Annotated in this window: 37 protein-coding genes; 16 read left to right on the top strand and 21 right to left on the bottom strand. The window is 69.9% G+C overall.

What is annotated here, in order from left to right:
• Positions 1–307 precede the first annotated feature (307 nt).
• Positions 308–1153 carry a fumarylacetoacetate hydrolase family protein gene (locus PKF00_RS42495; protein WP_271223464.1) on the top strand — a complete coding sequence of 282 codons (846 nt, stop codon included), beginning with the start codon at positions 308–310 and terminating at the stop codon, positions 1151–1153.
• 121 nt (positions 1154–1274) lie between these two features.
• On the opposite strand, the gene PKF00_RS42490 is transcribed toward PKF00_RS42495, so the two are convergent.
• Positions 1275–2045 (bottom strand): TetR/AcrR family transcriptional regulator, encoded by a 771-nt coding sequence (locus tag PKF00_RS42490; protein ID WP_271223463.1) that lies wholly within the window; start codon positions 2043–2045, stop codon positions 1275–1277.
• A 159-nt stretch (positions 2046–2204) separates the two neighbouring features.
• On the opposite strand from PKF00_RS42490, the gene PKF00_RS42485 reads away from it, so the two are divergent.
• Together PKF00_RS42485 and PKF00_RS42480 are read left to right on the top strand one after the other, a co-directional pair.
• A complete protein-coding gene (locus PKF00_RS42485; protein ID WP_271223462.1) occupies positions 2205–3311 on the top strand; it encodes an ATP-binding cassette domain-containing protein in 1107 nt (368 codons plus the stop codon).
• A complete protein-coding gene (locus PKF00_RS42480) occupies positions 3308–4138 on the top strand; it encodes an ABC transporter permease (RefSeq protein WP_271223461.1) in 831 nt (276 codons plus the stop codon). The genes PKF00_RS42485 and PKF00_RS42480 overlap by 4 nt, the downstream gene beginning before the upstream one ends.
• 167 nt (positions 4139–4305) lie before the next feature.
• Here PKF00_RS42480 and PKF00_RS42475 read toward each other — a convergent pair whose 3' ends face one another.
• Both PKF00_RS42475 and PKF00_RS42470 read right to left on the bottom strand, forming a co-directional pair.
• Positions 4306–4920, bottom strand: coding sequence for a DUF6461 domain-containing protein (locus PKF00_RS42475; protein WP_271223460.1), 615 nt, complete (start codon positions 4918–4920; stop codon positions 4306–4308).
• Positions 4921–5514: 594 nt separating this feature from the next.
• Positions 5515–7218, bottom strand: coding sequence for an amidohydrolase (locus tag PKF00_RS42470; RefSeq protein WP_271223459.1), 1704 nt, complete (start codon positions 7216–7218; stop codon positions 5515–5517).
• A gap of 159 nt (positions 7219–7377) precedes the next feature.
• Between PKF00_RS42470 and PKF00_RS42465 the strand changes: the two genes are divergently transcribed.
• Positions 7378–8313: a TIGR03619 family F420-dependent LLM class oxidoreductase gene (locus PKF00_RS42465; protein ID WP_271223458.1), complete on the top strand. Its 936-nt coding sequence runs from the start codon at positions 7378–7380 to the stop codon at positions 8311–8313.
• 9 nt (positions 8314–8322) lie between these two features.
• Entirely contained in the window at positions 8323–9747 is a 1425-nt protein-coding gene (locus PKF00_RS42460) for a gamma-aminobutyraldehyde dehydrogenase (protein WP_271223457.1), read from the top strand.
• Between the two features lie 433 nt (positions 9748–10180).
• Here PKF00_RS42460 and PKF00_RS42455 read toward each other — a convergent pair whose 3' ends face one another.
• From PKF00_RS42455 to PKF00_RS42425, 7 genes are all read right to left on the bottom strand, one after another.
• Complete coding sequence (locus tag PKF00_RS42455; RefSeq protein ID WP_271223456.1) at positions 10181–11149, bottom strand: aldo/keto reductase; 969 nt, start codon at positions 11147–11149, stop codon at positions 10181–10183.
• A 30-nt stretch (positions 11150–11179) separates the two neighbouring features.
• Positions 11180–12289, bottom strand: coding sequence for a zinc-binding dehydrogenase (locus PKF00_RS42450; protein WP_271223455.1), 1110 nt, complete (start codon positions 12287–12289; stop codon positions 11180–11182).
• 18 nt (positions 12290–12307) lie between these two features.
• Complete coding sequence (locus PKF00_RS42445) at positions 12308–13180, bottom strand: branched-chain amino acid ABC transporter permease (protein ID WP_271223454.1); 873 nt, start codon at positions 13178–13180, stop codon at positions 12308–12310.
• A gap of 31 nt (positions 13181–13211) precedes the next feature.
• Positions 13212–14366, bottom strand: a complete 1155-nt coding sequence (locus PKF00_RS42440) for an ABC transporter substrate-binding protein (RefSeq protein WP_271223453.1) — start codon at positions 14364–14366, stop codon at positions 13212–13214.
• A gap of 70 nt (positions 14367–14436) precedes the next feature.
• Positions 14437–16176: a branched-chain amino acid ABC transporter ATP-binding protein/permease gene (locus PKF00_RS42435; RefSeq protein WP_271223452.1), complete on the bottom strand. Its 1740-nt coding sequence runs from the start codon at positions 16174–16176 to the stop codon at positions 14437–14439.
• Positions 16177–16178: 2 nt separating this feature from the next.
• On the bottom strand, positions 16179–16919 hold the full coding sequence (locus PKF00_RS42430) for an ABC transporter ATP-binding protein (RefSeq protein ID WP_271223451.1): 741 nt from the start codon (positions 16917–16919) through the stop codon (positions 16179–16181).
• Positions 16916–17863 carry an alpha/beta hydrolase gene (locus PKF00_RS42425; protein ID WP_271223450.1) on the bottom strand — a complete coding sequence of 316 codons (948 nt, stop codon included), beginning with the start codon at positions 17861–17863 and terminating at the stop codon, positions 16916–16918. The genes PKF00_RS42430 and PKF00_RS42425 overlap by 4 nt, the downstream gene beginning before the upstream one ends.
• Before the next feature lie 113 nt (positions 17864–17976).
• Here PKF00_RS42425 and PKF00_RS42420 point away from each other — a divergent pair, with 113 nt between their 5' ends.
• Entirely contained in the window at positions 17977–19371 is a 1395-nt protein-coding gene (locus PKF00_RS42420) for an amidohydrolase (RefSeq protein ID WP_271223449.1), read from the top strand.
• Between the two features lie 92 nt (positions 19372–19463).
• Here the strand turns inward: PKF00_RS42420 and PKF00_RS42415 are convergent, their stop codons facing one another.
• Positions 19464–20456, bottom strand: coding sequence for an aldo/keto reductase (locus PKF00_RS42415; RefSeq protein ID WP_271223448.1), 993 nt, complete (start codon positions 20454–20456; stop codon positions 19464–19466).
• A 94-nt stretch (positions 20457–20550) separates the two neighbouring features.
• Between PKF00_RS42415 and PKF00_RS42410 the strand changes: the two genes are divergently transcribed.
• The gene (locus tag PKF00_RS42410) at positions 20551–21552 is read left to right on the top strand and encodes a methyltransferase (protein WP_271223447.1); all 1002 of its coding nucleotides are present in this window, start codon (positions 20551–20553) and stop codon (positions 21550–21552) included.
• On the top strand, positions 21549–22289 hold the full coding sequence (locus PKF00_RS42405; protein ID WP_271223446.1) for an SDR family NAD(P)-dependent oxidoreductase: 741 nt from the start codon (positions 21549–21551) through the stop codon (positions 22287–22289). Before PKF00_RS42410 ends, PKF00_RS42405 begins: the two co-directional genes overlap by 4 nt.
• 273 nt (positions 22290–22562) lie before the next feature.
• Here the strand turns inward: PKF00_RS42405 and PKF00_RS42400 are convergent, their stop codons facing one another.
• From PKF00_RS42400 to PKF00_RS42385, 4 genes are all read right to left on the bottom strand, one after another.
• Positions 22563–23231, bottom strand: a complete 669-nt coding sequence (locus tag PKF00_RS42400) for a GntR family transcriptional regulator (RefSeq protein WP_271223445.1) — start codon at positions 23229–23231, stop codon at positions 22563–22565.
• Between the two features lie 46 nt (positions 23232–23277).
• Entirely contained in the window at positions 23278–24021 is a 744-nt protein-coding gene (locus tag PKF00_RS42395; protein ID WP_271223444.1) for an alpha/beta fold hydrolase, read from the bottom strand.
• A gap of 90 nt (positions 24022–24111) precedes the next feature.
• Positions 24112–24969 (bottom strand): 3,4-dihydroxyphenylacetate 2,3-dioxygenase, encoded by an 858-nt coding sequence (hpaD, locus tag PKF00_RS42390; protein ID WP_271223443.1) that lies wholly within the window; start codon positions 24967–24969, stop codon positions 24112–24114.
• On the bottom strand, positions 24969–26414 hold the full coding sequence (locus tag PKF00_RS42385) for an aldehyde dehydrogenase family protein (RefSeq protein WP_271223442.1): 1446 nt from the start codon (positions 26412–26414) through the stop codon (positions 24969–24971). Before PKF00_RS42385 ends, hpaD begins: the two co-directional genes overlap by 1 nt.
• Before the next feature lie 172 nt (positions 26415–26586).
• Here PKF00_RS42385 and PKF00_RS42380 point away from each other — a divergent pair, with 172 nt between their 5' ends.
• The 3 genes from PKF00_RS42380 to hpaE are packed head-to-tail and all read left to right on the top strand — an operon-like array spanning position 26587 to position 30452.
• Complete coding sequence (locus PKF00_RS42380) at positions 26587–28026, top strand: fumarylacetoacetate hydrolase family protein (protein ID WP_271223441.1); 1440 nt, start codon at positions 26587–26589, stop codon at positions 28024–28026.
• A gap of 48 nt (positions 28027–28074) precedes the next feature.
• On the top strand, positions 28075–28986 hold the full coding sequence (gene dapA / locus PKF00_RS42375) for a 4-hydroxy-tetrahydrodipicolinate synthase (RefSeq protein ID WP_271223440.1): 912 nt from the start codon (positions 28075–28077) through the stop codon (positions 28984–28986).
• A complete protein-coding gene (hpaE, locus tag PKF00_RS42370; protein ID WP_271223439.1) occupies positions 28986–30452 on the top strand; it encodes a 5-carboxymethyl-2-hydroxymuconate semialdehyde dehydrogenase in 1467 nt (488 codons plus the stop codon). Before dapA ends, hpaE begins: the two co-directional genes overlap by 1 nt.
• Before the next feature lie 144 nt (positions 30453–30596).
• Here hpaE and PKF00_RS42365 read toward each other — a convergent pair whose 3' ends face one another.
• Complete coding sequence (locus PKF00_RS42365; RefSeq protein ID WP_271223438.1) at positions 30597–31385, bottom strand: SDR family NAD(P)-dependent oxidoreductase; 789 nt, start codon at positions 31383–31385, stop codon at positions 30597–30599.
• A 68-nt stretch (positions 31386–31453) separates the two neighbouring features.
• Here PKF00_RS42365 and PKF00_RS42360 point away from each other — a divergent pair, with 68 nt between their 5' ends.
• A complete protein-coding gene (locus tag PKF00_RS42360; RefSeq protein ID WP_271223437.1) occupies positions 31454–32233 on the top strand; it encodes a molybdenum cofactor biosynthesis F family protein in 780 nt (259 codons plus the stop codon).
• A gap of 48 nt (positions 32234–32281) precedes the next feature.
• Positions 32282–32674 carry a nuclear transport factor 2 family protein gene (locus PKF00_RS42355; RefSeq protein ID WP_271223436.1) on the top strand — a complete coding sequence of 131 codons (393 nt, stop codon included), beginning with the start codon at positions 32282–32284 and terminating at the stop codon, positions 32672–32674.
• 214 nt (positions 32675–32888) lie between these two features.
• On the opposite strand, the gene PKF00_RS42350 is transcribed toward PKF00_RS42355, so the two are convergent.
• The 4 genes from PKF00_RS42350 to PKF00_RS42335 form a co-directional block, all read right to left on the bottom strand.
• Positions 32889–33758, bottom strand: coding sequence for a bile acid:sodium symporter family protein (locus PKF00_RS42350; protein WP_271223435.1), 870 nt, complete (start codon positions 33756–33758; stop codon positions 32889–32891).
• A 35-nt stretch (positions 33759–33793) separates the two neighbouring features.
• Entirely contained in the window at positions 33794–35128 is a 1335-nt protein-coding gene (locus tag PKF00_RS42345; protein WP_271223434.1) for a Dyp-type peroxidase, read from the bottom strand.
• Between the two features lie 21 nt (positions 35129–35149).
• Positions 35150–36169 (bottom strand): hypothetical protein, encoded by a 1020-nt coding sequence (locus PKF00_RS42340; RefSeq protein ID WP_271223433.1) that lies wholly within the window; start codon positions 36167–36169, stop codon positions 35150–35152.
• A gap of 75 nt (positions 36170–36244) precedes the next feature.
• The gene (locus PKF00_RS42335; RefSeq protein ID WP_271223432.1) at positions 36245–36778 is read right to left on the bottom strand and encodes a hypothetical protein; all 534 of its coding nucleotides are present in this window, start codon (positions 36776–36778) and stop codon (positions 36245–36247) included.
• Positions 36779–36981: 203 nt separating this feature from the next.
• On the opposite strand from PKF00_RS42335, the gene PKF00_RS42330 reads away from it, so the two are divergent.
• Entirely contained in the window at positions 36982–37830 is an 849-nt protein-coding gene (locus PKF00_RS42330; RefSeq protein ID WP_271223431.1) for a hypothetical protein, read from the top strand.
• A 181-nt stretch (positions 37831–38011) separates the two neighbouring features.
• On the opposite strand, the gene PKF00_RS42325 is transcribed toward PKF00_RS42330, so the two are convergent.
• The gene (locus PKF00_RS42325) at positions 38012–40411 is read right to left on the bottom strand and encodes a helix-turn-helix domain-containing protein (protein WP_271223430.1); all 2400 of its coding nucleotides are present in this window, start codon (positions 40409–40411) and stop codon (positions 38012–38014) included.
• Positions 40412–40912: 501 nt separating this feature from the next.
• On the opposite strand from PKF00_RS42325, the gene PKF00_RS42320 reads away from it, so the two are divergent.
• Both PKF00_RS42320 and PKF00_RS42315 read left to right on the top strand, forming a co-directional pair.
• Positions 40913–41596: a peptidase inhibitor family I36 protein gene (locus PKF00_RS42320; protein WP_271223429.1), complete on the top strand. Its 684-nt coding sequence runs from the start codon at positions 40913–40915 to the stop codon at positions 41594–41596.
• Positions 41597–41966: 370 nt separating this feature from the next.
• Positions 41967–42372, top strand: a 406-nt coding sequence (locus tag PKF00_RS42315) for a serine hydrolase (RefSeq protein WP_271223428.1), incomplete at its 3' end; no start/stop codon positions are given.

The raw sequence follows: 42372 nt of genomic DNA, 5'->3' as shown, positions 1-42372 counted from the left end.
TCAGTACGGCGAGTACGAGAACTCGGTGGGCACCGGGCAGGTGCATCTGTGGTTCGACCGGCCGGCCGGCGGGTTCCCGGCGCCGCGCCGCACCGACTCCTCGGACGATCCCTATCCCTACCCCTACTCGTCCTGACCTGCGGTTTCGATATCGTCAGGTGACGACCTCGCCCGCGTTCGCCCGACCCCGGGTTCCGACGTCCTCGCCGGAGCCCGGGGTCGGACGACGCCCGGCCGCCGTCCGGCCGCTCTCCACCCGTACCCGTTCGTTGTTCTCCTCTGTCATCTCATCTGGAAGGGGCCGTTGATGCCCGAGTACCGCAGGATCCTGCTCGACGGCGCCGCCACCCAGGTGCGCCGCGAGGGCGACGAGCTCGTCAGCGCCGACGGCCGCGTGGTCGGCGTCGAGGACGCCGTGCACCTGCCCCCGTCGGTCCCCTCGAAGATCGTCGCGGTGCACCTCAACCACCGCAGCCGGGTCGAGGAGTTCATGACCACCCTCCCCGACGCCCCCACCTACTTCCACAAGCCCACCTCCGCCCTCAACGGCCACAAGGGCGCCATCGTCCGCCCCGAGCGCTGCAAGTACCTCAACTACGAGGGCGAGGTCGCCATCGTCATCGGCCGCACCGCCCGCAACATCTCCCCCGCGGAAGCGGGCGACTACATCGCCGGCTACACCATCGGCAACGACTACGGCCTGCACGACTTCCGCGACACCGACGCGGGCTCCATGCTGCGCGTCAAGGGCTCGGACACCCTGTGCCCGCTGGGCCCCGGCCTGGTCACCGACTGGGACTTCCGCGGCAAGCGGCTGCGCACCCTGGTCAACGGCCAGGTCGCCCAGGACGGCTCCACCGACGAGATGGAGTGGGACATGCACTACCTCGTCGCCGACATCGCCCGCACCATCACCCTCTACCCCGGTGACGTGCTGCTGTCGGGCACCCCGGCCAACTCCCGCCCGGTCCAGCCCGGCGACGTGGTCGAGGTCGAGGTCGAGGGCCTGGGCACGCTGACCAACCACATCGTCACCGGCCCCGCGCCGATCCGCGACGACTGCGGCGCCCAGCCCACCGAGTCCGAGGAGGTCATCTCGACCACCTTCGGCGGCGACTGGGAGTTCCGCGGCATCCGCGCGCCCCAGCGCTAGACACCCTGACCGGGTTCGCGGCGTTTCACGGACGCCCGTCCCCTTCTCCGCTCCCGCGATCCCAGGATCGACGGGAGCGGTTCTCTTTTCCGCCCTTCGACGTCCTCCCCACGTCCGGCGATCAGGCCTCCGACCTCCTGGAGATCAGGGCCGCGACGCCGTCGACGATGCGTCCGAGTCCGAAGGCGAGGGCCCGTTCCGGATCGGAGTACGACTCGTACTCCCGGCCCGCCGCCTGACCGACGCGGGTGGAGACGGGGAACCTGGACGCGTCCATGACCTTGTCGAGCACGGTCGCGCTGGCCAGCCACCACTCGGCGTCGGTCATCCCGGTGTCGCTCTGGGCCTGGACCATGTTCAGCCGGATCCTGGCGGTGCCCTCGACGTGGGTCAGGACCAGTGTGAGGACGGCGTCCATCTCCAGGTCGGACAGCCCGACGCCCTCCAGGGTGCGCAGTTCGGCCTCGTACTTGAGCGAGGCGTTCGGGCCGAGGACCGGACGGGCGCCGACGACGTGCAGCAGCCAGGGGTGCCGTAGGTAGAGCTCCCAGTTGCGCGCGGCGACGAACTCCAGCGCCTCCCGCCAGCCACCCGGCTGTGAGGACGGCGCGTCCACGTCGTCGTAGAGCTGCCCGTAGGCCGTGTCGACCATGAGGTCGACCAACTCGGTCTTGCCCGGCACGTGGGTGTAGAGCGACATGGTGCCGGCCCTCAGCCGCTCGGCGACCTGGCGCATGGAGACGGCCTCCATGCCCTCCGCGTCGGCGATCTCGATGGCCGCGGCGACGATCGACCGGATGGTCAGCCCGGATCTGCCAGGCCTGCCGTGCGGCCCCCACAACAGGGCCAGGCTGCGCGCCGGATCGACGTCGGCACCCTTTCTTCCGCTCACGGGAACAGTCTCCAAACCTTCGACGTTGACCCCACTATAGTCGTTCAGTACGGTGTACGGTACGCCGTACGGAAAGCTGACCCGAGCGGAGGGACAACCGTGAGACCGGACGGCACAGGGCGTCCAGAGACAGGGAAGGTGTGCGCGAAAGACGTGAACATGACAGAGACCGAGATCGCGATCAGCGCGGAGGGCGTGCGCAAGAGCTACGCGAAGGCCCCGGAGGGGACGGGCCTGAACGGGTTCGACCTGCGGGTGCGGGCGGGCTCGGTCCGCGGGCTGCTCGGCCCGAACGGGGCGGGCAAGACCACGGCGGTGCGGATCCTGTCCACGCTGCTCGAACCCGACGCGGGGCGGGCGAGCGTGGCCGGGTTCGACGTCAGGACGCAGGCGCGGCAGGTCCGCCGCAACATCGGCCTCGTGGGGCAGTACGCCGCGGTCGACGAGGTGCTGACAGGCCGCCAGAACCTCGTGATGTTCGGGCGGCTGAACCACCTGTCCGCCTCGGCGGCCAGGAACAGGGCCGAGGAGTTGCTCGAACGGTTCTCCCTCTCCGGCAGCGCCGCGAGGCCCGTCGGGACGTACTCGGGCGGCATGCGCCGCAGGCTCGACCTCGCCGCGAGCCTCATCGTGGCCCCTCCCGTGCTGCTGGTCGACGAGCCGACGACGGGACTGGACCCCGGAGCCCGTCAGGAGGTGTGGACGGCGATCCGCGACCTGGCCGAGTCCGGCACGACCGTGCTGCTGACCACCCAGTACCTGGAGGAGGCCGACCGGCTGGCCGACCGGATCTCGATGCTCAGGGCGGGCAGGATCGTCGCCGAGGGCACTCCCGACGAGCTCAAGGCGTCGATCGGCGACGACTGGATCGACATCGTGCTCTCCGGGGCGGCGGACGCGGAGACCACGAGGGTCCTGGCCGCCGGGGTCGCCTCGGGCGAGCCCCGCACGGACGGTCCCGCCCACAGGGTCAGCGTCCCCGTCACGGAGCGCACCCGCGCCCTGGTCGAGCTCGTGGCCGCGCTGAACGACGCCGGGGTCGAGCCGGAGGACATCACGCTGCGCCGCCCGACGCTCGACGAGGTCTTCCTCAGACTCACCGGAGACGACCACGTCACGGGAGACGGCGGGGCCGTTCGGGACGGGCGCGCCGCCGTACCGGACACCGGCCCGGACACCGCCGTTCGAGACACCGGCCCGGACACCGCCGTTCGAGACACCGCCGTCCGCACGAAGGCCGTGCGCACGAAGAGGGGAACCCCGTGACGACCTCCGCCCACCCGCTTCCCTCCGGTTCCCCGCTGTCCTCGCTCGGCTGGGCGCTGGCGGACACCTGGACGATCACCAGGCGCGACCTGAGCCACTGGGCGCTGCGCCCCGGTGAGGTCGCCCTCGGCTGGTTCTTCCCCGTCATGATCGCGCTGATGTTCGGCGGCCTGTTCGGCGGCGCGATCAACGTGCCCGGCGGGGGCGGCTACTTCGAGTTCCTGATGCCCGGGATGTTCGCCATGACCGTGCTCTTCGGCCTGGAGACCACCATGATGGCGGTGACCACGGACGCCTCCAGGGGGGTGACCGACAGGTTCCGCTCGATGCCGATGAGCTCCCTGGCCGTCGTGTCGGGACGCTGCGTCGCCGACATGCTCAACTCCGTCGTCGGCCTGTCCGTCATGGTCGTCACCGGGCTGCTGCTGGGCTGGCGCTGGCACGGCGGACTCGCCTCCGCCCTCGCCGCCTTCGGCCTGCTGCTCCTGCTGCGCTTCGCGCTGCTGTGGGTCGGGATCTTCGCGGGCCTCGCCGTCAGGGGACCGGAGTCGGTGACGGCCGTGCAGATCCTGGTCTGGCCCGTCGGGTTCCTGTCCAGCGTCTTCGTCGACCCCGCCTCCATGCCCGGGTGGCTCGGCGCGATCGCCGAGTGGAACCCCCTGTCGGTCACGGCCACGGCGACCCGCGAGCTCTTCGCCGCCCCCGGCTTCGGCGGCGAGTCGTGGATCGCCCAGAACGCGATCCCCATGGCGATCGCGTGGCCGGCGCTGCTCATCGCCGTCTTCCTGCCGCTGTCGGTACGGAGATACGGAAACCTGGGGAAATGATCACGTGTTTCCAGAGCGCCGCCCGTGTGCGAGCCAAGCCGTATCGCATCCTGCTGGACGAGCCCGGTTCGCGACGGAACACCGTTTCCTCAGCGAGGGCGGAAGTGCCGCACCGGTGGATTCGAGCCGACGGCGGTGTGGCCCGCACGGACCGCGACGCCCCACGCCTACGACTGGAAGGCCCACTCGTCCCGGGGAATCTCATAGAACGTGTGGCCGGCCTCCAACCAGTCACGGTCGATGGGATGTCCGGTGATTCGGCCGATCAGAGTCAAGGCGGCGTCGATGCTGTCCTCAGGATCGGCACCGTCTTCGTATGCGAGGACAAGCCCCTCCATGTACGGGTCGAGCGCCTGACGATCAGGCCCCCTGCGGTCCTGTGGAAACGTGAAGTCCATTGAGACCAGGACGCGCCCGTCTTCTGCGTAGATCAGCCGCTCGTCGCCATTGGCACTCCATCCGATTCCAACCGCTCGCCCGCCCCCTGCGGACAGTGCCTCAAGCGCCGAATATCGAGTGCAGTCCAGACCGTTGAGCTGCAGGATCATTGTCCAGGTCCCGGCTGGGCCGATGAGGACCGCGTCTTCGTCGAAGTCGGAGTCCCCCTCTTCGCCCGTCAACTCGTCGATGGTGGTCGTGTAGGCGGTGTCAGGGTCAGCTCGAAGGCGACGCGCGACTTCCTCGGTGGTCAGGCCTTCGCACCAAGCCGCACGAAAGCCGAAATCCTCGTTGTCGAGGTCGTACTCGTCGAGGAGGTCGTAGAGGATCAAATCATCTGTCATGTGTTTTGCGCTGCCGTTGATCTGTCGCGTTCGCGGTTGGAGAGGCGGGTGATGATCCTGGCGAGGTTCCTCACACCCATACCCGCCTCGGCCAGTACGGCGAGCACGTTGTTCCAGGTCAGGCAGCACCGGGAGGCGACCCCACGCTCGGATCGAAGGAGCGGGCGCGAAGTTCTAGATCATCCCTGTCGCACAGTACAGCATCGACCCGCGCACGATTCCCGCGATCCAGTGCCGAATCGGCAACAAGGGTTGTCACCGCCGGGATGAATGTCGCGACCTTCCGGGAAACGCGACCTTCCGGGAAAAGAGGGGTCCTGGGCCGCACACCCACGCGGTTCCCGCAGACCGGGGAAGGGGAACCGCTCACATGCCGGTCCCCCGCCACCGGCGCCCGGTGCCCGGCCGGATCTCGCCTCGGCCGGGCACCACCTCCCCGCACACGTGTCCACCGTCAGGAACCCGTGCTCGAAACCCTGCTCACCACGCTGTGCCTGCACCGCACGGGCACCCCCTGACGGGCCTGGGCGCGCCCAGGCCCGCGACGCCGTCAGGCGTCGACAAACACGACCCGCGCCGCCGAAGGCGTCGCGATTACCTCGCGCGCTCGTAGACGACCTCGCCGTCGAGGATGGTGAGGTCGACCGGAATGGCCGCGAAGTCGTGCGGGTCGGCGGCGCGCAGGTCGCCGGCGAGGACGCACAGGTCGGCGACCTTGCCCGCCTCGACGGTGCCCTTCCACGCCTCGGCGAAGTCCTGGCGGGCCGGGTTGACCGTGTAGGCGCGCAGGGCGGTCGCCAGGTCCACGCACTGCTCGGGTCCGCTGACCTTGCCCGTCGCCTTGGACTCGCGCAGCATCATCGAGGCGACGGCCTGACGCCAGTTGGGCTCGGTGATCGGGGCGTCGGAGCTGGAGCAGACCGCCACGCCCGCCTCGGCGGCGGAGCGGACCGGCCACTGGTACTCCGAACGCGCCTTGCCGAGGATGTCGTCCATCATGTCGGCGGTCATCCACTTGATGCCGGGGTTCATGTTCACCGAGTAGCCGTGTGCGGCGAGCTTGGCGAGTCCCTCTGCCGAGACGAAGTCGCCGTGGATCAGGTAGTGGCGGGCGTCGGGGCGCGGGTGCACCTCGTTGGCGGCGACGAAGGCCTCGATGACGGCGTCGATGCCGCGGTCTCCGGTGACGTGCACGCCGAGCTGGTATCCGGCGGCGTGCGCGTGGCGGATCATCTCGCGCAGCTCGGCCTCCTGGAGGGCGGCGGTCGCGCCGTGCACGCACAGCGAGCCGTATCCTCCGGCGCTGCCGTACGGCTCGTGCATCCAGGCGGTCTCGTTCGGCGGGACGCCGTCGGCGAAGATCTTCACGCCGATCACCGCGAGCCGGTCCTGGTCCACGTCCTCGGGCACGCCCAGGTTCTCGAGACCGGCGACCAGGTCGGCCGCGGAGCCGCCGATCGCGGCGGGAAGCAGCAGGACCCTGACCCTGGCGGCCAGTTCTCCGGCCTGGGCCAGCTCGACGTAGGCCTCCAGCGACTCGGTGCTGAGGCCTCCGCCGAGGATCTGGGTGCCGCCGGGGCCGAGGCCCGGCTCGGTGTAGCTGGTGATGCCCTCGGCGTGCAGGGCCGCGACGGCCGAGCGGATGGCCTCCTTGCGCTGCTCCACGGTGGCCGGCGGGATCAGGCTCTGCACCAGGGACTGGGCGGCCTCCTTCAGGATGCCGGTCGGCTCGCCGTCCGCGCCGACGTCGATCACTCCGCCGGCGGGCGCCACGGTGTCGCGGGTGATCCCGGCGAGCTCGAGGGCCTTGGAGTTGACCCACAGCATGTGGGCGGAGAAGTCGGTCAGCGCGACGGGGTGGTCGGGGGAGACGGCGTCCAGGTCGCCGCGGTGTGGGCGGCGGGCGGGGTCGGCGAGGACCTCCCGCAGGTAGCCCACGTCCCAGCCGAGGCCGGTGATCCACTCCCCGGCGGGGGTGGTCTCCGTGGCCTGCCGTACGACCTCGACGATGTCGGCGATGGACTCCACGGCGGGGGAGCCGACGCTGAGCGCGAACGGCGGCCGGGTGAGGCCCCAGGCCGCGCCGTGCAGGTGCGAGTCGTTGATGCCGGGAAGGAGCGTACGGCCCGCGAGGTCGATCACCCGGGTGTCCGGCCCGGCCAGCGCCTCGATCTCGGCGGTCTCCCCGACGGCGAGGATGCGTCCGTCCCGCACGGCGACCGCCCGCGCGACGGAGAAATCGGCGTCGACGGTCAGGACGTCGCCGTTGACCAGGATCAGGTCCGCTGGGTGGGACATCGTCGGCCTCCAAGGTTCGTTTGAATGAATGTATGGACCCAAATGACCCTCCGTCAATGGCCGGTTTTGCAGCTCACGGCGTACAAGCCTTGCCAACGCCGACCCCCGCGACATATCGTTTGGGTCCAAATCTTCAGAACGACAGGCGGAGGCGCGGCTGTGGCGACCCCGAAGATGCTGCTGATCCTCAGCGAGAACTGGACGATGACGCCGGGCGACGACCTGGCCTCTGTCGTTCGCTGGGCCCGCGAGGCCGAGGACGCCGGGTTCGACTCGGTCATGCTCAGCGAGCACATCGTGCTCGGCCCGGACTCCGGCGCGCTGGGCGTGATGCCCAACCCCCGGGAGTACGCGCTGCCCGGCAACCAGGACCCTGCGACCTCGTGGCCCAACTCGATCGTACTGCTCAGCGCGATCTCCGCGGTGACGACCCGGATCCGGCTGGTCGCCGGGGCGATCCTGGCCCCGCTGCGCCACCCGCTGCTGCTGGCCAAGGAGATGGCCACGCTGGACCGGCTCAGCGAGGGCCGCCTGGTGGTGCTCCCCACGGTGAGCTGGAGCCGCGACGAGTACGCCGCCCTCGGCGTGCCGTTCGACAAGCGCGGCAAGCTGCTCGACGAGCACCTGGCCGCCTGGGAGCTGCTCTGGCAGGAGTCCCCCGCGACCTTCGACGGCGAGTACTACCCGTTCAAGGACGTCTACCTGGAGCCCAAGCCCTTCCGTCCCGGCGGCCCGACCCTCTGGTTCGGCGGCCAGACCCTGCACGGTCCCCTGCTGCGGCGCATCGTCCGCTACGGGCACGGCTTCAACCCGCTCGGCCGGCCGAAGCCCGAGGAGCTCGACCTGCTCGCCTCCGCGATGCGCGAGGCAGGCCGGGACATCTCGGAGCTGGAGATGATCGGCGGCACCCGCGCGATCTTCCCCGACAACGACTCGGTCGCCGACCTCGACCGGGCGCTGGAGACCATCCCCGACCAGATGGCCCAGGGCTTCGACACCTTCTGCATCAAGCCCTCCCAGTTCACCGACGACCCGCACGACGTCGCGGCCTTCTGCCGTCGGGTGATGGCCCGCGTCGAGTCCCTCACCAGCTAAGGAGACGCCATGGACACCCTGCGCAACGTGATCGGCGGGGAGAGCCGGGACCCCGCCTCCGGCGAGTGGATGGACCTCGTCGACCCGGCCACGGAGAAGGTCTACGGCCGCGCCCCGCGCTCGTCCGCCGAGGACGTCGCCGCGGCGGTCGCGGCGGCGACCGAGGCCGCCGGGTCCTGGCGGCGGAGCACCCCCGCCAGGCGGCAGGAGCTGCTGCTCGAGCTCGCCCGCCTGATGGAGGAGAACGCCGAGGCGCTGACCGACGCCGAGGTCCGCGCCACCGGCAAGCCGAGGGGCACGACCCGCCGCGTCGACGTCGGCGGGTCCGTCGACGCCGTCCGTTACTTCGCCGGAGCGGCCCGGGTCCTGGAGGGCCTCGGCGCGACCGAGTACGCCGAGGGGCACACCTCGTTCGTACGGCGGGAGCCGATCGGCGTGGTCGCCCAGGTGACCCCGTGGAACTACCCCCTGATGATGGCCGCGTGGAAGATCGGCCCGGCCCTGGCCGCGGGCAACACGCTGGTCATCAAGCCCGCCGACAGCACCCCCGGCTCGACCGTGCTGCTGGGCGAGCTGTGCGCGAGGGTGTTCCCGCCGGGAGTCGTCAACGTCGTCTGCGGCGACCGCGACAGCGGGCGGGCGCTCGTCGAGCACCCCGGCGTCGAGATGGTGGCCATCACCGGCTCGACCCGCGCGGGCATGGAGGTCATGAGGTCGGCCGCGGACGACCTCAAGGACGTCCACCTCGAACTGGGCGGCAAGGCCCCCGCGGTGGTCTTCGGAGACGTCGACGTCGCCGCGACCGCGCGTTCGGTCGCCGAGGCCGCCTTCTTCAACACCGGGCAGGACTGCACGGCCGTCACCCGCGTGCTGGTCGAGGAGAGCGTCCACGAGGAGTTCACCGCGGCGCTCGCCGAGGCCGCGGCGGCGCTGACCGTCGGCGCCCCCGACGAGGAGGGCGTCTACCTCGGCCCCTCGAACAACGCCGCCCAGGCCGAGCGGGTCGCCGCCTTCGTCGAGGGACTGCCCGAGCACGCCCGCGTGGTCACCGGAGGACGACGCCTCGACCGGCCCGGCTACTTCTTCGCCCCGACCGTGATCGCCGGGGTGCGGCAGGACGACGACGTCGTCCAGCAGGAGATCTTCGGCCCCGTGGTGACCGTCCAGTCCTTCGCGGACGAGCAGGAGGCCGTCGAACTGGCCAACGGCGTCGACTACGCCCTCGCCGCCAGCGTCTGGACCCGTGACACGGGCCGCGCCATGCGGCTGACCGCGGCCCTGGACTTCGGCGCGGTCTGGGTCAACTGCCACCAGGTGATCATCCCCGAGCTGCCGCACGGCGGCTTCAAGCACTCGGGAACCGGCAAGGACCTGTCGCGGTACGGCTTCGACGCCTACACGCGGATCAAGCACGTGATGATCAGCCACTCCTGACCCACGGGCCGGGAGACCGGTGGCGGGGCCCGGAAGCGAGACCAGGGCCCCGCCGCCGAAGCCTCCGGGACCGACGCCGCAGACCCCTGAAACACGAAAGCCCGTCTCGTCCCGCCCCACCGCGCCGCACCGCGAGAGGAGGCGAGCCGAGACGGGCGGCTCAAAAGGCCGCGACCGGCCCCGTAAGGACCGGTCGCGGCTTTCGTGCTTCGAGACCGGGTTTCGTGCCCAAGGAGTTCCGAAACCCGCTCAGAGGGGCCTGAGGTCCGCTCAAGGGACTTCGAACCCGCTGGAGACCCTGACCCACTCAGGGCGCCGAGCGTGCCCGCGAGCCCTTGCCCGGAGGGCCCACGACGACCCCCCACGAGTCGTCACAGGCCCTCCGGAGCCCGCCCCTGGCCGAATGGCTCACCCCATCGGCCGGGAGGGCGGCTCAGGGGCCTTCCGGGTTCACCACGTCGGCGTCGACCCAGAAGGGGGCGAGGAGTTCGCGCAGCCGCTCGGCGCCGACGGTGTCGAGCAGTTCGAGCGCGGCGACGTTGTCGACCAGCTGCTCCATCCGGCTCGCGCCGAACAGCACGGTGCTGACCGAGGGGTGCGTCAGGGTGAAGGCGACGCACAGCTGGGCCGGCGTCACACCCAGGTCGGCCGCGACCGCCCCGATGCCGTCGGCCGCCTCGATGATCCGCTCGCGGATGCCACCGGGGTCACGGCCGATCTCACGGGTCAGGTCCTTCTTGCCCGCGAGGATGCCGCCTTCGAGGACGTCCGAGGCCTGCATGGTGATGCCCTCGGCGAACACCTGCGCGAACGGAGCGCCGTCCGGGATCGACCTGCGGCACGGGCTGTACTTGAGCTGCGCGATCTGCGGCCCGGGCGAGCCCGCGGCGATGGCGTGGTCGCGGATCGTCCTGATCGCGGTGGCGGACCAGTTGTTCACGCCCCAGCACCCGATGATCCCGTCGACCTCCAGTTCCGCGAGGTCGACGGCGAGCCTGTTCAGGTCGAGGTCGTCACGGCGGATGTCACCCAGGATGACCATGTCCGCCCTGTCGGTCCCGACCCTGAACAGCGCCTTCTCGAGCTGCTCGCGCAGCGACATCTCCGGGTACGGCTCCAGCCACAGCTTCGCCGACAGCAGGTACTCGTCCCTGGCGATCCCCGCCGCCCGCACGATCGCCGAGAACAGCACGTCGGTGAAGACCGGCGGGTGTCCGGGGAAACCGTAGACGCCGACGTCGAACAGGTTGATGCCCAGGTCCACGGCGTGGCGGACCATGGCCACCGCGTCCTCGAAGGCCATCCGGTCGTAGGTGTGCCAGGACCCCAGCGACAGGACCGAGACGTCGGGACCGTGGGTCCCGACCCTGCGGAGGGGAACCACCTTCTTAGGCGTGGACATCGAACTCCTCGATGAATATGTGAATGGCGGTTAGGGAAGCCACGGGTGAACGACGGCCTTGACCTGCTCAAGGCGCGACATGGACTCCAGCGCGGCCGAGGCCCCGCTGAGCCCGACGGGCTCGCTGAACAGCTCGTCCCAGGGGAAACGCGTCTGGGTCGAGCGCAGGAACTCGATCGAGTCGTAGTAGTCGCCGATGTCGCCGTTGAGCGACCCCAGCACGTTCAGCTCCTTGCCCATGATGGTGCCCAGGGCGATCTGGTCGGGGCGGGGACCGGTGCTGCCGACGATGACGAACGTGCCGCCCCACGCGGCCAGGTCGACGGCCTCGGCGCCCACGCCGGGCGCGCCCGCCAGGTCCAGCACGAGGTCCGCGCCCTTGCCGCCGGTGGCCTCCATGACGGTGGCGCGGCGGCTGTCGGCGTCGCCGTCCAGGCCGATCGTGACGTCCGCGCCGAAGCGCTTGGCCAGCTCGAGCCTGGAGTCGGGCGCGCCCACGGTGATGACCGTGCCCGCACCCGAGGCGCTGGCGATCGCGGTGGCGACGATGCCGAGCGCTCCGGCTCCCTGCACGAGGACGTTCGCCCCGAGGCGGACGCCTCCCGCGCGGTCGAAGGCGTGCAGGACCGTCTTGACGGCGCAGCCCGCGCTGGCCGCCCAGGTGTCCTTGACGTCCTCGGGGAGGATGTACTTCTGGGCGGTCGGCGTGACGTAGTCGTACTCGGCCAGACCGGCGGTCGAGTGCGGCCACCGGTCCGACCTCTGCAGGAACCCGTAGCCCCTGTTGGAGCAGGCTACGGGGTTGCCGATCACCGTACAGCCGTAGCAGTAGCCGCAGGTGGACTCCGACCAGCCGATCCGGGCGCCGACCTCGACGGGGCGTCCCAGGGCGTCGACGGTGCCCGGCCCGACGGCCACGACCGTTCCGATCATCTCGTGGCCGAGGACCATCGGGAGCATGCCGGGGAACGACATGGCGCCGCTCCAGATGTGCACGTCCGTCGCGCACAGCGTGGCGCAGTCGACCTTGACGATCGCACCGCCGGGCTCGCACTGCTCGGGGAGCGGAAGCTCCTCCAGGACCAGCGGCTCCCCGTGGGCCCGAAGGACAGCGGCCCGCGTGGATGTTGGAACTGACATACGATGATCTCCGATTCGCTATCTGCTGTGAGCGGTGTCCCAGACCTCGTTACGGCTGCGCCACCACAGCAGCACCAGGATCACGAGGAAGGGGACGACCCCCCGGTACTTCTGGATCTCGTCCAGCGACGCGGCGAAGCCCTCCAGGAGGCCCATGAGCACGCCGCCCGCGAGCGTCAGGGGCAGGCTCCTGAAGGAGCCGACCATCGCCACGGCCAGGGCCGTGGTGACGAGCCCGCTCAGCGTGGAGAAGTCTCCGCCGAGGCGGGGCGCCACCAGGAGGATCACCAGCGTGCTGATCGCTCCGATGGCGACCCAGACGGCGATGGCCAGCCGAGGCGCCGGGATGCCGACGACCTGGGCGCTGGCCGGACGCTCCGACAGGGCCTGCAGACGCAGGCCCACGGACGTCCGGCTCAGCAGCAGCCCGACCCCCACGGTGATGAGCGCCGCGAAGGCGAGCGAGACCAGCACCGACTGGGGTACCACGACGTCGCCCAGGGTGAAGGCGGGTGCGTCGAACACGGTCGGGAACCGCCTGGCCCCCGTCGACGTGCTGCCGAACAGGCGCAGGCCGATCGCCCCGATGGCCACGAAGAGGGCCACGGTGACGGCGGCCTTGGTGCGCTCGTCGTGCTCGCCGAACCAGCGGACGAGCCCCGCGCCGATCAGGCCGGACAGCAGGGCGCTCGCCGCGGCGCCGATGACCAGCGCGAGCGGCCAGGGCAGCCCCGCGTCCGTCAACGACACCATGATGAAGGCGCCCATCGTGCCCACGCCCGCCATGGCGAAGTTGACCACGGCGACAAGCCTGTAGGTCAGCACGACACACAGGCCGAGCAGGGCGTAGACGCCACCGCTTGTCAGGCCCGCGACCACGGAATTCAACATCGGACACCCACCTCCTGGGGCTCCTTAAAGATCAGTTCTTGCCGGGGACGATGAAGCCCTCGGGAAGAACCTTCCACTTGCCGGCCTCGACCTTGACGAACCGGCTGCCCTGGATCGGGCTGTGCGCCTCGCCGGGACCGAAGATCCACGGGGTGCCGACCATCGGGTAGTCGATCGGCTTCATGTTCTTGAAGGCCTCGGTGACGGACTCGCGGGTGATGTCACCCTTGATGGTCTTGAGCACCTGGACGAACAGGTCGGCCGCCATGACGCCGCCCTGGCTGAACGCGGTCTTCTGGATCTTGTTCTCGTCGATGACCTTCGCCCAGCGGTCGTTGCCGGGGAGGGTCTCGTCGGTGTAGGGCTGCCACTCGGTGCCCGCGTAGACGTTCAGGCCGTCCGGGATGGCCTGGGCGTTGGCGTCGGTGTAGCTGTTGGCGGCCACGATGAAGTCGACGTCCTGCATGCCCTGCGTCTTGGCCTGGGTGAACCACGGGCCGACGGTGGCGTTGTACAGGATCGCCTGGCAGCCCGCGGCCTTGGCCTTGACCAGGTACGGGGTGGGGTCGCCCTGGCCGACCGAGGTGTCCTTGACGGTGAGCTGCTTGCCGGTGAGGTCGGTCCACTCCTTGATGGCGGCGTCGATGCCGCCGCCGCTGCCCGGCAGCACGGTGTAGTACATGCACACCTTGTCGCGCTTGAGGGTCTCGGAGGCGTAGTAGAGCATCGCCGTGATCAGCTTGAACGGACCCGGGTTCACCGGGGCGATGTTCGGGCTGGTGAAGCAGGCGGGGTCGACGCCGATGGCCGGCATGGAGATGATGCCGGCGTTGGTGTAGGTGGCGCGGTTCAGACCACAGTCGACGGCGCTGGAGGAGCCGACGAGCGCCACGACCTTCTCCGACTCGAGGAGATCCAGGGCGGCCTCGGTGGACCGCTGCGGGTTCATCGCGTCGTCCTTGCTGACGAGCTCGAGCTGGCGGCCGTTGATGCCGCCGTTCTTGTTGACCTCGTCGAAGACGGCCTTGACGGCCTGGGGAACCTCCGGCGTCTGGAACAGACCGGTGACGCCGTTGATCGAGCCGATCTTGATGGGGCCGTCGGCCGATCCCGCGTCGCTGGAGCAGGCCGCGCTGGCCACGGCCAGGGCGGCGACCGCCACGACGCTGGTGAGGGAACGCTTCATTACTGCACTTCCTAGGGCTGGGGGAAGAGGGGGGGTGGGGGTGGGGTAGGGGACGGTTGGACGGGGACGGTCAACCCAGGGGGACGTCAGCGGTGCCGAGGTAGGCAGCCATGACAGCCGGGTTGTCGAGGACTTCCTCGGTGCTTCCGGACGCGATGACGTGTCCGAAGTCGAGAACGGTCACCTGTGCGCACGCCGCACGGACCAGCTCCATGTCGTGTTCGACGAGGAGGATGGAGACACCGAAACGGGAGGGCACCTCGGCGAGCCTACGGCCAAGCTTGAGCGACTCGGCAGCCGACTGCCCCGCAGCGGGCTCGTCCAGCAGCGCGACCTTCGGCTTCGCGGCGATCGCGGCGGCCACGTCGAGCAGGCGACGGGTGCCGACGTCCACGATGGAGACCGGGACGTCGCCGGGCGGGCAGTCGAAGAAGTCGAGCAGCTCGTCGGCCTCCTCCTTGGACAGCTTCCGGTTCGCGCCGATCGCCAGGTACTCGTACTGGGTCAGCTCGGGGGCGATCACCGTGGTCTGGAAGGTGCGGCGCAGGCCGCTGCTGGCCCGGACGCTCGGGGTGAGCTTGTCGAGCGACCTGCCCTCCAGCTCGACCGTGCCCTCGTAGCCGTGGAGGAAGCCGCTGACCGCGGCGATGAAGGTGGACTTGCCCGCGCCGTTGGGGCCGATGAGTCCGACGACGCCGCCGGAGGGGACGACGAGGTCGATGTTGTCGAGCGCCACGACCTCTCCGTACTTGACGGTGAGGCCACGGACGCTGAGGCCGGGCTTGTCGCTCGCCGGGGCGGGCTTCGGCACCAGGGGGACGCCCGCCGGGGCGACGGCCTGCTCCTTCGGCTTGTCCGGGAGGCTCTCGAGCATCTTGCGCGCGGCCGCCTCCCTCTTGCGGGCCCTGGTGAAGTCGGTCTGGCTGACGCCGCTGCGCAGGGCGAAGATCGCGGTGAGGCCGAACAGGATGCCGCCGAGGTCCTGGGGCAGCCTGAGCTTCTCCAGGATCGTCGCCATCACCGCGCCGAAGATGCCGCCCATGAAGGCGCCCTCGGGGTTGTGCGGGCCGATGAGGATGGCCACCGCGAAGAGCGCGAGCGACTGTCCCATGGCGAAGTTGCTCGAGACCACGAGGCCGAGCTGGCCGGCCATCAGGCCGCCGCCGATGCCGGCGATGAAGGCGCTGAGGGCGAACGCGGCGAGCTTGCTGCGCGCGACCGAGATGCCGTGCGCGGCGGCGGCCCGCTCCGAGTAGCGGATCTCCAGCCAGGACATGCCGAGCCTGGTCCGGTTGAAGATGGCCAGACCGATGCCCAGCACCATGAAGACGATCACGACCAGGACGAAGTAGCCGCCGTTGGTGGCGAACAGGCTGGGCCGCTGGAGGGTCTTCAGCTCGGTGGTGCCGGGGAACTGGTTGGCGTTGAGCACGATGTCCGCGGCGACCGCGAAGCCGAAGGTGACGACGGCGAGGTTCACGCCGCGGATGCGCAGGGCGGGAAGCCCGATCGCCACACCGACGGGGACGGCCGCCAGACCGCCGATGACCAGCCAGACGATGAAGCCGCCGGGCGCGTCGGCCAGGTTCAGCCTGAGCACGACCCACGCGCCGATCGCCGCGAAGGACATCTGACACAGGGACATGACACCGGCCCTGCCGACGATCACGCCGTAACTCTGCATGATCACCGAGCTGACGACCGCGGTGATCGCGAGATAGACCCAGTACGCCGAGAGCACGTTGGGCACGATCACGCAGGCCGCCGCGGCGACGGCCACGGCGATCCCCCACGAACGCTTGTCGATCATGTTCATTTGTTCTCGCCCCCTGCCTCGACGGCGGCGTCCGTGGGCATGGCGCCGAAGTAGAACTCGTGCAGGCGCTCGGAGTCGCCCCTGATCTCGTCGCAGAGGCCGTCGAACACGACGCGGCCCTTGCGAAGCACGTAGGCGTTGGCGCCGATCTCCAGCGCCAGGTTCGCGAACTGCTCGATGAGCAGGACCGCGATGCCCAGGCCGACCAGATCCTTGACCGCGTGCATGAGGCGGCGGACCACCACGGGCGCCAGACCCAACGACATCTCGTCGATGAGTACGATCTTGGGATCGGAGATCAACGCGCGTCCGAGCACGAGCATCTGCTGCTCGCCGCCGGACAGGTGACCAGCCTGGAGGGTGCGACGCTTCTTCAGCTCGGGGAAGAGCTCGTAGACCGTCGCCATGTCGCCCTTGCCGGCGCGGGAGACGAGCAGGTTCTGCTCGACGGTCAACGTGCGGAAGACCGTACGAGCCTGCTCGACGTACCCCAGGCCCGCCTGGGAGCGCTTGTAGATGGGGAGCTTCTCGATCGGGGCTCCGGCGAGCTGGATCGTTCCCGAGGTCACGGGAGCCAGCCCGGCGATGCCGTCCATCAAAGTGGTCTTGCCGGCGCCGTTGGCCCCCAGGACCACCGTGACCGTACCCGGCGCGACGTTGAGGGAGACGCCGTGGACGATCGGGGTCTCACCTCGGTTGATACTGACGTCCTTCAGGGAGAGGACTTCGCCGCTCATTGAGCGCCTTTCACATAGGCGGACCGCAGTGCCTCGTTGACACAGTTCTTGACACCGCTGACCTCGGCCAGCTCGACGGCCAGGGGGCCGAAGAAGCCGTGGATCATGCCGTCGAAGATGACGAGCTCGACCTGGTTGCCGGCGTCTTCGAGCGCCTTGGCGTACTCGACGCCCTCGTCACGGAGCACGTCGTACTCGGCTTCGAGGATCAGCGCGGGGGCGAGGTTCGACAGGTCCTTCGAGCGCAGCGGCAGAAGGTAGGGGTCGTCGAGGTCGCTCGCGTTACGGGGGTACTGGCTGAAGAACCAGTCCATGCCGTCTTTGGAGAGGAAGTACCCCTCCGAGTAGTCACGGTACGATGCGCGCCCGTCGTCGGGGTGCCCCAGCACCGGCGAGATGAGCACCTGCAGGGAGATCTCGGGCCCACCGAGGTCACGGGCCTTGAGGGCGGTGACGGCGGCCAGGTTGCCGCCCGCGCTCTCGCCGCCGACGGCGATGCGCGACGGGTCGACCGAGAGCCCCTCGGCGTTGCCGTGGACCCAGAGCAGCGCGGCGTAGGCGTCCTCGGCGGCGGAGGGGAAGGGGTTCTCCGGCGCGAGCCGGTAGTCGACGGAGACGACGACGGCGTTGGCTCCGACGCAGGCCGCGCGGCAGGCGACCTCGTTCTCGTCGAGGGAGCCGATCGTCCATCCGCCACCGTGGAACCAGACGAAGGCGGGGAAGGAGCCTTCGCCCTCAGGGGTGTAGACGCGGACCGGGACGTCTCCGGCGGGGCCGGGGAAGGCAGTGTCGACAACATCGCCGACCGGCTGAAGATCGTCGGGTATCGTCCAGGCAAGGCGGAATCCCTCGCGCATCGCCGCCACGTCAAGCTCGGGGGCCTCGCCCTGGTCCTGAACGCCGTTGCGGTCGATTATTCTCTGCGCCTCGGGATGCAGGGGCATGGGGTTACCTCCGGGGGCCCGAGTGCCCTCCCTGAGGTTCAGGCACTCGCAAATCGTATCCGATTCCATGTACGTTATGCGGGTCCAAATGACGTGTCTAGTGTGATGGTGAAATGTTGCCTAACGATTCGAGGCATGACGCCGCTCCGGCGGACGTGGTCATGACCGGCGGCAAGGTGCACACCGTCGACGTCGCCGACACTTTGGCGGAGTCGATCGCGATCACCGGTGGCCGGATCACCCGAGTCGGAACAGAAGATGAAATTTCATCTCTGATCGGACCCGGCACCCGCGTCATCCCGCTGCGAGGAAGATCGGTCCTTCCGGGGATCAACGACTCCCACCTCCACGGCGTGTGGCTCGGCCAGATGTGGCCGTCCACCCTGATGGAGCAGATGGCCGGCGGCCACGACCACCACGGAGGCGAGCCCGCGGCCCGCCTCGAGACCCGTGAGGCGCGACGCGGCGCGATCCTGCGCACGGCGGAGCTGCTGTCCTCACTGGGGATCACGAGCTACACCGAGCCCGGCCTCGGCCCGGGCGAGGACGAGGGGGCGACCGGCTGCTTCGGCTCGGCGGCGCTGCGCGACTACGCCGACCTCGCGGCCGAGGGACTGCTCACCACGCGGGTGACCGCCCTCATGCTGTTCGGCGAGCTCGACGGCGCGAGCTCCCTGTCCGGGGTGCTGGAGGGGCTGCGCGACTTCGTGCCGCCCGCGGACGTGCCGGGCTGGTTCCGCGTCGCGGGAGTGAAGATCTTCGGTGACGGCATCCCGCCGATGCGCAACGCCTGGATGGACGAGCCGTACACCGACGGCACGCACGGGGGTCTGCTGGTCGAGGGAGACTCCGAGGCCGAGCGCGAGGCGGCCCTCATCGCGATGATCGACGCGGCGCACGCGGCCGGGCACCAGGTCGCGGTGCACGCGACCGGCAGCAGGACGACCAGGACGGTGGCGAACGCCTTCGGCGCGGCCGTCGCCCGGGACGGCCGGGACGCCAGGCACTACATCATCCACGGCGACGTGATCTCCTCCGCGACCCTGGCGACGATGGCGGCTGCCGGCGTCGGCCTGAACACCCAGGTCGGAATCCCTGTCGCGACTGAGCATATGTTGCTCGGCGCACTGGGTGCGGACATCCTCCCCCAGACGTGGCCGACCCGTGACGCACTGGTCGCCGGGGTGAAACTCTGCCTCAGTTCGGACTCGCCCGTGCTCACCCCCGACTGGCGGGTCGGCGTCGCCCAGGCGGTGACCCGGCGCGGCCTGGACGGCGGCGTCCGCGGGGCCGCCCAGCGTCTGGCCCTCGCCGAGGCCCTGCGCGCCTACACCATCACCCCCGCCTGGCAGGACGGGGCGGAGTCGTGGAAGGGGTCGTTGGAGGCCGGGAAGGTCGCCGACCTGTGCGTCCTCGACGCCGACCTGCTGGACGTCGAGCCTGACGCCCTCCCCCAGGTCCCGGTCGCCCTGACCATGGTCGACGGTCGCGTCGTCCACGAGATCTGAGGACGGACACGACGTCCGAGCGCATCGGGAAAGCACTGTGGACCGGCCCGCGGAACGCGGGCCGGTCCTTCTGCTGCCGGTCAGAGCAGGAATCAGGCCTTCGCCGGGGCGTCCGTTCCCCACGAGGCGTCGGGGGAGACCACGTCCCTGTCGATCCACAGGCCCTCCACCGCGGAGCGCAGCTCGTCGCCGTGACGCTCGAGCAGGTCGAGAGCGCCCAGGTTGTCGTCGAGCTGCTGGCGGCTGCTGGCGCCGAAGAGCACGTTCGCCGCGGCGGGGTGGGTCAGGGTGAAGGCGATGGCGAGCTGGGCCGGGGTGGCCCCGAAGCTCTCCGCGACCCGCTGGACCTCGGGGAAGGACTCACGGATCCGGTCGCGGATGCCGCCCGGGTCGGCGCCGATCTTACGCTGCGGGTTCAGCTTGCCCGCGAGGATGCCGCCCTCGAAGACGTCCGAGGCCTGCAGCCCGAGGCCGCCCTCGGTGAACAGCCGGCCGTACGGCTCGCCGTCCGGCACCGAACGCCGGGCGAGGCTGTACTTGAGCTGGGCGAAGGACGGCGGCTCCATGCCCTCGGCGACGGCGAAGTCCCGGGCGAGCCACAGGTCGTCCGCCGACCAGTTGTTCACACCCCACGTCTCGAAGCGCCCCGCCCTGACCAGCTCGGCCACGTCGGTGACGACGGCGCGGATGTCCAGCTCGCCGAAGAAGTCCCCGACGACGACGGAGTCGGCCCTGTCGGTGCCGATGCGCGACAGCGACGTCTCGATCTGCTCGGCGAAGGACGACTTGGGGTACTCCCAGAGCCAGAGCTTGCCGCACAGGAGGTAGTCCTCCCTGGCGACGCCCGCCTCGACCACGGCCTTGCCGAAGATGATGTCGGTGACGGCGTTCTCCGCGTGCGGGCCGAAGTTGTAGTGGGCCACGTCGAAGAGGTTGACGCCGCGGTCGACGGCGTAGCGGATCAGGGCTACGGCGTCGTCCGTCTCCATGCGGTCCCACGTGTTCCAGGACCCGAGACCGAAGACGGGGACCAGGGGGCCGCGCTCACCGAGCCGACGCCGGGGGACCTGACCTGAGAACTCCACCGAGAACCTCCGATGTCGATGTGCGACCCCTGGTCGCTGCCTGGTAAATCGTATAGTATTCCTAATATTGTTTGGAATCAAAGGAGCGCATCGCATGTCGCCTCACCCGGACAGCACCTCGTCCGCGAGCCCCTCGAAGATCGTGGATGTGGCCATCGGCTATATGGCAGCCAAGCAGCTCTTCGCCGCGAGCGAAGCAGGTCTGTTCGCCGCGCTGGCCGAAGGTCCCGCGACGGTCGCCGAAATCTCCGCCCGCACCGGGCTCCCCGAGCGCACCGCTCGGATCCTCGCCGACGCGATGTCGAGCCTCGACCTCCTGACCCGCGCCGACGGTGTCTACACCAACTCCCCCTCCGTGGCACGCTACCTGGCGGGCTCGAAGGACGACGTCGACCTGCGCCCCTTCCTGGGCTTCCTCGACGCCATCAGCTACGGCCACTGGCTCGGCTTCGGCCAGACCGCCCGCACCGCCCTGCCCGGCAACCTGGACATCTCCGGTGACCGCCTCGGCACCTTCATGAGCGGCGTGATGACCTACAACGCGCTGCACGCCAAGATGCTCGCCGAGAACTTCGACTTCTCCCCCTTCAAGAAGGTCCTGGACTTCGGCGGCCTGTCCGCCTCCTTCCTGAGCGAGGCCCTGGCCGCCAACCCCGAGCTGAACGGCACCTTCTTCTCCGGCGGCCCGCTCGTCGAGTCGGCCAAGGGCGTGCTGGCCGAGGCCGGCCTGGGCGACCGCATCGAGGTCGTCGAGGGCGACATCCTCGAGGGCGACATCCCCACCGGCTTCGACCTGGTGCTCCTCGAGCACGTCGCGCACCGCTACGACGACGAGCAGAACAAGCTCATCGCCAAGCGGGCCCGCGAGGCCGCCGCCCCCGGCGCCAAGCTCCTGCTGCTCGACTTCTTCCTCGACGGCGACGAGAACCAGCGCGCCATCGACGCGCTGCACGCCGGCGAGTACCTCGTGATCGACGGCACCATCGTCTACCCCGAGGACCAGGTCCGCGGCTGGCTCACCGACGCCGGCTGGGAGCCCGTCGAGACCCGCGCGCTGCCCGGCAGCCCGCGCATCATCATCGCGGAAGCCCGATGAGCACCACCGGACGCGTCGTCCTGGTCACCGGTTCCGCGAGCGGCATCGGCAGGGCCATCGCCGAGGCGTTCGCCGCCGCCGGTGACCGTGTCGTCGTCGCCGACGTCAACCGCGCCGCGGCCGACGAGGTCGCCGCCGAGCTGGGCGCGCTGGCCGTCACCCTCGACGTCACCGACCCCGAGACGGTCGCCGCCGCTCTCGACGAGGTGACCGAGAAGCTCGGCCCGGTCGAGGTCCTGGTCAACAACGCCGGACTCGTCGCGGGCGGCGGCACGCTCGTCGACCTCCCCTTCGAGGTCTTCGACACGGTGGTCTCGGTCAACCTGCGCGGCACCTTCACCGTCACCAAGACGGTCGCGGCACAGATGATCAAGAACGGCAACGGCGGCGCCATCGTCAACATCAGCTCGATCGGCGCCCGCCAGCCGACGCCGGGCCTGGGTCACTACGAGGCCACCAAGGCCGCCGTGGACGCCCTCACCCGGACCAGCGCCATCGAGCTGGCCTCGTACGGCATCCGCGTCAACGGCGTGGCCCCGGGTCCGGTGTACACCCCGATGACGGCCGGTCTGATGGAGAACCCGGAGGCGCGGGAGGCCTGGGAGTCCCGCATCCCGCTCCGCAAGATCGCCACGACCGCGGACATCACGCCGCTGGTGCTGTTCCTGGCCTCCTCGGCCGCCGGCCACATCACCGGCACCGTGGTCCAGGTGGACGGCGGCCAGCTGCTGGTGTGACCCGAAGACAACGAGGCCCGGCGCGCCGTGGGGGGGCGCCGGGCCTCGTTCTGTGTTTGGGGTACCGATGTCTGGGCTGGGTCTCTGTTCGGGCTGTCCGGGCTCAGCTACATGCGAAGTCCCCCGGACAGGCTGAACGTGTCCGGGGGGACTGCTTTTGGCTTGGGCGCGCCGGTGGCTGAGGGAGGAGTGAGGGAGCGCAGCGACTGAACGACGAGTGAAGACACCGGCATCGAGGGCGCCCAAGCCACGCGGCGCCGCCAGGCGCCGCAATCAGACATGTGCGTTGTGGAGGGCCTCCGCGGTGGCGATCTTGTGGGCGCAGGCGACCCGTTCGATCTCCGCGTGGTCCGCGCCCTTCGCGATCAGGTCCAGCATGTGCTCGTGCTCGACCACGGAACGGCGGGCCCGCCCGGGGACGTAGGTGAAGGTCGAGCGCCGCATGTGGTCAAGCCTCGCCCACTCCGACTCCAGCAGGTTGGCCAGGTGGTCGTCCGGGCAGTACTGGTAGATCGAGAAGTGGAACTTCCGGTTGAGCGCGGTGAAGGAGGTCGGGTCGAACTCCTCCAGCGCCTCGACCATGCGGGCGTTGATGTCCCTCGACACCTCGATCTGCTCGGGCGTCATGAGCGGGGCGGAGATCGCCGTGGCGTATCCCTCGAGACGGGCCAGGACGTTGAGCGTGTGCTCGACCTGGGTGGAGTCGAAGACGGCCACGCGCGCGCCGATGTTGCGCACGACCTCGACGAGCCCTTCGGACTGCAGCCTGCGCACCGCTTCGCGCAGCGGGATCGTGCTGACCCCGGTCTCCCTGGCCAGCTGGTCCATGACCAGCCGGTAACCAGGGCCGTACGTGCCGTCAAGGATTCTCGAACGCAGCAGCCCGTAACTGATCTCGGCCTTCGACTCCTTGGCCTTGGTGGGCTTCTTGACGACTCTCACCGGTGTCCCCTCACTCTTCCCGGGCCGGTGACCGTCTCCCCGACGGTCACTGACCCAGGGCCCTCACGACGGTGCCGCGGAACTCGGCACCGGCGAGCGCGCCGAAGTGGTCACCCGGAACGGTGATCAGCTCGGCTCCACCCACCAGATCGACGATACGCTCGATTCCCTGCGTCATCATGTCGTCCTGGCCGACCACGAAGACAGGCGGGGTCTGCACGGGCCACGCCTTCGGCTCGAACGGGGTGGAGGCCAGGCCCTCGACGACCAGCGCGAGGCCGGGCGCGTGCTCGGGGCCGCGGGAGCCGACCAGGCCCGCGATCATCCCGGTGAACGGGTCCTCGGGCTGGACGCCCTCGGCGACCGCCTTGCGCAGCGCGGCGATGTCCACCATGGAGAACGGCTCGACGGGGCTGAGGCCGCCGAGGACCACCTTGCGCACGCGGGCCGGGGCCTCCTCGGCGACCGCCCAGGCGAGCCGGGCGCCCAGCGAGTAGCCCGCGATGTCGAACGTCTCGACGCCCACGCCGTCCAGCGCGGCGAGGATGTCCTGCGCCTGCGCCGGCGCGCCGGTCTCGGCGGCCGAGGCGGGAGCCGGGCTGTCGCCGTGCCCGCGAAGGTCGACCACGACGACGGTGCGGCCCGCGTCGTTCAGCGCGGAGACGGTTCCGGGCTCGACCCAGTCGCCGTTGCCACTGGAGGCGATGCCGTGCAGCAGAAGCACGGGCGGCAGGTCGACGGGACGGTCAGAGGGGAAAACGCGGGTGGCCAAGCCCTGTCGATCCTGCATCGGTGGCGCACTCCTTGAAGAGTATTTTCACATACGATTTCTTATCGTAGTGTACGCCTCCGTCATCCGCCGAGAGGCGTTGGTACGGCCTCAGCCGACCTTGCTGGGCAGCGGGAAGTCGACGACCACCTGACCGGTGCCGCTGCTGCCGAAGTAGGGGCACAGCTGCTCGCCCTTGCCGGTGTAGTCCTGCCAGCCCAGCAGGCCGAAGAGCATGGCCGTGTCGGCCATCGCGCCCTCGCCCGTACAGCGCTTGTTGTAGTCGGGGAGCATCTCGAGGAACTCGGCCGCCCTGCCCTGCGCCCACATGTCCAGGACCGCGAAGTCCACCTGACGGTTGATCTCGCTGCTCACGTCGTCGAGCATCGACTCGGCGATCGCGTTGGGCGGGAAGGCGTGCGACAGCGAGCCGCTGGCCAGGAAGGCCACCTTCCTGTCGCTGCGCTCGATGGCGCGCATCAGGGCCTCGCCGATCTGCCGATTCTCGTCGATCGTGGAGTAGATGTTGCAGCCGATCGGCAGCACCCGGATGTCGGACTTCTGGTTCATGAAGTACATCGGCACCAGCGTGGCGTACTCCAGACCCAGGTCGTTGTAGGTGTGGACGCGCGCCTTCTGCCCGCCCGCGACGATCTCCTCACGGACCAGTTCGGCCAGCTCCGGGTCGCCCTGGTAGTCGTAGGCCAGGTCGTGGATGAAGTGCGGCAGCTCGTGGCTGACGTAGGTGGCCTGGTGCCGGTCCTTGCCGTTGAGGTGGAAGCCGATGCTGTTCATCCAGTGGGTGTCGGCGACCAGGAAGGTGTCGGCCCCGAGCGCGTGGGCCCGCCTGCCGACCTCCGCGAGCGCCAGCTCGGCGTTCTTCCGGATGCCGAAGTGCTTGCCGGGTTGAATCGACAGCCAGATCGACGGCACATGCGTGATCTTGGTCGCCATGACGAGCTCTCCCATTACGCCCCTCCCAGGTGTGTCCAGACGCCCTTGACCTCTGTATAGGCGTCGATGGCGTACGGACCCATCTCCCGGCCCCAACCGCTGGCCTTGAAGCCACCCCAGGTGGTCGCGGCGTCCGGGACATGGATCATGTTGATGAAGACGGCTCCGGCTCTGACCTTGGCCGCCAGACGGTGGGCGGTCGACAGGTCCCTGGTCCAGATGGAGGCCGCCAGGCCGTACTCGGAATTGTTGGCTCGATCCACGATCTCATCGGGGTCGTCATAGGAGAGTACCGGGATGACCGGCCCGAACACCTCCTCCCTCGCCACCGCCATGCTCTCGGTGACGCCGGCGAAGACCGTCGGCTCGTAGAAGAAGCCGCTGGAGAGCGGGCCGTCCGCGCGCCTGCCGCCGGTCACGAGCTCCGCGCCCTCGTCCTGGGCGCCGCGCACGTAGGAGTCGACCTTGGCCAGGTGTTCCTCGCTGACCAGCGGCCCGAGCTGCGAGGCCGGGTCCAGGCCGGGGCCGAGCCTCAGCGCGGAGGCCGCGGCGGCCATCTTCTCGGTGAACTCGTCGGCGCGCCTGCGGTCCACGTAGAAGCGGGAGTAGGCGGCGCAGACCTGGCCGCTGTTGAACAGCGCGCCCTGCACGTTGCCCGCGACGGCGGCGTCGATGTCGGCGTCGGCGGCGATGATGCTCGGCGTCTTGCCGCCCAGCTCCAGGGTGAGCCGCTTGAGGTTGCCCGCGCTGGCGTGCACCAGCTTGCGGCCGACGGCGGTCGATCCGGTGAAGGAGACCTTGTCGACGTCGGGGTGCTCGGCGAGGGCCGCGCCCGTGGCGGGGCCGCCGGTCAGCAGGTTCACCACGCCGGGCGGGAAGCCGGCCCGCTCCATCAGCTCGACCAGCATGACGGTGGACAGCGGGGTCTGCTCGGCGGGCTTGACGACCACGGTGTTGCCGCAGGCGAGCGCGGGGGCGAGCTTCCAGGCCGCGATCATCAGCGGGAAGTTCCACGGGGTGATCAGCGCGCAGACGCCGACCGGCTCGCGCCTGGTGTAGTGCAGGGTGTCGGGGAAGGCGACGGGGAGCACCGACCCCTCGATCTTGGTGCACCATCCGGCGAAGTAGCGGAAGTGCTCGGCGGCCCCGGGGACCGTGACGCTCCTGGCGATGCCCAGCGGCTGCCCGTTGTCGCGCGTCTCGAGCTCGGCGAGCTCGTCCCCGACCTCCTCGATGAGATCGGCGACCCGCCACAGCAGCCGCGCCCTCGCGTGCGCGGGCATGTCCGCCCATGTGGGATCGTTCAGAGCGGCGCGAGCCGCGGCGACCGCGCGGTCCACGTCGGTCACGCCCGCCTCGGCGCACTCCTCGAACACCGATCCGTCAGCCGGGTTCAGAGTCGTGAAGGTGGCGCCGCTGTCGGCGGGACACCACTTGCCTCCGATGAACAGGTCCGTCATCTCTTCGATCTCCTCGGGTCGGCCCGCGTCTCGCACCCTCCGGCGAGGGGTCCCGCGAGCCTGGGCACCTCCAAATCATGTATGAATTCAAATATCTTTGTCTATAGCCCCACTTGCCCAAATCGCGTATCATCCAGGATGTCGTATACGATTTGAAGCAAGGGAGGTGCCCGTGGAGCACCCGCTCGGCCTGGCACCGGGAAAGATCGTCGCGGTCCATCTCAACTACCGCAGCCGCGCGGCCGAGCGCGGACGCACACCGGCCGTCCCCTCCTACTTCGTCAAGCCCTCGTCCTCGCTGTCGTGGTCCGGTCGCCCCGTGGTGCGGCCCGCCGGCTGCGAGTTGCTGGCCTTCGAAGGCGAGATCGCCGTCATCATCGGCACCCGGGCGCACCGTGTCTCCCGTGAGCGCGCGCTCGACCACGTGGCGGGCTACGCCGCGGCCAACGACTTCGGAGTCTACGACTTCAAGCACGCCGACCTCGGCTCCAACCTCCGCGCCAAGGGCCAGGACGGCTACACGCCCATCGGTCCGGCCATCCTGAAGACGGACGACCCCACGAAACTGTGGCTGCGCACGTACGTCAACGGCAAGCTGGTCCAGGAGGCGTGCACCGACGAGCTGCTGTTCGGCTTCGACCTGCTGATCGCCGACCTGTCCCGGACGATGACCCTGGAGCCCGGCGACATCATCCTCGCCGGCACCCCGGCCGGGTCCACGGTCGTGCAGCCGGGCGACGTGGTCGAGGTCGAGCTCGAGGACACCGGACGGCTCCGCAACGAGGTCGTCGCCGACGACCACGAGCTCGCCCCGTACGGCGTCCAGCCCAAGGTGACCGACGAGGTCCGCGCCGCCGCGTACGGCTCCGCGGGCGCCGCCGCCGAGGCCGCCAAGCCTGGGGACGCCGTCTCCGGCGTCCTCGACGAGGAGACCGTCGCGGCCCTGAAGTCGGTCTCGACGGCGACGATCTCCTCGCAGCTGCGCAAGCGCGGGATCGACCACCACTTCATCGAGGGCGTCAAGCCCGCCAGGCCCGACCTGCGCATGGTCGGCATCGCCAGGACCCTGCGCTACCTCCCGCTCCGCGAGGACGTGTTCGCCGAGATCGGCAACGGGATGAACGCCCAGAAGCGCACCGTCGAGGAGATCCAGCCCGGCGAGGTCCTGGTGATCAGCGCGCGGGGCGAGCACGGCTCCGGCACACTGGGCGACATCCTCGCGCTGCGCGCCCTGCGCCGCGGCGCGGCCGGGGTGATCACCGACGGCGGCCTGCGGGACAGCCCCTCCTTCTCCAACCTGGAGCTGCCCTCCTACTACGCGGTCGCGCACGCGGCCGTGCTCGGCCGCAGGCACGTTCCGATGGACTCCCAGATCCCGGTCGACTGCGGCGGCGTGCTGGTCATGCCCGGCGACGTCCTGGTCGGCGACGCGGAGGGCGTGGTCGTCATCCCGCCGCGCCTGGCCGCCGAGGTCGCGCGGGACTCCGCCAAGCAGGAGAAAGAGGAGCGCTTCATCCTCGAGCGGGTCGACGAGGGCGCCTCGGTCGACGGGCTCTACCCGATGAACAAGGCCTGGCGTCAGGTCTACGAGGAGCAGGAACGCGCCAAGTAAGGCCTGATCCCGCGAAGACCGTCTTGAAGCAGTACAAGGAGTGATCATATGAAGTTCCGTTCGGATCCCGCGAGCATACGCGGGTCCCTTGCCCCGGTGGTGACCCCCTTCACCGCGACGGGCGAGCTCGACCTCGACTCGCTGCGGGCGCTGGTGCGCTGGCAGCTCGCCCAGGGCTCCCACGGCATCTCCATCGGCGGCTCGACCGGTGAGCCCGGCGCGCAGAGCATCGACGAGCGGATCGCCGCGATGGCCGCGGTCGCCGAGGAGACGGCCGACCGGGTGCCGTTCCTGCCGGGCACCGGCTCCGCCAAGCTCGACGAGACCCTCCGCCTGACCGCGGAGGCCGAGCGTCTCGGCGCGGACGCCGCGCTCGTCATCACCCCGTACTACGCGCGGCCGACCCAGGAAGCGCTCTACAGCTGGTACTCCACGGTCGCCAAGGAGTTCCCCAGCCTGCCGATCGTCATCTACAACGTCCCGTCGCGGACCGCCGTGGACATCAACCCCGAGACCGTCGCCAGGCTCCGGCACTCCCACGACAACATCGTGGGCATCAAGGAGACCACCAAGGACTTCGAGCACTTCTCCCAGGTGCTCCACAAGTGCGGCCGTGACTTCCTGATGTGGTCCGGCATCGAGCTGCTCTGCCTGCCGCTGCTGGCCATCGGCGGCATCGGCTTCGTGAGCGCGGTGGCCAACCTGGCTCCGGCCGCCGTCGCGAAGATGTACACCGCCTACGTCGAGGGCGACCACAAGACCGCCCTCGACCTGCACTACGCCCTGCACCCCCTGGTCGAGTTGCTGTTCGTTGAGACGAACCCCGCCCCCGCCAAGTGGGTCTTGGAACAACGCGGTCTGATCGCCTCCGGTCATGTCCGCCCGCCGCTGATCACGCCCACCGACGCGGGCATCAAGCGGATCAACGAACTGCTGGCCCAGAGTGAGGGAGTGGCTTGATGAACGTGCAGCACTACATCGGCGGGGAACACGTCCCCAGCGTCTCCGGCGCGACGTTCACCGCCCTTGAGCCCGCGAACAACGAGGAGTACCTCACGGTCTCCGCGGGCCAGGCCGAGGACATCGAGGCCGCGGTCGCCGCGGCCCGCAAGGCCTTCACCGAGGGCCCGTGGCCGAAGATGCCCGCCCAGCAGCGGGCCAACGTCCTGCGCAAGATCGCCGACGCGATCGAGAAGCGGGACGACCAGATCGCCGCGCTGGAGTGCCGTGACACCGGTCTGCCGATCACGCAGGCCCGTGGCCAGGCGCACCGCGCCGCGCAGAACTTCCGGTTCTTCGCCGACGTGATCACCACCCTGGGCGAGGACGTCTACCGCGTCGCCTCCGCCCAGCTGAACTACGTGATCCGCAAGCCCATCGGCGTGGCCGGCCTGATCACCCCGTGGAACACCCCGTTCATGCTGGAGACCTGGAAGCTCGCCCCCGCGCTCGCGGCCGGCTGCCCGGTCATCCTGAAGCCCGCCGAGTGGTCCCCGCTCTCCGCCAGCGTGCTGCCGGAGATCATGGAGGAGGCGGGCGTGCCCGCCGGCGTCTTCAACATCGTGCACGGCATCGGTGAGGAGGCGGGCGCGGCCCTCGTCGCGCACCCGGACGTGCCGATCATCTCCTTCACCGGAGAGACCACCACCGGTCAGATCATCATGCGCAACGCCGCCGACAACCTGAAGACCCTGTCGATGGAGCTGGGCGGCAAGTCCCCGCTGCTGGTGTTCGACGACGCCGACCTCGACCGGGCGCTCGACGCCGCGGTCTTCGGAGTCTTCTCCCTCAACGGCGAGCGCTGCACGGCCAGCTCGCGCGTCCTGGTCCAGGACACGATCTACGAGGAGTTCGTCGCCCGCTTCGCCGAGCGCGCCTCCAAGGTCAAGGTCGGCTCCCCCGACGACCCGGCCACCGAGCTGGGCGCGCTGGTCCACCCCGAGCACTACGCGCGGGTCATGGAGTACGTCCAGATCGGCATCGACGAGGGCGCCCGCCTGGTCGCCGGCGGCTCGCGCCCCGACCACCTGCCGGTCGGCAACTTCCTGTCGGCGACGGTGTTCGCCGACGTCTCGCCGAAGATGCGGATCTTCCAGGAGGAGATCTTCGGTCCGGTCGTGTGCGTCACGCCGTTCTCCACCGAGGAGGAGGCGCTGGAGCTGGCCAACGACACCCGGTACGGCCTCGCCGCCTACCTGTGGACGAACAACCTGCGCCGCACGCACAGGCTCGCCCAGCAGATCGAGTCGGGCATGCTCTGGGTCAACTCCCAGAACGTCCGCGACCTGCGCACCCCCTTCGGCGGCGTCAAGGCCAGCGGCCTGGGCCGGGAGGGCGGTAAGCACAGCATCGACGTCTACACCGAGTCGCACATCGTGCACGTGGCGACCGAGGACCTGCCGATCTCGCGGTTCGGCGTCTCCTGACGCCAATCGCCCGCCGGGCCCTCAAGGGCCCGGCGGGCGTGGTCTCCCTGATCTCCTGCCGGTCACGGAGACCACGCCCCGCGGCCGGGGTGTTCTCGTGGGTCCTCGCCACTGCGGGGACCCACGAGGCGCACCCGGAGCCTGTCAGCCGAAGGCCAGGGTCGGCAGGTCGACGGCCATGGCGCCGCCGTCCGCGACGACCACGGAGCCGGTCATGATGGCCGACTCGGACGAGCCGAGGAACAGGCAGATGTCGGCGATCTCCTCGGAGGTCGCGGGCCGCCTGAGCGGGACGTCCTTGGTGACCAGGTCGTAGGCCTCGTCGCGGGTGATGCTGTCACGCTCGGCGAGCTCGTCCATCTGGTGGTCGGCCATCGGGGTGCGCACCCAGCCGGGGCACAGGCAGTTCACCCGCACGCCCTTGGGTCCGTAGTCACGGGCCAGCGACTTGGTCAGCCCGACCAGCGCGTGCTTGGTCGTGACATATCCACACACGTTCGGTCCGGCGGCCAGGCCGGCGATCGAGGAGACGATCACGATGCTCCCCTGGCTCTCGATCAGCGCGGGCAGCGCCTCCCGACAGGTCACGAAGCAGCTGTTGAGGTTGGCGTCGAGGCTGAGCCCCCAGGACTCGTCGTCGGTGTCGGCGACCCCGGATCCCCCGTGGCCGCCCGCGTTGGCGACGACGATGTCGAGCGAGCCGAACCGCTCGCGCGCCAGGTCCGCCGCCGCCCGCATCTGGGCCGCGTCCGTCGCGTCGGCGGCGAACGCCACGGCGGCGTCCCCCAGCGGAGCCGCGACCTCGGTAAGGAGCGCCTCTCTCCGGCCGGTCAGGACGACCCTGGCCCCCTCTTCCACGTACCTCCGGGTGACCGCGGCACCAATTCCCGTTCCGGCCCCGGTGACCAGGGCGACCTTACCTTTTAGCCTCATCGGCCTACTCCTTTGCAGCTAGAAGCTATATGATTTCATAGATAACTTCGTGTAGGAAGGAGTCGCAGTTGACCGCCGACATCGACCGGCCAGCGGGCTGGAAGAACATGGACGACTTCGCGGCCGGAATCGACACCAACCGGCTCCCGGTCACCGACGTCCTCGCGGGCACCTCGCTGGGCCTGACGTTCGACGACGGCACCACCGCCGCCCTCTCCTTCGAGAGCGCGCACGGCGTGAGCGTCGACGGCGGCGCCTCGGACTGGTATGAGGCGATCGCCGTCCGCGAGGACCTGTTCTTCGTCAACCAGACCCACGCCTCGCGCCCCCGCGAGTCCACCGTGACCGTCCTACACACCTCCACCGGGCGAGCCCTGCGGATCGTCTCCACGATCGCCGAGGAGCGGACCCCCGGCGAACCCCAGGTCTCACAGACCTTCACCCCCGGCACGATCGACGGTCACGAGGTGAAGGGCGAGGCGCCCGCACCCACTCGTGACCTGATCGGCAGGCGGGCGCTGTACCGTTACAGCCCCAACCACCTCTACGAGCACGTCTACCTCAGCTCAGAACGCTACGCCTGGCAGTGCCTCGTAGGCGAGCAGCGCGGTCACGGTGACGTGGACATGGCGAGCACCTGGAAGATCGCCGAAGACGTCTACGTGTTCACCTTCAGGGAGTTCCTCATCCCTGTCGCCGCGACCTGGCTCTACGACTGGGCCGCGCTGCGCTCGGTCGGCACCTTCCTCGGCATCTCCGGCGCGGGCGAGATCAACAACTCCCCCGGCGGCGCCCACATCCTGCCGCTCGGCGACGTGGTCTACCCGACCGACGGAGAGCCTGTCTAAACCGGCGAAGCATCGCCAAGAGAAAGCGCTGTTCAGCAAGGAGATGCAATGAGCAAGAACCTCGACGCGGTCCGCGGCTCCTACGAGGCCTCGGCGGCCGGGGACATCAACGGGATCCTGGCCCTGCTCGGCCCCGACGCCGAGTGGACCGAGATGGCCGGGTTCCCCTACGCGGGCACCTACGTCGGCCCCGACAACGTCCTGGCGAAGGTCTTCTCCCGTCTCGGCTCCGAGTGGGACAACTACCAGGCCGTTCCCGAGGCGTACGTCGACGGCGGCGACACCATCGTCGTCTACGGCAACTACCGGGGCACCTACCTCGCCACCGGCAAGTACATGGACGTCCGTTTCACGCACGTGTGGCAGCTCGAGGACGGCGTCGCCAAGCGCTTCGAGCAGTTCACCGACACCGCCCTGGTCCAGGAGGCCCTGCAGCCGTGACGGCGCCCGGGGGACGGGACACCCCCGAGGACGCCGCCGACGGTTCGTGACGCGCTCGCGAAGAGCGGCGCGACGCGTTCACGGAGAGCGGGCGGAGCCGCGAGCCGGTGACCCACACGGGTCCCGGCTCGTCGGCGTACGGCCCGCCGGGGTGGGATCGGCCGGGGACCGGCCCCGGCCGATCCCACCCCGGCGGGCGGGCCCTCTCTCGCGTTCAGCCCCCGCCGTCGCCCCAGCGGCGGCTGAACACCGCGACGATCGGCACGGCGGCGACCAGGCCGCTGAGCAGCACCCCGGCGAACGCTCCCAGGACGGCCGGATCGTTGTCGAAGGCGATGCCGATCGCCGCCAGGACGGGCCCGGCGTTGCGCACCGCCGCGACGCCTCCCATGCTGGTGCGGCGCGCCGGCCCTCCCGTGGCCAGCGCCATGCCGACGGCGAACGCGACGACGCTGAGAACGAGCCCCGCCAGCAGCGTGCGGGAGCCGAGCAACGCGACGACGGCCTGCCAGTTGCCCAGGAGCATGCCCGCCAGCACGGCCACGAACGTCACGTTCGACGTCCTGGCGGCGACGGGATGCCACGACTGGGCGGTGAGCGGCGCGTGGTGGCGCAGGACCAGCCCGACGGCGAACGGCACGAGCTGCAGGATCGCCACGGTCCGCACCAGCGCGGCGACGTCGAGGGAGACTCCCCCGCCGACCTCGGCCAGCGAGAGGACGACGTTGGCCGTCGGAGCGAAGGTGACACTGCCGACGGCGGCGAGCAGCACCTGCGTCGTCGTGCCCGCGACCGCGTCCCCGCCTTTCAGCATGCTCAGTTTCGCCCCGAGAGGCCCGCCCGGCGACGACGCGGCCAGCACCAGCGCGACGAAGGCCGCCGTGGACAGGCCGAACAGCACGGCGACGCCCCAGCCGAGCAGCGGGATGACCACCAGGTTGGCCACCAGCGCCAGCAAGGGCAGTGCCGGGGTGGCGAAGACGGCGCGCAGCGCCGACAGCGTGGCGCCGAGGCCCGCGGTGAACATGGTGGTCGCGATGAAGACCACCGTGACCGTGTTGAACAGCAGTTGCAGCGTGTCCATGAGGCCTCCACCCCGTGGCGTCCGGCGCCGCGCTCTCAGTGCCTGAGGTCGCCGAGCCAGCGCAGGGCGCTCAGTGAGGGCATGAAGCAGTACTCACCGCCGCGGGTGACGACGAAGCGCGGCAGCGCCCGCAGGCGCCGCCGTAGCGGCCGCCGGGGGATGGTGAAGTCGCCGGGGCCGTCGCCCGCGCCGATGACGGGGTCCCGCGCGTCGCCCGCGCCGAAGAAGACGCCGTCGTTCATCCACTCGGACTGGACGAACTCGAACTGCCGCCCGAGGTGCGCCCCGACGAAGGCGAACATCAGTCCGCGGTCCGCCCCGTCGTCCTCCAGAACCCCTTCGGGCAGCGGCGGGCCGTACGCGGTGCCGCGCCTGATCATCCGGTGCAGTCGCGGCACTCCCGCCACCGCCGCGTCGCGGGGGTGGCCCCGGCGGATGTGGCAGCCGCCGGGAGTGGTGAATCCGGCCGGGTCGTCCCGCTCGTACAGGAAGACGTTGTTCCTGTGGGGGTCGCCGCCGAGGCCGGGGTCGTCGCGCGACGGGCTGAGCGCCAGCGGCGCGCCACTGCGCCAGCGCCCCATGATCTTCGCGGCCAGCAGCTCCTCGTCCTCCGGGCCGGTGGAGTTGTCCCGCAGATACCGCCGGAAGGCGGCGACGCGCTGATGGATTTTGCGGAAGACCACGTAGCTGCCGTTGCGGCCCAGGATCCCGGGCTGCGGGGTCTGGACCCCGCCGAGCTCGTCCGGATAGCCGAGCACGAACTCCCCCGCCCTGAGCGGCGCCTCCAGCGGGTTGGAGCCGGGGATGCCGCTGCCCTCGACGGCCGGGTGGCTGATGCCGTCCCGGTAGCCGAAGGGTTCGGTCTCGGTGGGCAGCGCGTGGCAGTTCTGCCGCCAGATCGCGGTCACGCCGGAAAGGCGGTGATAGGCCGGGCGGGCACGGTCGACGGCCATCTCCAGACAGGTGCTGTCCGGCGCGAGCGCGACGAGCACCACATGGACGTCGGGTGTGCCCAGCGGCGCCTCCCAGTTCTCCGGGGCGCTCTCGCCGACGTCGCCCAGTGCCTTCGCCCGCGCGGCCATCCCCTGCCGGAACTCCCACGCGAACGTCTCCAGCGCCTCCGGCGGCACGCCCAGCGCCCTGAGGCCGTGACAGGTGAGCGCCACGCTCACCCAGGTCTCGCCCAGGGGGCTCGTCGTGTCGGCGGCCGAGGTCACCACCGCGCTCACCCGCCGCATGAGCTCCCGCCCGTGCACGGGGTCGTCGACACGGAACAGGATGTAGGTCGCCGCGTACGGCGTCGGCCGGGGACTGAGCACCCCGCGCTGGATGTCGTCGAGCTCGAGTGCGGCATGCGTCCGTGCGGTCACGGATCCCCCCTTTCCCCGCCCCTACTTCGCCAGGGCGATGTTCCTCCAGAAGGCGCGCAGGCTCTCGTCGCCCCCGAACAGCGAGCTGAAGATCGTGGAGTCGGCCAGGAGCACGTCTCCGGCCCGGTCTCCGGCGGGGGGCATCCACAGGAACATGTTGAACTCGGTGTTGCCCGCCTCGGTGAAGGGATGCGGCGGCCTGGACAGGTCGATCGGCTGCCTGCCCAGCACGTGGACGACGTCCGGGTCGTCGGTCGTCACGGCGTAGTGCGGCAGGTGCTTGTGGAAGTTGAAGTTGGTCACGCCCTCCAGCCACCCCTTGGTGTCCAGGTCCCTGTTGACGGACAGCGGCGCGATCCGCTTGGCCTCCCGTACGGCGGGGCGCAACCCGTAGCGGTTCTCCACCGGCACCCCGAGCCCCCGCATCAGGCCCCGGGCGTACCCGGCGAAGCGTTGCCTGCGGGGAACCAGGGCGTCGCCGTGGTGGTGGTACTCCGCGTCGCGCACGGCCAGGTCGTCCGACGCCCCGACGTCGTGGTGCGGCCCCAGGACCACACAGGTCCCCTCCCGGGTGAGGAAGCTCCGCACCGCCTCGATCTCCTCGGGCGCGGCCTCCTGCCGGGTGACCATGTGGTCCAGCCCGAACACGAACAGGGTGTCGGTGTCGGCCAGCACCCGATCGTCCAGCGGGGTGTGGAAACCGGCCTGGTCGACGCGCTGGTACACCGGCACGGGGTGGCCGGTGGTCTCCTCGACGAACTGCTGGAACGGCGCCCAGCCCCAGAAGAACAGCTCCAGCGCCCCGGCGATCCCCTGCTGGAACCGCAACGGGTCGGACCACCGAGGTTCCTCGTAGGCGGGCCAGTTCACCCGCCGGACCTCGGTCATCGTGGAGAACCGGTCGTCGAGCTCGGCCGGGTTCCTGCCCGCCTCGGCCGGATAGCTCCACGAGACGTAGACGCTCAACCGCCGCCTGCCGGGGGTGTGAGGGCGGGGCACATGGTTCTGGTTGTAGGTGCGTGCGGTCCTGAGCTCACTCATCTCGTCTCCCGATCGACAGCGGAGCACGCGGGCGGCGGCCCGATCTCACTGCGGTTGATCTCACTGCGGCTGATCTCACTGCAGCTGGTCGAGCATCTCCGACAGGGCGCTCTTGATCCGCAGAGCCTTCTTGATCTCGTCGGCGGTGACGTAGGGGTACTCCCCGTACTCGATGAAGCTCGGGCAGTGGTGATCGCGGACGAACCTGACGAACGCCTCGGGATTGGTCTTCCAGTCCTCGGGGAAGCCTTCGAGGTTCTCGAAGACCGTGTTCACCCCCGCCCTGGTGAACAGGGCGATGGCGTCCTCGGTGTACTTGTCGAAGTCGGTGTCGAAGATCCCCTGGTACATGAAGCGCGTGTCGTCGTCGAAGAGCACCCAGCGCAGGTAGTGCAGCTTGAGCGGCGCGAGAAGGTCCGGATCGCCCTCCAGCGCCTTGGCCAGCGTGTGGCCGTAGTTGCGGATCGCCTCGGCCCGCCCCGGCTTGACCTTCGCGATGACGGTGAACCCGTAGCACGCCGGGGTCTTCGGGAAGACGGGGCCGTACTTCCCCTGTTCGAGCTGGTCGGTCTCCTTGGGAATGACGACCGCCTGAGGCGTGATGTCCATGCCTGTTCCTCCCTCATCGCACCAGGGGGGAACGGCTCAAAGGCTGCCTGACTAGGGGAAATCATCTCACACCGCGATGAGGATCGACGGCGGACGGGCGCTTCGGCCGAGTTGATCACGTGACGTCGGCGAGACCTCGGAGTGCGAGGATCGCGCGAAAGATCCTCGCCGCGCGGTGAGGCACCACCGAGAGGACGTCCTCGATGAGGCGATGGATCGCCGCGACAGCCGTCACGCTGACCGTGTCGGCCGGGATCTGCGCCCCCGCGAACGCGCAGACCGTCTCACCGGGGCCGATCGACGCGCTCAGACGCCAGCTCGTCGAACACCGGGGCGTCACGATGTCGGAGCGCATGACCGAGAGGGGCCCGAGGGACAAGAACGACTACGTGTACCTCTACAGGACCGTCGTCGAGTTCGGCAGGGGCGAAGTCGTGGCCACCGACACCACCTACCGCCCCGGCAACAGGCACACGGGAGACAGCGGCTTCCGCTACATGACCTTCGACGGCCTGCGGTACATGAAGAGCGAGAGCTCCCGCCTTCCCCCGGGCAAGAGCTGGGCGCTGACCAGGGACAAGGAGTACAGCCCCGCGCTGCACACCTCCTTCGACATCGGCGACCCGGCCACTCTGAGGGCCGTCCTGGCCACCACCCGGGACAGGCGTCCCGCAGGTGTCTACGACGGCACCCGCACGACCCTCCACCAGGGTGTGATCACCATCGGTGATCTCTACAAGGCCTCCCGCGGCTCCTGGGAGTGGAAGCCGACCGTCAAGGAGGCCCGGGTCAGGGTTTCCTGGCGGATCTGGATCGGGCAGGACCAGTTGATACGCAGGGTGTGGAGCATGCGAAAGGCCCCGGCCCCGTTTACCCGCAAGATTGAGCTACTGAGGATCGTCGACGCCCGCCTGACCGGCTGGGGCGTCGAGACCCACATCACCCCTCCTCCCGCTGACCAGGTGGTGACGGTGAAGAAGGGCTCCGCCCCCGATCTCGACGCGAAGGATCCCCAGGAGGTCTCCGTACCCCTGAACCTGGGCGCCCGTTAAGTGGCCGAGGCTGCCCAGGTGCTGGTGCCGGGACTTGGCCCGGAGCTCGGGGCGGTGCGGCCGTCGGCGGCCAGGTGCTGGAGCATGGAGTCTCGGCACCGAAGGGCTGACAGGACGGAGCAAGGATTTCCGCCTGTTCCTGAGGCAGTGTTTGACCAGGTCAGCGCCGCCCTCGGCGGGGTTACCGGAGCTGTGTGTGCAGTGGCGAGGCGGGGCCGGTGGGGTGGGTGAGTTTCCGGAGTTCGGCGGCGGCTTCGATCCGGCGAGGGGTGTTCAGGCGGGCCAGGGCGTCGTGGGCGGCGGTGAGGACTTCGCGGGCCTCTTCGCGGCGGCCGAGGTGGCGCAGGGCGATGCCGAGGTCGAGGCGGGCAGGTTCGCTCCAGGCGGGCATCTTCGCCGCCTCGAAACGGGTGAGCGCGTAGCGCAGCGGGGCTTCGGCCGCGGCCCACCGTCGCAGTGCCGCCAGGTCGTTGCCGATCTGCTGCCGGGTCGCCGCCAGATAGAGGCCGACCAGTTCGTGCGCCGCTCCCGGAACGCCGGCCTGGCAGATGGCCTCGCTGCGCCGGTGAATGGTCAGGGCCTCCTCGGAGCGGCCGGCCCGGCGCAGTTGCTCGCCCAGCATGTTGAGGCAGGTGAGCTCGGCGAGGCGGCTTTCCGTGCCGGTCTGACGGCCCAGGTGGTCGGCCGCTTCCCGGAATCGGGCGATGGATTCGTCGCTCCGCCCGAGCCGGCGCAGGGCTCCTGCCGTGTGGCCCAGGGCCCAGCCCACCTGGAGCTGGTCGTTGACCTCGCGCGCCACCGCGAGGGCGGCTTCTGCGGCGGCCAGGGCGGCGGCGTGATCGTAGAGGCACATGTTGCAGGCCCAGGCCAGGTAGTTGAGGTGGACGGCCTCGTCGCGTCTGCTGCCCAGGGCGCGGGCGGCGTCGACGGCCCGCTGGAAGACCTCCGCCCACAGCTCCCAGTGCTGTGTGTGGTCGGAGAACCAGTGCATCGCCTCGGCGACGTCGATGACCTGCTGGTGCCGGTCGGCTGCCTGGGCCCGGCCCAGGGCCGCGGCCCACTGGGCCCGCTCGGCCTTCAGCCAGATGCCGGCCTGCTCGCGGTCGGCGGGTGCGGTGGCCAGGCCGGGATCACTGCCGGGTGCGCCGGGGTGGCAATCGGTGCCAAAAAGCCGCGCGGCGGCGTCCGCCCGGCGCAGTACCCATCGGTCGGCCCGGTCCTGGGCAGCGCGGATGTGCGCGGGCTCGTCCTCTTCGTCCAGTTGTTCGGCGGCGAACAGGGCGAGAAGATCATGGAAACGGTAGCGGTCGGCGGTGGGGTGGGGCTGGAGCAGCCCGGCGTGGGCCAGGTCGCGGACGTATCCGGCGGCCTGACGCACAGGCAGGTCAGCCAGCAGTGCGGCGGTCTCGGGGCTGAAGTCGGGGGCGGCGGCGAGGCTGGCACGGCGGAAGACGATGCGGGCCTGCGGGCTCAGCTGCCGGTAGGACAGGGCGAAGGCGGCCCGGACCTGCAGCGAGCCGGCCTGCAGGGCGTCCAGGCGGTTTTTGTGTACGGCGAGCTGCGTGACGAGTTTGGCGATGCGTTCGCCGGGCCGGGAGGCGAGGCGCTGCCCGGCGATGCGCACGGCCAGGGGGAGGTGGCCGCACAGCTCGGTGAGGTCGCCGGCCGCCTGCTCTTCTTGCCGGACCCGCTCGGGGCCGATGATGCGGGAGAGCATTTCAACCGCTTCCTCACGGCGCAGTAGCGCCAGTTCGGTGCGGTAGACCGCTTCGAGGCCGGCCAGGGCGTGGCGGCTGGTGACGAGGGTGAGCGAGGGGCCGGTGCCGGGCAGCAGGGGGCGGACCTGGTCCTCGTCGGCCGCGTTGTCCAGCAGGAGCAGCACACGCCGGTCGCGGAGAACCGAGCGCAGGAGGCCGCAGCGGTCTTCGGTGGCGGCCGGGACGGCGCTGTCGGCCACGCCGAGGGCTCGCAGCAGCCGGGCGAGCGCATCACGCGGGAGGGTCGGCTGCGGGTCCATGCCGCGCAGGTCGACGGCGAACTGTCCGTCCGGGAAGTGCGAGGCGAGGGTATGGGCGGCGTGCACGGCGAAGGAGGTCTTGCCCAGGCCCGGCTGCCCGCAAATCACCGCGACGGGCGGGTGGGCGGGATCGAGGTGCTCCACGAGGGCGAGGAGCCGGCTGAGGGCGGAGTCGCGGGCGGTGAAGTCGTTGAGATCACGGGGCAGGGCGAGGCTGTGGTGCGGGGCGGGACGCACGCCTGGCCGGCCGGCCGGCTCGCGGGCCGAGCCGCCGGCCTCGGCGTCGGCCGGCGCGGTCGTGTGACGGGGCCGGGTGCGGGGGCGACCCAGGCTGGCGGCCTGTTCCAGCTCCCGGGCGCCGGCAGGGTCCAGCCCCAGGGCGGCGGCCAGGGCCTGCACGGTGCGGCGCTGCGGTCCCCGGGAGCGTCCGCGCTCCAGGTCGGACAGCGCCCGCACGCTCACCCCCGCGGCGTGCGCCAGCTCCTCCTGGCTGAGTCCGGCACTCGTCCGCAGGCCGTACAGGCGCTCGCCGAACCCGCCGGTGGCCGATGTTCCGCTGCCCATCCCTGAAGATCTCCCGGTCGACGTGGTCCGGCCGAAGCGGCAAACCATCCGGCAGAAGTATCCAAGATCCTACTTCTGCCGGTGAAATCTCCTGGTTGGCCATGTGCCGCGAAATTAGCGTGAGACACGTCGGACGCGGGCCGCAGGCAACGGGCCCCGCACTGTCTCACCACTGTTTCGGAGGTTGATCGACCATGCGTTCCCTCGCCCTGAGGCGAACGGCGTTCCGTGGAGACGAACTCCTCGCCCTCCCCGCCGCCCGGTTCTTCTCCGCTGGGCAGAGCTGACGCCACTCCGGCGGTATGGCAGGCGCTACCAAAGGTTCGGCAGCCTGCAACGTCGTCTCGGCAAGATCCTGTTCGTAGGGTTCTGGACATAGGCCGAAAGGCCGCACCATCTGCGCCGGTGCTCCTCCCGGTACTCCTCCCGGCCGCGGACTGGGGACCCCGTCCAGTACACCTGACCCATGGCCCCATCCTTATGAAGGAGAGCTCACTCGTCATGCGCCGCAAAGTCATCACCCTGATTTTGGCCGCTGCCGCAATCGTGCCCATCGGTGCGGAGGTCGTTCCCGCGTCGGCGGACGCGGTGCCGGATCCGTCGTCGAGCTCGGTCACCGATTCGCAAGATTTCCCGGTCGCCCTGTCCAGGGAGGAACTGCAGAAGCAGGTGAACGGAGTCCTCGCCACGAAGGGGGGCCGGCAGACCAGCCTCAACGAGATCACCTGGACTTACGCCAACGGCGGTGAGGTTCGCCTGCTGTTCCCGGTGCCGAAGCAACTGGAGGCCGAAGCCGCGGCCGCTCGGAAAAGCTCCATAACCGCGGCCGGTGAGGCCGCCGCGGCAGGCACGTACGGCTGCCCGGCGGGCTGGGCGTGTCTCTACGAGAACAACAAATTCAACGGGGTCAGCCGAACAGGGGGAGGTCCGGGAAACGGCCGCCTTCTGCAGTTCCAGGACAGGAACATAATCCAGGATCTGGACAACTGGAACTTCCGAAACAAGACGAGTTCGGTGTACAACACGACCGACACCGTCTGGTCGGGTTTGGCGTCCGTCCCCCCTTACAAGGGTTGTAGAACGTTTGAGCTGAACAACGGAGGGATCAGCAATCTGGGGGCAAGGGGTGACAGGACGGCATGGATCGCCCTCGGCGGCACATGGTCCGCCTACCCGTGGTGTTAAAGATCTGGAAGTCGTGAGCCGGGACGCGTCACCACGTCCGGTGGCGGAGATTGTCTTCTTCCGTCCTGGACGGTGATGTTCGTTACCGCCGTGAGGTGCCCCTCGGCACGCGGCTCTCGCGAGGTCGGGTGATTCAGAGCACGACCCCGCCAACCGGTGCCGCCGTCCCCGCCGACCGCTGCACAATCCCTCCACAGGCTTCGGCTCCGACGCTCTGACCAGCGGTTCAGCGCTCGACTAGCCCTTTCTTTCGTACTTGGTCTGGCCCCGATATCGGTCGGTCGGCTGACAGCGTGCTGAGTGCGGTTTGTGAGCGGCGGGTTGGAGGGTGAGGTTGTCCGCGTCGCTTATCACTAGGAGGAATGGGTCAATGTCCCAACGTGTTTTCTCGCTGGACCGTGCGGTGCGGCCACGTGGGCTGCGCATGGTCACGGCTTCGGCGCTGGCGGTGAGTCTGGCCGTGGCCGCGGCGCCCTCGGCTGCCGCCGCGGCCACGCCGTCCGCGGCCTGGAGCGACGCCAAGGCGCAGCGCGCTCAGCTGCAGCAGTTGGCGCAAGAGCTGGTGGACGCCGGGGCGCCCGGCGTGATCGTGCGGGTCGACGACGGCCGCGGCCGGCCGGTCGAGATCGCCGCGCAGGCCACCTGGACCAGGCGGGATCACCTGCTCAAGGTGGGGGATGAGTTCCGGATGGGGTCCAACACCAAGACCATGATCGCCACGCTCGTGCTGCAACTGGTCGCCGAGGGCAGGCTCGCCCTGACCGACCCGGTGGAGA

Source organism: Streptosporangium carneum (assembly GCF_027922005.1).
Lineage (GTDB): Bacteria > Actinomycetota > Actinomycetes > Streptosporangiales > Streptosporangiaceae > Streptosporangium > Streptosporangium carneum.
The sequence above is the reverse complement of the archived record's forward strand: the minus strand, read 5'-3'. Positions and strand labels throughout refer to the sequence as shown.

Bases quoted from the DNA above. Each gene is read 5' to 3' on its own strand.
- PKF00_RS42350 (WP_271223435.1), bottom strand. From the start codon at position 33,758: ATGGACACGCTGCAACTGCTGTTCAACACGGTCACGGTGGTCTTCATC.
- PKF00_RS42435 (WP_271223452.1), bottom strand. From the start codon at position 16,176: ATGATCGACAAGCGTTCGTGGGGGATCGCCGTGGCCGTCGCCGCGGCG.
- PKF00_RS42460 (WP_271223457.1), top strand. From the start codon at position 8,323: ATGGACACCCTGCGCAACGTGATCGGCGGGGAGAGCCGGGACCCCGCC.
- PKF00_RS42405 (WP_271223446.1), top strand. From the start codon at position 21,549: ATGAGCACCACCGGACGCGTCGTCCTGGTCACCGGTTCCGCGAGCGGC.
- PKF00_RS42330 (WP_271223431.1), top strand. From the start codon at position 36,982: ATGAGGCGATGGATCGCCGCGACAGCCGTCACGCTGACCGTGTCGGCC.
- PKF00_RS42420 (WP_271223449.1), top strand. From the start codon at position 17,977: ATGTTGCCTAACGATTCGAGGCATGACGCCGCTCCGGCGGACGTGGTC.
- PKF00_RS42445 (WP_271223454.1), bottom strand. From the start codon at position 13,180: ATGTTGAATTCCGTGGTCGCGGGCCTGACAAGCGGTGGCGTCTACGCC.
- PKF00_RS42455 (WP_271223456.1), bottom strand. From the start codon at position 11,149: ATGTCCACGCCTAAGAAGGTGGTTCCCCTCCGCAGGGTCGGGACCCAC.
- PKF00_RS42450 (WP_271223455.1), bottom strand. From the start codon at position 12,289: ATGTCAGTTCCAACATCCACGCGGGCCGCTGTCCTTCGGGCCCACGGG.
- PKF00_RS42470 (WP_271223459.1), bottom strand. From the start codon at position 7,218: ATGTCCCACCCAGCGGACCTGATCCTGGTCAACGGCGACGTCCTGACC.
- PKF00_RS42395 (WP_271223444.1), bottom strand. From the start codon at position 24,021: ATGCAGGATCGACAGGGCTTGGCCACCCGCGTTTTCCCCTCTGACCGT.
- PKF00_RS42385 (WP_271223442.1), bottom strand. From the start codon at position 26,414: ATGACGGACCTGTTCATCGGAGGCAAGTGGTGTCCCGCCGACAGCGGC.
- PKF00_RS42495 (WP_271223464.1), top strand. From the start codon at position 308: ATGCCCGAGTACCGCAGGATCCTGCTCGACGGCGCCGCCACCCAGGTG.
- PKF00_RS42325 (WP_271223430.1), bottom strand. From the start codon at position 40,411: ATGGGCAGCGGAACATCGGCCACCGGCGGGTTCGGCGAGCGCCTGTAC.
- PKF00_RS42440 (WP_271223453.1), bottom strand. From the start codon at position 14,366: ATGAAGCGTTCCCTCACCAGCGTCGTGGCGGTCGCCGCCCTGGCCGTG.
- PKF00_RS42335 (WP_271223432.1), bottom strand. From the start codon at position 36,778: ATGGACATCACGCCTCAGGCGGTCGTCATTCCCAAGGAGACCGACCAG.
- PKF00_RS42425 (WP_271223450.1), bottom strand. From the start codon at position 17,863: ATGCCCCTGCATCCCGAGGCGCAGAGAATAATCGACCGCAACGGCGTT.
- PKF00_RS42485 (WP_271223462.1), top strand. From the start codon at position 2,205: ATGACAGAGACCGAGATCGCGATCAGCGCGGAGGGCGTGCGCAAGAGC.
- PKF00_RS42320 (WP_271223429.1), top strand. From the start codon at position 40,913: ATGCGCCGCAAAGTCATCACCCTGATTTTGGCCGCTGCCGCAATCGTG.
- PKF00_RS42355 (WP_271223436.1), top strand. From the start codon at position 32,282: ATGAGCAAGAACCTCGACGCGGTCCGCGGCTCCTACGAGGCCTCGGCG.
- hpaE (WP_271223439.1), top strand. From the start codon at position 28,986: ATGAACGTGCAGCACTACATCGGCGGGGAACACGTCCCCAGCGTCTCC.
- PKF00_RS42430 (WP_271223451.1), bottom strand. From the start codon at position 16,919: ATGAGCGGCGAAGTCCTCTCCCTGAAGGACGTCAGTATCAACCGAGGT.
- hpaD (WP_271223443.1), bottom strand. From the start codon at position 24,969: ATGGGAGAGCTCGTCATGGCGACCAAGATCACGCATGTGCCGTCGATC.
- PKF00_RS42475 (WP_271223460.1), bottom strand. From the start codon at position 4,920: ATGACAGATGATTTGATCCTCTACGACCTCCTCGACGAGTACGACCTC.
- dapA (WP_271223440.1), top strand. From the start codon at position 28,075: ATGAAGTTCCGTTCGGATCCCGCGAGCATACGCGGGTCCCTTGCCCCG.
- PKF00_RS42365 (WP_271223438.1), bottom strand. From the start codon at position 31,385: ATGAGGCTAAAAGGTAAGGTCGCCCTGGTCACCGGGGCCGGAACGGGA.
- PKF00_RS42340 (WP_271223433.1), bottom strand. From the start codon at position 36,169: ATGAGTGAGCTCAGGACCGCACGCACCTACAACCAGAACCATGTGCCC.
- PKF00_RS42410 (WP_271223447.1), top strand. From the start codon at position 20,551: ATGTCGCCTCACCCGGACAGCACCTCGTCCGCGAGCCCCTCGAAGATC.